Annotated in this window: 55 protein-coding genes and 1 pseudogene (1 of these 56 cut by a window edge); 25 read left to right on the top strand and 31 right to left on the bottom strand. The window is 60.1% G+C overall.

The window, feature by feature from the left end; genetic code table 11:
* The 3 genes in view from DUT91_RS14980 to DUT91_RS14970 are tightly spaced (at most 15 nt apart) and all read right to left on the bottom strand, a layout consistent with a single transcriptional unit that may run on beyond the window.
* Nucleotides 1–158 carry the 5' portion of a TRAP transporter substrate-binding protein gene (locus DUT91_RS14980; RefSeq protein WP_114441336.1) on the bottom strand. Its footprint begins 829 nt before the window's first position, so only the first 158 of its 987 coding nucleotides appear in the window; its start codon is at nt 156–158; the stop codon falls past the left edge of the window.
* A gap of 15 nt (nt 159–173) precedes the next feature.
* The gene (locus tag DUT91_RS14975) at nt 174–1,454 is read right to left on the bottom strand and encodes a TRAP transporter large permease subunit (protein ID WP_114441334.1); all 1,281 of its coding nucleotides are present in this window, start codon (nt 1,452–1,454) and stop codon (nt 174–176) included.
* Nucleotides 1,451–1,939 (bottom strand): TRAP transporter small permease, encoded by a 489-nt coding sequence (locus tag DUT91_RS14970; RefSeq protein ID WP_114441332.1) that lies wholly within the window; start codon nt 1,937–1,939, stop codon nt 1,451–1,453. Before DUT91_RS14970 ends, DUT91_RS14975 begins: the two co-directional genes overlap by 4 nt.
* Nucleotides 1,940–2,120: 181 nt before the next feature.
* Between DUT91_RS14970 and DUT91_RS14965 the strand changes: the two genes are divergently transcribed.
* Nucleotides 2,121–2,681 (top strand): LysR substrate-binding domain-containing protein, encoded by a 561-nt coding sequence (locus DUT91_RS14965; RefSeq protein WP_281032619.1) that lies wholly within the window; start codon nt 2,121–2,123, stop codon nt 2,679–2,681.
* Nucleotides 2,682–3,245: 564 nt separating this feature from the next.
* Here DUT91_RS14965 and DUT91_RS14960 read toward each other — a convergent pair.
* Nucleotides 3,246–3,449 (bottom strand): helix-turn-helix transcriptional regulator, encoded by a 204-nt coding sequence (locus tag DUT91_RS14960; protein WP_114441330.1) that lies wholly within the window; start codon nt 3,447–3,449, stop codon nt 3,246–3,248.
* Between the two features lie 608 nt (nt 3,450–4,057).
* Here DUT91_RS14960 and DUT91_RS14950 point away from each other — a divergent pair.
* From DUT91_RS14950 to rctB, 8 genes and pseudogenes are all read left to right on the top strand, one after another.
* Nucleotides 4,058–5,652: pseudogene (locus DUT91_RS14950) on the top strand (ABC transporter substrate-binding protein).
* 6 nt (nt 5,653–5,658) lie between these two features.
* Nucleotides 5,659–6,636: an ABC transporter permease gene (locus tag DUT91_RS14945; protein ID WP_114441325.1), complete on the top strand. Its 978-nt coding sequence runs from the start codon at nt 5,659–5,661 to the stop codon at nt 6,634–6,636.
* A gap of 10 nt (nt 6,637–6,646) precedes the next feature.
* On the top strand, nt 6,647–7,522 hold the full coding sequence (locus DUT91_RS14940) for an ABC transporter permease (protein ID WP_114441323.1): 876 nt from the start codon (nt 6,647–6,649) through the stop codon (nt 7,520–7,522).
* Nucleotides 7,519–9,192, top strand: coding sequence for a dipeptide ABC transporter ATP-binding protein (locus DUT91_RS14935; protein ID WP_114441321.1), 1,674 nt, complete (start codon nt 7,519–7,521; stop codon nt 9,190–9,192). The genes DUT91_RS14940 and DUT91_RS14935 overlap by 4 nt, the downstream gene beginning before the upstream one ends.
* 90 nt (nt 9,193–9,282) lie before the next feature.
* A complete protein-coding gene (locus tag DUT91_RS14930; RefSeq protein WP_114441319.1) occupies nt 9,283–10,518 on the top strand; it encodes a CapA family protein in 1,236 nt (411 codons plus the stop codon).
* A gap of 166 nt (nt 10,519–10,684) precedes the next feature.
* Entirely contained in the window at nt 10,685–11,926 is a 1,242-nt protein-coding gene (gene pepT, locus DUT91_RS14925; RefSeq protein WP_114441598.1) for a peptidase T, read from the top strand.
* A 456-nt stretch (nt 11,927–12,382) separates the two neighbouring features.
* Entirely contained in the window at nt 12,383–13,126 is a 744-nt protein-coding gene (locus DUT91_RS14920) for a helix-turn-helix transcriptional regulator (protein WP_160113659.1), read from the top strand.
* A gap of 94 nt (nt 13,127–13,220) precedes the next feature.
* Complete coding sequence (gene rctB, locus DUT91_RS14915; RefSeq protein ID WP_114441315.1) at nt 13,221–14,237, top strand: SMa0974 family conjugal transfer regulator; 1,017 nt, start codon at nt 13,221–13,223, stop codon at nt 14,235–14,237.
* A gap of 160 nt (nt 14,238–14,397) precedes the next feature.
* Here rctB and traA read toward each other — a convergent pair whose 3' ends face one another.
* Nucleotides 14,398–19,014 carry a Ti-type conjugative transfer relaxase TraA gene (gene traA, locus DUT91_RS14910; protein ID WP_114441312.1) on the bottom strand — a complete coding sequence of 1,539 codons (4,617 nt, stop codon included), beginning with the start codon at nt 19,012–19,014 and terminating at the stop codon, nt 14,398–14,400.
* A gap of 220 nt (nt 19,015–19,234) precedes the next feature.
* Between traA and DUT91_RS14905 the strand changes: the two genes are divergently transcribed.
* From DUT91_RS14905 to DUT91_RS14870, 6 genes are all read left to right on the top strand, one after another.
* Nucleotides 19,235–19,522: a TraC family protein gene (locus tag DUT91_RS14905; RefSeq protein WP_114441310.1), complete on the top strand. Its 288-nt coding sequence runs from the start codon at nt 19,235–19,237 to the stop codon at nt 19,520–19,522.
* Nucleotides 19,512–19,751, top strand: a complete 240-nt coding sequence (locus tag DUT91_RS14900) for a conjugal transfer protein TraD (protein WP_114441308.1) — start codon at nt 19,512–19,514, stop codon at nt 19,749–19,751. Before DUT91_RS14905 ends, DUT91_RS14900 begins: the two co-directional genes overlap by 11 nt.
* Entirely contained in the window at nt 19,742–21,661 is a 1,920-nt protein-coding gene (traG, locus tag DUT91_RS14895) for a Ti-type conjugative transfer system protein TraG (RefSeq protein ID WP_114441306.1), read from the top strand. Before DUT91_RS14900 ends, traG begins: the two co-directional genes overlap by 10 nt.
* A gap of 559 nt (nt 21,662–22,220) precedes the next feature.
* Nucleotides 22,221–22,400, top strand: coding sequence for an SDR family oxidoreductase (locus DUT91_RS14885; protein WP_425373803.1), 180 nt, complete (start codon nt 22,221–22,223; stop codon nt 22,398–22,400).
* 360 nt (nt 22,401–22,760) lie between these two features.
* Nucleotides 22,761–23,951, top strand: a complete 1,191-nt coding sequence (locus DUT91_RS14875) for a DUF1173 domain-containing protein (protein ID WP_114441303.1) — start codon at nt 22,761–22,763, stop codon at nt 23,949–23,951.
* Between the two features lie 16 nt (nt 23,952–23,967).
* Complete coding sequence (locus DUT91_RS14870; RefSeq protein WP_114441301.1) at nt 23,968–24,201, top strand: hypothetical protein; 234 nt, start codon at nt 23,968–23,970, stop codon at nt 24,199–24,201.
* An 81-nt stretch (nt 24,202–24,282) separates the two neighbouring features.
* Here the strand turns inward: DUT91_RS14870 and DUT91_RS14865 are convergent, their stop codons facing one another.
* The gene (locus DUT91_RS14865; RefSeq protein ID WP_114441299.1) at nt 24,283–25,185 is read right to left on the bottom strand and encodes a LysR family transcriptional regulator; all 903 of its coding nucleotides are present in this window, start codon (nt 25,183–25,185) and stop codon (nt 24,283–24,285) included.
* A 102-nt stretch (nt 25,186–25,287) separates the two neighbouring features.
* On the opposite strand from DUT91_RS14865, the gene DUT91_RS14860 reads away from it, so the two are divergent.
* The 3 genes from DUT91_RS14860 to DUT91_RS27180 all read left to right on the top strand — a co-directional run bounded on the left by DUT91_RS14860 (nt 25,288) and on the right by DUT91_RS27180 (nt 26,976).
* Entirely contained in the window at nt 25,288–25,860 is a 573-nt protein-coding gene (locus DUT91_RS14860; protein WP_114441297.1) for a carboxymuconolactone decarboxylase family protein, read from the top strand.
* A 50-nt stretch (nt 25,861–25,910) separates the two neighbouring features.
* On the top strand, nt 25,911–26,675 hold the full coding sequence (locus DUT91_RS14855; protein WP_114441295.1) for an SDR family oxidoreductase: 765 nt from the start codon (nt 25,911–25,913) through the stop codon (nt 26,673–26,675).
* A gap of 175 nt (nt 26,676–26,850) precedes the next feature.
* Entirely contained in the window at nt 26,851–26,976 is a 126-nt protein-coding gene (locus DUT91_RS27180) for a hypothetical protein (RefSeq protein ID WP_281032614.1), read from the top strand.
* Here the strand turns inward: DUT91_RS27180 and DUT91_RS26185 are convergent.
* From DUT91_RS26185 to DUT91_RS14835, 6 genes are all read right to left on the bottom strand, one after another.
* Nucleotides 26,973–27,137, bottom strand: a complete 165-nt coding sequence (locus DUT91_RS26185) for a hypothetical protein (protein ID WP_200834976.1) — start codon at nt 27,135–27,137, stop codon at nt 26,973–26,975. The two genes, DUT91_RS27180 and DUT91_RS26185, sit on opposite strands and share 4 nt — an antisense overlap.
* 303 nt (nt 27,138–27,440) lie before the next feature.
* Nucleotides 27,441–27,758, bottom strand: a complete 318-nt coding sequence (locus DUT91_RS14850) for a DUF736 domain-containing protein (protein WP_114441292.1) — start codon at nt 27,756–27,758, stop codon at nt 27,441–27,443.
* A gap of 530 nt (nt 27,759–28,288) precedes the next feature.
* Nucleotides 28,289–28,414 (bottom strand): autotransporter-associated beta strand repeat-containing protein, encoded by a 126-nt coding sequence (locus DUT91_RS27435; RefSeq protein ID WP_114441597.1) that lies wholly within the window; start codon nt 28,412–28,414, stop codon nt 28,289–28,291.
* Nucleotides 28,411–28,578, bottom strand: a complete 168-nt coding sequence (locus DUT91_RS26180; protein ID WP_200834993.1) for a hypothetical protein — start codon at nt 28,576–28,578, stop codon at nt 28,411–28,413. Before DUT91_RS26180 ends, DUT91_RS27435 begins: the two co-directional genes overlap by 4 nt.
* Nucleotides 28,578–29,510: an ArdC family protein gene (locus DUT91_RS14840; RefSeq protein WP_114441290.1), complete on the bottom strand. Its 933-nt coding sequence runs from the start codon at nt 29,508–29,510 to the stop codon at nt 28,578–28,580. The genes DUT91_RS26180 and DUT91_RS14840 overlap by 1 nt, the downstream gene beginning before the upstream one ends.
* A gap of 352 nt (nt 29,511–29,862) precedes the next feature.
* Nucleotides 29,863–30,450, bottom strand: a complete 588-nt coding sequence (locus DUT91_RS14835; protein ID WP_114441288.1) for a hypothetical protein — start codon at nt 30,448–30,450, stop codon at nt 29,863–29,865.
* A 1,242-nt stretch (nt 30,451–31,692) separates the two neighbouring features.
* Between DUT91_RS14835 and DUT91_RS14825 the strand changes: the two genes are divergently transcribed.
* From DUT91_RS14825 to DUT91_RS14815, 3 genes are all read left to right on the top strand, one after another.
* Nucleotides 31,693–32,784, top strand: a complete 1,092-nt coding sequence (locus tag DUT91_RS14825; protein ID WP_114441286.1) for an alkene reductase — start codon at nt 31,693–31,695, stop codon at nt 32,782–32,784.
* 29 nt (nt 32,785–32,813) lie between these two features.
* Nucleotides 32,814–33,395 (top strand): TetR/AcrR family transcriptional regulator, encoded by a 582-nt coding sequence (locus DUT91_RS14820; protein WP_114441284.1) that lies wholly within the window; start codon nt 32,814–32,816, stop codon nt 33,393–33,395.
* Between the two features lie 88 nt (nt 33,396–33,483).
* Nucleotides 33,484–33,771, top strand: coding sequence for a YciI family protein (locus DUT91_RS14815; protein ID WP_114441282.1), 288 nt, complete (start codon nt 33,484–33,486; stop codon nt 33,769–33,771).
* Nucleotides 33,772–34,093: 322 nt separating this feature from the next.
* Here the strand turns inward: DUT91_RS14815 and DUT91_RS14810 are convergent, their stop codons facing one another.
* Nucleotides 34,094–35,530 (bottom strand): MFS transporter, encoded by a 1,437-nt coding sequence (locus DUT91_RS14810; RefSeq protein ID WP_245419738.1) that lies wholly within the window; start codon nt 35,528–35,530, stop codon nt 34,094–34,096.
* Nucleotides 35,531–35,631: 101 nt separating this feature from the next.
* On the opposite strand from DUT91_RS14810, the gene DUT91_RS14805 reads away from it, so the two are divergent.
* Nucleotides 35,632–36,216, top strand: a complete 585-nt coding sequence (locus tag DUT91_RS14805; protein ID WP_114441279.1) for a TetR/AcrR family transcriptional regulator — start codon at nt 35,632–35,634, stop codon at nt 36,214–36,216.
* Between the two features lie 203 nt (nt 36,217–36,419).
* Here the strand turns inward: DUT91_RS14805 and DUT91_RS25825 are convergent, their stop codons facing one another.
* The 6 genes from DUT91_RS25825 to DUT91_RS27430 all read right to left on the bottom strand — a co-directional run bounded on the left by DUT91_RS25825 (nt 36,420) and on the right by DUT91_RS27430 (nt 40,756).
* Nucleotides 36,420–36,560, bottom strand: a complete 141-nt coding sequence (locus tag DUT91_RS25825; protein ID WP_160113657.1) for a hypothetical protein — start codon at nt 36,558–36,560, stop codon at nt 36,420–36,422.
* Nucleotides 36,561–36,648: 88 nt separating this feature from the next.
* A complete protein-coding gene (locus DUT91_RS14800; RefSeq protein WP_114441277.1) occupies nt 36,649–37,284 on the bottom strand; it encodes a LysE family translocator in 636 nt (211 codons plus the stop codon).
* Between the two features lie 107 nt (nt 37,285–37,391).
* Nucleotides 37,392–38,357 (bottom strand): DUF3991 and toprim domain-containing protein, encoded by a 966-nt coding sequence (locus tag DUT91_RS14795; protein WP_114441596.1) that lies wholly within the window; start codon nt 38,355–38,357, stop codon nt 37,392–37,394.
* Nucleotides 38,358–38,568: 211 nt separating this feature from the next.
* A complete protein-coding gene (locus DUT91_RS14790) occupies nt 38,569–38,751 on the bottom strand; it encodes a hypothetical protein (RefSeq protein ID WP_114441276.1) in 183 nt (60 codons plus the stop codon).
* An 897-nt stretch (nt 38,752–39,648) separates the two neighbouring features.
* The gene (locus DUT91_RS14780) at nt 39,649–40,410 is read right to left on the bottom strand and encodes a class I SAM-dependent methyltransferase (RefSeq protein ID WP_114441272.1); all 762 of its coding nucleotides are present in this window, start codon (nt 40,408–40,410) and stop codon (nt 39,649–39,651) included.
* A gap of 163 nt (nt 40,411–40,573) precedes the next feature.
* The gene (locus tag DUT91_RS27430) at nt 40,574–40,756 is read right to left on the bottom strand and encodes a dihydrofolate reductase family protein (RefSeq protein WP_114441270.1); all 183 of its coding nucleotides are present in this window, start codon (nt 40,754–40,756) and stop codon (nt 40,574–40,576) included.
* 129 nt (nt 40,757–40,885) lie between these two features.
* On the opposite strand from DUT91_RS27430, the gene DUT91_RS14770 reads away from it, so the two are divergent.
* Nucleotides 40,886–41,206 carry a helix-turn-helix domain-containing protein gene (locus DUT91_RS14770; RefSeq protein ID WP_114441268.1) on the top strand — a complete coding sequence of 107 codons (321 nt, stop codon included), beginning with the start codon at nt 40,886–40,888 and terminating at the stop codon, nt 41,204–41,206.
* 418 nt (nt 41,207–41,624) lie between these two features.
* Here the strand turns inward: DUT91_RS14770 and DUT91_RS14765 are convergent, their stop codons facing one another.
* Nucleotides 41,625–42,338 carry a DUF6065 family protein gene (locus DUT91_RS14765; protein ID WP_114441595.1) on the bottom strand — a complete coding sequence of 238 codons (714 nt, stop codon included), beginning with the start codon at nt 42,336–42,338 and terminating at the stop codon, nt 41,625–41,627.
* Between the two features lie 151 nt (nt 42,339–42,489).
* Between DUT91_RS14765 and DUT91_RS25820 the strand changes: the two genes are divergently transcribed.
* Nucleotides 42,490–42,753, top strand: a complete 264-nt coding sequence (locus tag DUT91_RS25820; protein ID WP_160113656.1) for a hypothetical protein — start codon at nt 42,490–42,492, stop codon at nt 42,751–42,753.
* Between the two features lie 392 nt (nt 42,754–43,145).
* On the opposite strand, the gene DUT91_RS14755 is transcribed toward DUT91_RS25820, so the two are convergent.
* From DUT91_RS14755 to DUT91_RS14745, 3 genes are all read right to left on the bottom strand, one after another.
* Complete coding sequence (locus DUT91_RS14755; protein ID WP_114441267.1) at nt 43,146–43,820, bottom strand: response regulator transcription factor; 675 nt, start codon at nt 43,818–43,820, stop codon at nt 43,146–43,148.
* Between the two features lie 67 nt (nt 43,821–43,887).
* Nucleotides 43,888–45,549, bottom strand: coding sequence for a sensor histidine kinase (locus DUT91_RS14750; protein WP_245419737.1), 1,662 nt, complete (start codon nt 45,547–45,549; stop codon nt 43,888–43,890).
* Between the two features lie 268 nt (nt 45,550–45,817).
* Nucleotides 45,818–46,051: an antitoxin MazE-like protein gene (locus DUT91_RS14745; protein ID WP_114441265.1), complete on the bottom strand. Its 234-nt coding sequence runs from the start codon at nt 46,049–46,051 to the stop codon at nt 45,818–45,820.
* Between the two features lie 56 nt (nt 46,052–46,107).
* Between DUT91_RS14745 and DUT91_RS25815 the strand changes: the two genes are divergently transcribed.
* Complete coding sequence (locus DUT91_RS25815; protein ID WP_160113655.1) at nt 46,108–46,281, top strand: hypothetical protein; 174 nt, start codon at nt 46,108–46,110, stop codon at nt 46,279–46,281.
* Between the two features lie 44 nt (nt 46,282–46,325).
* Here the strand turns inward: DUT91_RS25815 and DUT91_RS14740 are convergent, their stop codons facing one another.
* The 8 genes from DUT91_RS14740 to DUT91_RS14700 form a co-directional block, all read right to left on the bottom strand.
* Complete coding sequence (locus DUT91_RS14740; RefSeq protein WP_114441264.1) at nt 46,326–47,378, bottom strand: ABC transporter ATP-binding protein; 1,053 nt, start codon at nt 47,376–47,378, stop codon at nt 46,326–46,328.
* A 95-nt stretch (nt 47,379–47,473) separates the two neighbouring features.
* Nucleotides 47,474–48,316 (bottom strand): carbohydrate ABC transporter permease, encoded by an 843-nt coding sequence (locus tag DUT91_RS14735; RefSeq protein ID WP_114441262.1) that lies wholly within the window; start codon nt 48,314–48,316, stop codon nt 47,474–47,476.
* Entirely contained in the window at nt 48,306–49,238 is a 933-nt protein-coding gene (locus DUT91_RS14730; RefSeq protein WP_114441260.1) for a carbohydrate ABC transporter permease, read from the bottom strand. The genes DUT91_RS14735 and DUT91_RS14730 overlap by 11 nt, the downstream gene beginning before the upstream one ends.
* 13 nt (nt 49,239–49,251) lie before the next feature.
* On the bottom strand, nt 49,252–50,523 hold the full coding sequence (locus tag DUT91_RS14725; RefSeq protein ID WP_114441258.1) for an ABC transporter substrate-binding protein: 1,272 nt from the start codon (nt 50,521–50,523) through the stop codon (nt 49,252–49,254).
* Between the two features lie 89 nt (nt 50,524–50,612).
* Nucleotides 50,613–52,214 (bottom strand): FAD-dependent oxidoreductase, encoded by a 1,602-nt coding sequence (locus DUT91_RS14720; protein WP_114441593.1) that lies wholly within the window; start codon nt 52,212–52,214, stop codon nt 50,613–50,615.
* Between the two features lie 29 nt (nt 52,215–52,243).
* The gene (locus DUT91_RS14715; RefSeq protein ID WP_114441257.1) at nt 52,244–53,275 is read right to left on the bottom strand and encodes a LacI family DNA-binding transcriptional regulator; all 1,032 of its coding nucleotides are present in this window, start codon (nt 53,273–53,275) and stop codon (nt 52,244–52,246) included.
* 312 nt (nt 53,276–53,587) lie between these two features.
* Nucleotides 53,588–54,364: a CDP-diacylglycerol diphosphatase gene (locus tag DUT91_RS14710; protein ID WP_114441255.1), complete on the bottom strand. Its 777-nt coding sequence runs from the start codon at nt 54,362–54,364 to the stop codon at nt 53,588–53,590.
* A 643-nt stretch (nt 54,365–55,007) separates the two neighbouring features.
* Nucleotides 55,008–57,322 (bottom strand): autotransporter family protein (locus tag DUT91_RS14700; RefSeq protein WP_114441253.1); only part of this gene is annotated, 2,315 nt, incomplete at its 5' end.

The following is a 57,322-nucleotide window of genomic DNA, read 5'->3' as shown; positions in this document are numbered from 1 at the left end:
GCCTCGACCTCCTCCTTGAAAAAGACCGACAGCGTCTGTTGTAGATCACTTTCCGGAGCGGCGTGTGCCAGCTTCAATTCGGCATCGGCCGAGGCCGGGATAGCGGCGCCTAGCATCAGAGCTGCCGATAGTCCAATTGTCTTGATGAATGCTTTCATAGGCGTTTCTCCCTGTTAGCCTGCAAAGAATTTCATGGGCACGATGATGAGATCGGGGAAGATCACGAATAGGATGAGCAACAGCACGTAGACACTGATAAAGGGCAGCACCCCACGCACAGCGGTGCTCATCCTGGCCCGGCCGACCCCGCAAACGACATTGAGGACCGTTCCAACCGGCGGCGTGAGCAAGCCGATCGACGTATTGATGACGAACATCAGGCCGAAATAGACAGGGTCAATACCCGCCTGCTTGACGATCGGCATGAAAAGCGGAACGAGGATCAGGATCGTTGGACTGAGGTCCATCACCATGCCTACCAAGAGGACGATGAGCATGATGACCGCCATCAGCATGCGAGGATGATCCACGAGCGGCCCGAGGATCTGGGCCAGTTGCTGGGGAAGCTGCGCGACGGTGATCAGCCAGGCGGCGACCATCGCGGCTCCAACGAGGAACATGACCATAGCCGTCGCGCGCGCCGCGCGGACAAGAATTTCGTAGAAGCGCTTCACATCCATTTCGCGGTAAATGAGCGTGGAGATGACGATCGCGTAGACGGCAGCGACGACCGCTGCTTCGGTGGGCGTAAAGATGCCGAAACGGATGCCGCCTATGATGATCAGTGGCAGGAGCAGCGCCCAGGTTCCGTCCTTCAGCGCGGCGAGGCGCTCGGCGCCTGTGGCCTTCGGATTGGTCTCAACGGTTTCCTTGCGCATGATCAGCGACCAGACGATCATGAGAGCCGCGCCCATCATCAGTCCTGGCGCGATGCCCCCGAGAAAGAGCTTGGCGATCGAGATATTGCCGGCCACACCGATGATAATCAGCGGCAGCGATGGCGGAATGACCGGTGCAATGATGCCGCCCGCCGCGAGAAGGCCGATCGACGGGCCTTCCGGATAACCCGACTTGCGCATCATCGGATAGAGGATCGACACCAGCGCGGCGGCATCCGCGACGGCCGAACCGGAAAGCCCTGCCAGCAGGACCGAGGTGATGATGGCCACATAGCCGAGCCCACCCTTGCGGTGACCGACCAGCGAGGAGGCAAGCCTTACGATCCGCTTTGAAAGGCCGCCATGGGCCATGACCTCGCCAGCGACGAGGAAAAACGGCACGGCGAGCAAGGGAAAGCTGTCGACACCGTTGATCAGCGATTGCGTCAGGATATCCGCGCTGAAAAGACCAAGATGCAACATGAGCGCCATGGCGGACAGCAGCAGGGCAAAGGCCACGGGCAGACCAAGGAGGATGCTGACGATCAGCACCCCGAGGAAAAGGGCAAGCGTCACTGGTGATTCTCCACCTGCGGCTGCACGTAACTGGGATTTCCGAACAGGCGAACGATGGCGACGACGGCCATCAGCAACCCAGAAACCACACCGGAGAGATAGACGAGGCCGGTCGGCAGCCCGGTGAGCGGCGAAATATTATGCCAGTTGGCGATGGTCTGGCGCAGGGCTCCCCAGAATAGCATGGAAACGGACACCAAAACGACGAGCCAAGCCAGTCGGCGCAACAGCGGAACCGCCCGCGGGAAGAAGGCTTCCGAAAATTCGGTGACGGCAAGATGCTCACCGCGGCGCAGGACAACGGCCGCGCCCAGCATGACGACCCACACGAAGCCGAGTCGCGACAATTCGACGGAGACACGCAGCCCCGACGAGAAACCGTAGCGCATCACGACATTGGCAAAGACCAGAACGATCATCGCGCCCAGCAGGGCCGCCATCGCGATGTCGACCCACTTCCAAAGAAACGACGCAAGCCGCCTCATAGCCCCTCCGGTTCTGCAATATCTCCATGGCTGCGTTGCACAGCGTGCACCAAAGCCCCTCCACTTCCGAAGTGTTATCGATAACAGAATCACCTGTCAACCCATACCGGGCATACAGTCGGATGCCTCAAGTGTGGCTTAGCGTGACGCGCATAGTCGTCGCCCGCGTTCTAACTCCAAAATTCCGGGCGTTCGCCCATCAGTACCCGACGTCACGTTGGAGATAGCGGCGGAGAACGGTTTCGTCGAAATTGTAAAACAGGGGTTTGATGCTGGCATACGATTAGGAGAAAGCTTCGACCTCGACATGATCGCCCCGCGCGTGACCCCCGACCTGCAAACGGCGGTCGTTGCTTCACCGGAATACCTTTCGCGTTTCCTACCGCCCAAGACGCCCCGCGATCTGTATCGGCATCGCTGCATCGGTTGGCGTCAGACTGGAAGCGGCGCTCTTTATCGCTGGGAGTTCCAGAAAGACGGGCGGGCGGTCAATGATGCCGTGAAGGGACCGCTCGTGCTTGACGATCCGGATCTGATGGTCGGAGCAGCCCTTGAAGGCGTTGGTCTTGCCTATGCCACCGAGCAGTATATCGGTGACCATCTGGCTTCGGGACGGTTGATCCGCGTGCTGGAGGACTGGTGTCCCTCCTACCCGGGCTTCTTTCTTTATTATCCCGGTCGCCGGCAAGCGCCTGCGGCGTTGCGGGCGCTGATCGAGATGCTACGGGTTTCGTCAGCGTGAGCCCGCTTGGATATACTTCGTGGTCGTCCTGCCGCGACCAGACTTCCACCCGGTCGAGGATTGCCATCACTAGCCTACACTTCGCGGAAAACTGAACACCGGCGCGCGCCGGGCAAGACTGTCCGGCCGTTCGCTCAGCACCTTGGAAGAATCGCCGACAGCAAGGCACCTGCAGCAAAGCGACGCCAGTTTCGGGTCAAGCACAATCAGATCACACAGATGTATTGCCGCAGCGAGATAGTGCCGTTCTGATCACCTATGGTTGCGGCACGATGCTCGCGCCTGGGACGGTGATCTTCACAAGCGGTCAGGTAGATGCTGACACGAAGGTCAGCGTAGCCAGCGGTCCTCTCCATATACGCGTCCACATACGAGAGAAATTCCACGAACGGTGGGCTTTATCGTGCTGACTCTTTGAGTGCTCAATCGACGCGTCGCGTTTCGCATTTTCCTTGTGGCCAGCGGCTTGGGGGAGGAAAACATCAGAGGGATTTTTCCGATAGCCTGTTTGAGCTGCTCCTCGTTATGAGCGGCGACGCGCGTGGGTGCGGAATCCCCTGCGCCCTACCCTACGTCCGGTTTTTTGAAACGAATGCCGACACCGCCACCATCCTCTGGGATGAATTCTATTCCGGCGTTCCGGAAAGCCGTGATGATACTCGCGAGATTGTTGCTGATGGGAAGATGAGCTCCACGTTCAAAATCAGCGATGGTCTGTCGAGATACGTTTGCTGCCTTTGCAAGCTCTGCTTGGCTCCAGCCCAACATAGCTCGTGCCCCACGGCATTGCTCCGTTGTAAGAAGATTATTGTTCAAGGCAAACTTTCTGATTGACTTCTATCATTTTGTAGGAAACATTGCAGCTCTGCGATCAGGCAGGTGCTGGAACACCTACCCGATCTGACCACAACCAAGCTGTCAGGAGCTCGGATCATGGCTGATTCCGACAATAGCAGAACTTTGCCTCCGGTCACCCGGGATGGTGCAAATCCGTTCCGTCTTCATCGATTTGCTGAACATCAACGCCGACTTATCCATGAGCAAAACGAACTTCCGTGCTCAGCGGCGCCCCAGACTGGGAGCGAACGGCACTATAGTTGACGAGTATATCGGCGCGCATCGGCATCTCACCTAACGATCGGTTCCAGAGTTCGTGAGTTCAATATCGAGCACAACCAGGAGCCAGGTTGTGACGAGCGCACTCTATCAACCGATTTAGGGACGGTCGACTCCTGCCAGAGTGCCAAGTTGCTCCTGTTCCACACGGCGTTTTGCTTCTCGCCATTTTCAAATTTCGCCGGTGCAACGCGCACGGTCAAAACACTTTCAACCCGGCAATGCCAGCCGCGGCAAGAATGCATAGAGGGAACTTCAAGATGAAACAAGAAAAGAGGCTTCGCCCACTTCTCCTTTCAGCGCTGCTGATATTGCTTGCATTCTGCGGAGCTTTATCGGGGCAGGCCCAGGCGCGGGAGGACCTGCGCGTGGCAACATCCTACAAGTTGATGACGCTTGATCCACACTACGCGAACCTCAACGAAAACACCTCGCTGCTTTCCCATATCTACGAACGGCTTGTCTACCAGGATGAACAGCTACACCTGCAGCCCGGCCTCGCGACATCCTGGGAGGCGCTCTCGGACAGGCAATGGCGATTCAAGCTGCGGGAAAACGTCAGTTTCCAAGACGGTTCCCCCTTCACCGCTGACGACGTCATCTACACAATCGAGCGCATCCGGGATGTCCTGAAACCACCAAGCGGCGGCTTCCAGTCCTATGTGAGCGGGATCAAATCGGTGTCCGCCCCGGACCCCATGACCGTCATCGTTGAAACGATGGGCAGCGCTCCGACACTGCCGCTCGCGTTTTCCTCGATTTTCATCATGCCAAAACCGCCGGTAGGTTTCCGGACAACGGAAGAGCTCAACGCCGGCATGCATCGGTAGGGACCGGTCCCTACAAATTCGCAAGCTGGAGTTCCGGCGAAACGCTGACACTTGCCAGAAACAGCGACTACTGGGGAGAAAAACCCGCCTGGCCGACGGTGACCTTTCGCGTGATCGAGAGCCCCGCGGCACGGGTAGCGGCATTGACCACAGGAGAAGTCGACGTCGCGGATACCATCCCGGCACGCGACGTGAGCGCTTTGCAGCAGCGTGGCGCCAGGATCGAGAGCGTGGGGGCGGCACGTGTCAACTTTCTACAATTCGACATGGCGAGCGAAACGCTTCCCGGCGTGACAGGCAAGTCTGGCGAACCGATTGCCAATCCCTTCAAGAACCCGATGGTCCGAAAAGCCCTTACCATGGCAACGGATCGCGGAATTCTGACCGACAAGATCCTGTCGGGCTATGGCACGGCTGCTTCACAACTTTTCCCGGCCGGCTTGCCAGGTACATCCGCGAACCTTGTCGCCAAGCCGCCGAAATTCGATGAGGCGAAGGCGCTTCTCTCCAAGGCTGGTTATCCGGATGGCTTCAATCTGGTTCTCGCCGGGCCTGCCGGTCGTTATCCCGGCGACGGCGAAACCTTGCAGGCGGTTGCGCAAAGCTGGGCCCGTATCGGGGTGAAGGTCCAACCGACAGCCGCCCCGTTTTCGGTGTTCAATACCAAGCGGGCGACGGGCGAATATGCGGTCTGGTATGGCGGCTGCTCGGGCGAGGCCGTGGACATTATGCTCAACGCCCTCCTGGCATCGCCAGATCCCGAGCGTGGCACCGGCGCCCTGAACTATGGAAACTACAGGAACGAGGCTTTCGATGAGATGCTTGCGAAAGCCGAGAGCATCCAGGAGGGGCCGGAGCGGAACAAGGCGCTTGCCGACGCGACAGATTTCGTCATGGCCGACCAGCCGATCATTCCCCTCTACCACTTCCATCACATTGTCGGCTACGGCAACCGAGTTGCCTCCTATGTCATGCACCCCCGCGGCTGGACGACCGCGATGCAGACACTTCCGGCGACGGAGTAACTGACCATGGCCTTGGTAACCATAGCAATGGGGAGGCTGTCACAAACCTTCCTTCTCCTTCTCGTCATGTCGCTGATCGGTTTTATCGGCGTTCACAGCGTCGGCAATCCGGTCTTCAACATCGTCAACATCGAAACCGCGACCGCCGAGGATATCCGGCGCGCAACGATCGCTCTGGGGCTGGATCAACCCGTCTGGCGTCAATACCTTCTTTTCATCGGCAATGTCGTCACGGGGAATTTCGGAACCTCATACATCTACCACCTCCCGGCATTTGGCCTGGTGATGAGCAAGCTGCCCGCGACGCTCGAATTGGCATGTATCGCGATGCTCGTCGCCGCGCCGTCCGGAATCGCACTGGGACTGCTTGCCGGCAGGCGGAACAGGACATTCCTCGATCGCACCATCCTGAAAGCGAGCGTGTTCGCGCTCAGCGTTCCGTCATTCTGGCTGAGCATGATGCTGATCCTGTTCGGCGCGATCCTGACGGGCTGGTTTCCGTCCGGCGGCAGAGGCTCGACAGCCAGCATGCTGGGGCAGGAGTGGAGCTTCCTGACCTGGAACGGCTTGTGGCATTTGATCCTTCCTGCGCTCGCCCTGGCAATACCGAACATCGCTCTCATCGCGCGCTTGGCAAGATCGGGCACGATCGAAGTCGAACAGCTGGATTTCACGCGCTTTTGTCGCGCGAAGGGGCTTTCCCCACACAGGATCCTGTTCCGCCATACGCTCCCGAACATCAGCGTCCCGATCGTGACGATCATCGGCCTGCAATTCGGCGGCATGCTCGCTTTTGCAGTGGTCGTGGAATCGATTTTCGCCTGGCCAGGCGTAGGCAAACTGCTGATCGACTCCATCCAGCTCCTCGATCGACCCGTGGTGATGGCTACATTGACCTTCATCTCGGTCGCTTTCGTCGCACTCAACGCCCTGGTCGACCTCTTTTACGCCGTGCTCGATCCGCGTGTGCGTCTTTCCGCATGAAGGTGACATCATGAAAGCCGAAATCATACGGGTACTGAGAAGGCCTCCATTCGGGCAGGCTCTGACCCTATCCAAAGTCGTGCTTGCGGCGTATGTCCTGCTTGCCCTTGCGGCGCCGGCTATCGCTCCGCAAAACCCATACGACCCGCTGCAGATCTACGGATGGGAAGCCTCCTCCCCTCCTGGCACGGTTGGGAGTGGAGGCTTTATATACCTGCTCGGGACGGATGGCCTCGGCAGGGATATCGTCAGCAGCATTCTCTACGGTTTGCGCATCAGCCTCTTCGTTTCGATCACCAGTGCCACCGTCGCGGCTCTGATCGGGCTTACGGCCGGCGTTAGTGCGGCCTATTTCGGCAAGTGGGTCGATGTGGCAATCATGCGGCTGGTCGATCTCCAGCTGAGCCTGCCGACAATTCTCATCGCACTGATCGCCATCGTCACGCTCGGACCCGGGATTGACCGCATCATTCTGGCCCTGATCATCGCTCAATGGGCGACCTATGCAAGGGTGGTGCGCGGTATTGCACTCAGCGAAACCGGCAAATCCTACATGGATGCGGCCAAGCTGATGCGGCTGCCCACGTCTCGGATCATCTTCCGCCATTTGCTTCCCAACAGCATTGCGTCGGCCGTGACCCTGATCCCCATCGAGATCGGCCACGCCGTTGCGCTCGAGGCGACTTTGTCCTTCCTGGGCCTGGGCGTTCCGATGGACAAACCTTCCCTGGGTTCCACGGTCGCCAACGGGTTTCAGTACCTTTTGACCGGTCAGTACTGGATCAGCCTTTTTCCAGGCCTAGCCCTCTTCGGCCTGATCGCAAGCATCAATCTTGTCGGTGAGGACGTCCGACGCCGTCTCGACCCAAGGAGCCGTTCGATATGACACCTGAAACCACACATGCGCCATTGCTTCGGGTGAATAACCTCAGCCTTCGCTATCTCTCCGCATCAGGGCCGGTGACGATCCTCCATGACGTGAGTTTCGAGCTGGGCCGCGGCGAAATTCTCGGTATCATCGGAGAGTCGGGTGCCGGGAAGTCGACACTCGGCAATGCCATTATCGACCTGCTCGCACCCGAATTTCAGCGGGCGACGGGAACAATCGAGTTCGGCGGAAAAGCCATTGACGCCGCAGACGGAAAAGGATCGGGCGGTATTAGAGGGCGGCGGATATCCGCAATCTTCCAGGATCACACAGCCTCGCTCGACCCGCTGATGAGCGTTGGCGCACAAGTGGAAGAAACGGTTCTGGCGACGAACAGTTCTCTTTCCAAACTTCAGGCTCGAACGCGCACACTTGAATTGCTGGCGCGCGTCGGAATCCCTGAACCGCATAAACGGCACCGCAACTATCCCCACCAATTCTCCGGGGGACAACGACAGCGGGTGGTTATCGCGATCGCTCTTGCGGGATCTCCTGACATCATCGTCGCCGACGAGCCAACATCTGCGCTGGATGCAACGGTCCAGAAGCAAGTTCTCGCGCTACTTCGAAATCTCGTCGACGAGACGAACATCTCGATTGTTCTGGTCACCCATGACATGGGTGTGATCTCCGAGATTGCCGACAGGGTCGTCGTCATGCGAAACGGCCAGATAGTGGAGCAAGATGTCACCTCCACCATTCTCGATGCCCCGCAAAACGAGTACACGCGTGGCCTTCTTGCCGCAGTTCCGCGGCTGCGGACCTCCAGGACAGTGTCGGAGAGGGAAATCAGCAAGACCTCAACCACGCCCTTTGCCGAACGCGACCGCGAACCCCCTATACTGGTTGCAAAGGGTGTTTCGAAGACTTTTTTTGCACCAGGACTACAATGGGGCCGTCTTAGCGGAGAGGCCGGGTTCGCGCTGCAGGACGTGAACATCCAGATCCCGCGCGGCGCGATCACAGGCATTGTCGGCGAGAGCGGAAGCGGTAAGACGACGATCGGCCGCATCATCGCGGGATTGGACACGGCACGTGCCGGGTGGGTCAAAATCGGCGAAAGTGACTTCGACGTTTCGCGAAACGGCCGTCGAACCGGCCTCCTGGGCCGGGTACAGATGATCTTCCAGGATCCGGCAGTATCCCTGAACCCCAGAACAACCGTCGGAGAAACACTGCGCGAAAGCATCCGGTTTGGGGTCAGTCCTGTGTCCGGCGAAGAACCACCGGACATGGGGGCGATGATGGATCGGCTCGGTCTCGCCCGAAGCCTGGCTGGCCGTCATCCGCATCAGCTTTCCGGCGGCCAGAAACAACGCGTCGCAATTGCTCGCGCGCTGCTTGCAAGGCCACAGATCGTGATCGCCGACGAGCCGACATCTGCGTTGGACGTCTCCGTTCAAGCTGAAATCGTCCAGCTTCTCAAAGAAAGCGTCACGGAGCGGAACATATCGATGATCTTCATCTCCCATGACCTTGCACTGGTGCAGGACCTCTGCAGTACCATCTACATCTTTAGGGATGGCCGGGTGGAAGATTTCGGGCCTTCCGACTTCATCTTCTCGCACTCCCAAAACCCCTACACGCGCAGCTTGATTGATGCCCGGCCCCGTCGTTTCACCCATTGAAAACCGACGGTCCTCCACAGCGCGCAGCGGTGGATCCAAACAGCTAATTCTTGGGAAAGATTGGCGATTCGTCGCCACAGAAGGTGACATATGAACAGCAGCTTCACATTGGCCGTCACCGGCCAGTCGCTCATAAAGCGGGATGTCCGCCACATCCGCACTCCAGCTTTTCAGGAGGTCCAGGCGCTACTGCACAAAGCAGATCTTGCATTCACCAATTTCGAGGGAACAATCCTTGGAAATTACGGAGGATGGCCGCTCAAGGGGTCATTCTTCGGCAGCAGCGAGCCGGTCGTGCTGGATTCACTCAAGGAGGTAGGGTTCCAGGCGCTTTCGCTTTCGAACAATCATGCCTTCGATCTGGGACCGTCCGGGGTGCTTTCGACGTTGGAGGAGGTCGAAAAACGAGGCTTTCTCCATGCCGGGCTTGGTCGCAACCGTGCCGAAGCCGCTCAGGCCCGTATTGGGACAATCGGGCAGCGACACGTAGCCATGGTCGCGATGGACGGTGGCCCTGGCCCGGATTTCATGTATGCCGAAAACCGGTGCGACGATCGCCCGGAACGTCCCGGCGTCAACCGCCTCCGATTATCGCAGATTATGGATGTCGACCAGGCCACCTTCGAACAGATCCGGGCCGTTCGAGACAAGGTAGGCTACACGGCTATCGACCTTACCAACGACAGCCAGCCTGACGACCCCCCTCACCTCGATCTGGAGGCCGAGGTCGGGATCGCGCGTGGTGTCTTCAGGCGATCCAACCGGTTCGGTCGAAGCGTTAAGATCGATGAGGACGACATCAGGCGGAACCTCGCTTCGATCGCGGCTGCCGCCGAAAAGGGCTGTCTCGTCATAGCTTATCTCCATCACCATCATTGGGCCTCGGACTGGTACCAGGTTCCTGAGTGGGTCAGCAGCGTCGCAAAGCAATGCATTGACGCGGGTGCGGCCATGTTCGTCAGCCACGGTGCACCTGTTCTGCAGCCGGTCGAGATTTATAAGTGCCGACCCATATTCTACAGCCTCGGCAATTTCATCTTCCATGTGAAATCGGAGAAGTCGACCTGGACTGCGCCGGAGGTCTGGGAAAGCGTTATCGGGCTGTGCTCGTTTGGGGAAGACAATAATTTGATCGACATCACCTTCTACCCCGTCATCATCGGTGGCAACGAGGCATTAAACGATGGCATGCTGGAAAAACGGATGGTTCCGCATCTGACTACAGGTGCAAGTGCCGAGAGGATCCTGCGCCGGTTTCGTGAGCAATCCGGCAAACTCGGCACGGATATCGAGATCTCCAGCGGTGTTGGCCTTCTCCACAGTTAGCTTGCGGGTGCGTCCGCGCAACGACGGCATATTGGTCTCCGTCTGCTTTCCCCTGCCCCAAAAGGCGATGCTTTGATTGATCGCGGGTTTGGTCGCTGGATTCAGCCAATGCTCACTCGCCGTCCTGTATTTCGAGGTAACCACGATGTTCGCTGGGGTGGAACAAATGGGAATTCGTGACGAACTCATCAGCCGGTTTTTCCGGTATGCTGTAATCGAGAGTCAAAGCAACGGGGATTCCCAATCCATGCCATCTTCGCCAGGGCAATCTCAACTCGCAGCCTTGCTGGCCGATGAACTGAGCGTGCTTGGAGTTGACGATGTCCTGCTCGACGCGCAGTCAATCGTGACGGGCGTGAAGCGCGGAAACAGATCAGACGCTCCGAAGATTGGTTTCATCGCCCATCTCGACACCGTCGACGTCGGCCTTTCGCCGGTTATCCGGCCACGCCTCGTGCGTTTCGGGGGTGTTGATCTGTGCCTCAATCCGCGGAAGAACATCTGGCTGCGAACCGCCGAGCACCCTGAAATTCTCGCCTGGACGGATCAGGACATCATTGTCACCGATGGAACCAGCGTCCTTGGCGCGGACAACAAGGCAGCTATCGCGATCATCATGACGCTGCTTGCCAGGCTTGGTCCCGCAGATACACATGGCGATATCTTTGTCGCCTTCGTGCCGGACGAAGAGATCGGGCTGCGGGGCGCCAAGGCGCTGGATCTCACTCGCTTTCCATGTGATTTCGCGTACACGATCGATTGTTGCGAACTCGGCGAGGTCGTAGTGGAGAACTTCAACGCCGCTTCAGGAGAAGTCGTATTCACGGGTGTCAGCGCCCATCCGATGTCTGCAAAGGGCGTTCTCGTCAATCCTCTCCTGATGGCGCTCGATTTTATTTCCCACTTCGACCGCAGCGAAACGCCCGAATGCACGGGAGAGCGTGCGGGATTTTTCTGGTTCAAGGAACTTGTCGCAAACGACAGCGAGGCAAGGTTGAAGGTGTTGATCCGGGATTTCGACAGCGCTGAATTCAAACGGCGTAAAGATCGAATGGAGACCGTCGCGGAGCTGATCAGATCGAAATATCCTCCAGGCAATGTTCAGTGCAGCCTGAGCGATACCTATCATAACATCGGCAACTATCTCCGCGAGGACCACCGCCCCGCCGATCTGCTGTTCAAGGCTCTCGACCAGCTCGAAATTGAGAGAAAGCTCATTCCTATGCGTGGAGGGACAGATGGCGCAGTCCTCTCCGCCCGCGGCGTGCCGACGCCAAATTTCTTTACTGGGGCATACAACTTTCATTCACGGTTTGAGTTTCTACCCGTCCCTGCTTTCCAGAAGTCATTCGAAGTCGCATTGATGATTTGTGCATTGGCGGGATCGATGAAAAGCGGCGCCGGATAGTTCGGGGATAGATATCTGTCACGAGACAAAGCTGGCTAATCGCCTTCATGAGTGTCGAGACCCGCCTTCGCCCGGCATTATTCGATCCCGACTTTACCGAGTGCAGATAGACCCATCTTGCCGCCAGTGCGTGATCAAATGCAAGTCGGCGTGACGTCACAGTCATTCGCCATCCGCGGCATACCGTCGCAGATACGGCATCTGGCCAAAAGCTTGCCATTCATTGCCTGGATCCACGGGGACTTGCTGTAGGCTCTTGTACTATTTGCGTATTTCCAGGCTTATCCTTCAAGTGGATTCGAATTCGGTAAACCGACAATTATCTCGCACGGCACCCAATTCACACCCGCTGGATCTCCTAAAAGCTCTGTTCGACCATGGTAGCGATAACGCGAGTTTTAAATTCAATTATCCTCAATGCTAAACTCATTCTGTTGCTTGTTTGTGACAAGGGTCATGGCGATGCGCGCGGAGAGTGCCAGCATAGGGAAAATTGTCGAACTCACAGACGCTGCGACAAGCGAACACGATCTGCAAGACATTGTTGAAAAAATCGCCGAACTCTATGGACTGCGCCATGTCGTGTATCACGGTTCGCGCGTTTCCGACGAACTCACGTCAAAACCTATCCTTCTTTGCACCTATGAAAAGAATTGGATCGACCGATATTTTGAATGCCACTACTTCCGCATCGATCCGGTCGTACGCTTCGCAAACGAGCGCTTGCTGCCTATAGATTGGTCGGAATTGCCTAACAACACACCCGCTATCAAACGCTTCTTCGGCGAGGCCCATGAGCATGGCGTCGGTCGCAATGGCATGACCATACCAATCCGTGGCCCATGCGGAGAACGTGCTCTTTTCTCCATCACATCCGATGCGTCAGGCCGACGATGGCAACGTGACCGATTGCAGTATGCGCGCGAGTTGCAAGTCTTCGCTTACTGTTTTCATAATCGAGCGGTCGTCTTTCACGCGGCAAATCATGGTCATTCAATCGCACCGCTTTCGCCTAGAGAGAGGCAATGTTTGCAGCTTCTTGCCCAAGGTAGGGCGCCGAAGCAAATCGCCGCTGATCTGCAAATCTCGGAAAGTGCCGTCGCGCTTTACATCTCATCTGCACGCCGCAAACTCAGATGCATAAACAGGAATCATGCTATTTCGCGAGCCACCCGCCTCGGGCTGATCCATTCATTATAAACTGCCTATCCAATCCCGTGAACCTGTCGAATTTGCCAAATTGAAGAGCACCAGGGTGGCGTTAGCCTTCCACTCTGACTGATAGCGGGGAACCATGATAAAGGCACTCTCAACCATACATCGCTATGTCTTCCCTGAAATCTTCGGGCAGATGCATCGCGCTCGCGCAATGGCCTTCCATGGCCGGCTTGGATGGGATGTAGAAGTAGAGAACGGACTGGAGATGGATTCCTACGATCGTGACGAGGACGCTATTTATCTCATCGCATTGGACCATTTTGAGCAGTCCACAGCTTCGCTCCGTCTCCTTCCAACGACCGGCTCCACGATGATCAAGGGTGAATTTGCGGATCTGTTCGATGAACCAATCGATATAGAACGTCCAACCACATGGGAATGCACGCGCTTCTGCGTCCACCCGATGGAGACTCCGACCAGCGGCGACGCTTCAGCCGAACTATTACTGGGGCTATATCAACTTTGCCGTCTCGCTGGCATCGAAAGCATTGTCGGGATCTATGACCGCCGAATGACGCGGGTCTATTCCCGGATTGGCTGGTCACCATCCCCCGTGGCGTGCGGGCAAGGGGGGAAGGAAGGGCTTCTTCTTGGTCTTTGGGACGTCACTCCAGAGGCTACGCGTAAGCTGCGCTCCAGTGGGAGCTCATCCGCGCCAGTGATCGAATTTTCGCTCCTGCCGCTGGCGCTTCCGCCGGCGAAAACATCCCATGCAGCGCCAGACGAGGTGTCGCCAATGTACAAGCACGTCGCCGAAGCTTTCGTGCCGGTCTCACATGCGAAAAGCGTCGCAGAGAAGGTCTGCGCCCGCGCAAGTGACTATTGCCGCTTAATAGGCGCAACCGGCGCCGATAGGTTGCTCCACTTCCGCAACGCGCGCGCAATACTGAGACCGACTGATGAAGGCCTGCACTTCCGGGTCGAAGCGCAGGACTTTATTACCTTTTATGGCGTCCGGACGCTCTTGCAGGGGAGTTTGTCCGCCATGACGTTTCCGGGTGCAGCCGTCGAATGGCACCCTGATGACAGCGTGCCCTTCGACGCGATGCAAGGAGGCTCCGAAAACGAGCGGAACTGGTTGGGCGGGAGATAACCACCGCATTGCCACACCGGGTTTCCTTTCGCCTACTCCGCGCCGAATGAACTGCTCCCCGGCTCGCGTTCGTGGTTCTGGCGCCTTTTCCTGCAAAGCCGTGGCATACTTATGGAGAAGCCGGAGCAATAACTTCTTCCTTTCCCTTTCTTCTATTTTCTCAGTAGTTGACGCCCCGTGCGCGGTTGATGGTGCGCAGGCGCCGCTCGGACAGGATCTGCTGACTGCTCTGCAATCGGACGGTCTGCTGCAAAATCTGCAGCCTCTCCTGTATCGCCTTGAATGCGCGGCGCTGCGCCGGAGGCAGGCGATTTACGGCGTCCTTTTCCCCGCGCAGAATAGCGTTGCGGCCGAACCGCTCATCGAGCGCGCTGCTGACGGCGGCAAACTCCCGTCGAATGGCGAGATCAAGCGAACCGGCGGCGACATCGAGCTTGCTGCCTTTCTTTTTCACCTCCGCTGCCAGTTGCCGCAGGGTTTCTTCGGCAGCCTGGGACAATCCGGGAATGGCAATCGCCATGCGATGACGCTCTTCCGCAACGACCTGGCGCTCCGTCTCGAAACCGCTGAGCCACGATGCGCCGAGCGAACGCAGTTGAACGGCCACTTCCGGCACGGCCTGCAGCGCCTCCCTCCTCTCCCGGCCAGACGCCAGTATCCGATCCATCACGCGATCCGAGCCGCGCAATGCACCGTATGCTGCCGGATCATTGGTCACGGCCGCCGCGATCCGCTCGGCCGCGAAGCCGTTGACGATCAATTCCTCCATCTTGCCGACGGCGCTTGCCGGGTCCCGCCAGATACGCTTGGCTGTTTCGGCGAGCGCTGTGCGGCAATGGCGATAGTGCGCAACGCTGAGCGCCCGCGTGCGCGCCTCGTCGTCCACGGGCGTTTTGAACGCCGTCACAGCGGCAAACATCGGCAGTACGGCTTTTGCTTCCTTGCCGAAATCGACACTCGCGCCGGCCACGATCTTCCACCGATCCCTCCTTTCGGCCAGATGCTGCTCCTCGGCGAATCGGCGGACGACCTCGAACAGCCGCGTCAGCTTTCCACGGCGTTCATCCGCGAGATCTTCCGGCATACGCTCGACCATGTTGCGTTGGGCAACCGCATCCGCCTTTGACGTGAAGGCGCTCCAGCCGAAGCGGCCGGTTAGTGCATCACTGACGGCCTTCACCTCCTGCATGACGGACCGGTCTTCTACCGCATACGAAAAGGCAGTTCTGTAGGCATCCGCCCCGCCGTGCCGGCGTACCGCCTCTATCTCCATCAAGCGCATCATGGCCTGCTTCGAGATTGCTGGAACCGGCAGAGACATCATGGCGCGGCGCATCTTCTCCCGCTCGCGGAAGTATTCGGCATTGCGACGGAATGCGGTCGCATGGGCGCGCGCCAGGGGCAGCAATTCCTCCAGAGCCGCCGACGCCATTCCGCGCTCGTCCCGCGCACCGCGGCCGTCAACGATACGGTCCGAACCGCGCTGGCGGCCAAGCCGCTCCGGCACGGTGGCGAGATCGTCGGCAAGCTTGCGCGGCTCGATCGCGTCATCCGAAGCGAGCGTGTTCAGTACCGAAAGTGCGACGTCAGGATCGCTATAGATCTTTTCGAGTACCGGCCGCAAAATATCCTCGCGCTCCTTCCACCGTAGCGAAGCAAGCTGTGCAAGCCTTGCATCCTCGTCGACACTCCGGACAAATGCAGTCGTCGGCGGGATCAGGTACCGCCCGCCGATCGGAACGTCTTCTGCGCGGGATTGTGTCCGTTGTTCGTACGAGACCTGCCGTTCCCGCTCGATCGCAAAGCCGAGCACCACGCTCGCCCGCTCCCACAGCTTCGCCACCTGCCCGCGCTTCTCCGCAACCCACGCCAGCCGCCGGGCAACACCCTCCTCTATTCCCGCCGCGACATCAACGAGATCATCGAGCCCGCGCCGTTGTGCGAAATCTCTGGCATGCGCCTGGTATCCCGCCTCACTTTCGAAATCGAGCGTCGTCGTCTTGGCACCGAACCGCGACAGGCGCTCGACGAGGTGATTGATCAATTCCGGCCGATGGCTTTGCCGCTCGATGCGCTCCTGACGGGCTTCTGCGGTTTCGACTTGGCTTGCCGTCCAGATATTGCGATCGACGGTCCGCTTTTCGTAACGCTTCTCGCCCGTTTCCTCGTCGATGACACGAACCCTCACCTTGACCTTTTCCACACCATCCTTTCGCAGCGTCACGGTATCGCCTTGCGAGACATCTGCCTCCTCCAGCGCCTTCGGCAGGCTCACACCCCAAAGACGATGAACGGTTCCGTCATCCGTCCTGACGTCGGCATAGGGGCTGTCGCCCGCAGACTTGTCGTCCGGCCGGAACTTCGCATGTCCCCGTTGAACGAGTTCACCGGTGACGCCGGCCGCATGATCGGCGCGCGGTTTCCTGCCCCACTGCGGCTTCGCCTTGAAATCTTCCACCGCCGCATAGAGATCGGCGCGGTCGCGATGCCGGGTCATCGACACATAGGTCAGATGCTGGTCCATCATGCCGGTGGCGAGCACGAAGGTCCGGTCCACCGTGGCGCCCTGCGACTTATGGATCGTCGCGGCATAGCCATGATCAACATTGGCATAACTGTCCGCGCTGAGGACAACTTCGCGGCCATTGTCAAGACGCACCGACAGCAGCGGGTCGCGCCGCTTCTCGCCGGTAGAAACGACTGTGCCAAGCATGCCGTTCTTCACGTATTGCGGACCGAGACGCCGCGCTCGCGGCTCAAGGAAGCGAGCGTTTTCCAGGAAGATGATACGGTCGCCGACAGCAAACTCGCGTCCCCCACGCGCTGTCTGGAATTCGCGTGCGTCCGTCAGCGCGCCTTCATTGTGCATCACCCGACGCAGGGACATGTTCAGCTTCCGCACGTCATCGTTGGTATGGGCGAGAACGAGAAGTTCGTCACCGCGAAGCCGGCGGACCGCACCCTCCAGGACTGTTTTCTCGATCGCCTGTCTGCGCGCATCCGTCCAATCGGAAACGATGCGCTCGATGATCTCCTCACGGGTCTCGGCTTCTACCAGACGGCCGTGCGTGGCATAGGCATCGAGTCCTTCCTTCACCCTGCCGCGGGCGAAGAGCCGCGAGGCATCGCGCGCCCATTGCTCGCGCTGCCGGCGCACACCGGCTAGTTCGGCAAAACCGACACGCTCCGAAATCGCGCGGAACGCCGCGCCCGCCTGGATGGGCTGGAGCTGCATCGCATCGCCGACCAGTACGACTTTCGCCCCCACCTCTTCCGCAGCCTTCACGACGCGCGCCATCTGCCTGGAGGACACCATTCCGGCCTCGTCGACCACCAGCACGTCGCCGCGATTGAGCAGTTCGTGCGCGCCGGCCCAGGCGAGTTCCCAGGACGCGAGCGTCCGCGACTTTATCCCGGAACTGCCTTCAAGCCCCTCTGCCGCTTTGCCGGCAAGCGCCGCACCGATGACGCGGCGCCCCTCGCCTTCCCAGGCAACACGCGCGGCGGCAAGCAGCGTCGATTTGCCGGCGCCGGCGAGACCGACGACCGCCGCGATTGCGCTGTCGCCCGTGACGTGACGAACTGCATGGACCTGTTCCGTATCGAGCTTGAAGGGCCTGTCCGGATCGGCCATCTCCACGCGCCTGATCGCGGCCGTGACATTCCGCGACGCGACGCCGAACCCCTTGCGCTTCGACAGGACCTCAGCCGACAGCGCCATGTCATATTCGATGCGCAGGATCTCCCGCATGGTGAAGATCGCCGGCCTCGATGCTTTGCCTGTATCAGCATCGATCTCCTGAGGCTTCAGCGTGACCAGTTCATTCGAAGCCATCAACCGGGCACGAATATTGGCGAAATCGGCCGGATTATCGACATAGCGGTGCAGCGCCTTGGCGATATCACGCTCGTCGAAAGTAAAGCGTTCGTTGCCGAGTTGCTTCAGCAGTAACTCCGGCTCGGTGAGCAGCCGGTCTGCCATCGCCTGCCGACGCGCAAGATCGGTCGGGGCAAAGTACATCTCAATGCCCTTGCGGACGAGCGCCGTCTTTTCCGGCCCGAGATGCATCTGCGCGATCCCGTCGAGCCCCTGCTCGGCATAGGAGCGACCGTCCAGGCGGATTTGGTGGCCGGCAAGCGCCAGATGTCGGTTCGCCGTTTCCGCCCAGGCGATCTTCCACGCCTTCATGGTTTCCTTGTCGCCCGCCCAGACCTTGTAGACGATCTTGCCGTTCGGCCGGTCCGGCGTGCTGACACGCAACGGCCCCCCGTCCTCGCCTAGCACCGGGACTTTCTTCGGCCCGAAGCCCTCCTGCGTCAGTGGCCGCAGCGTCATCATCAGATGGATATGCGGATTGCCGTCCTTGTCGTGATAAACCCAATCCGCGACCATGCCCCAGGACGTGAAATTGTCCCGAACGAACTCGCGCACCAAGGCGATATTCTCCGCCTGTGTCAATTCTTCCGGCAGGGCGACGATCAACTCGCGGGCAAGCTGCGCGTCCGTCCGCGTCTCGAAGGCGTCAACGGCATTCCACAGCGCCTCGCTGGCACCAGCCACTGACTTTCCCTCAATCGCGGTCTTCAGCCAGGCCGGTATCCCGTCCGGCAATGCCAGCTCCTCATGCACCAGTTCGCGGACCCCACTTCGATAGCTGAAGGACGTTCCCGCCTGCTCATCCATCATCCGGGCGCGATGGCGATAGGCGGCGGCGGAGAGAATGCTGCGTCCCTTTCCTCTGCTGATCACCTGCGCTCTGACGAACATGATCGCCACTGACGTCTCCAGACCTCTCCCGGCACGTCGCGACAGCGACGTATATTGCGCCCTCAAACCGATCGGCCCTGGGGCCGATGCCACTTCTCCGGAAGACGGCCACGGGCAAGAACGCTGGCTGCGACATTTTCGGGGTAATGGAAGATAGACTATTTAACTATCAAATTCTAGATAGTATAATCATTGCTGTCGAAATTGCCTCACAGGAAGGGACTGCGGAATGGCCACGAAATCATCGATCACCGACATCGACGCCCAGATCGAAAAACTGCGCGAGCGCAGACGCTCGATGATTGCAAAATCCGCCGAGCGCTTTGCCCGTGCTGCCATGAAATCCAAGATCGCGGAGATGGAGATCGCCGACGAGGAGGTCGATCACATCTTTGAAGAGCTCGCCACGCGATTTCGCAAAGAGCAGAAAAGGGGGGTGGCTCACGCAGCCGCTTCGCCGCGTCGACAGCCACGTGGCGGGATTGGAGCGGCGGCGGAGGTTTCTCATGACGGCTGACCGCAAGCGCCAGGCGCGCGAGAAATTCCTGCTCGGCGGCATCGTCGTCAGGGCGGGACTGTCAAAGGCCGACCGGGCGTTTCTGCTCGGCGCTCTTCTCGAACTGGCAAGGGTCGCTCCCGGCTCCGCAGAGCACCGGCGGCTTCGCGACATCGGCGAGGAGGCGTTCAAGGCTCCCCCGCTCGATGACCATTCACCTCGGATTGCGGAGACAGCGGCATGGCGCTGAAGGCACAACTGCAACCGGGCCTGTCGCTTGTTCTGGTTCCGGTCGCGGTGACGGCATTCGCCGTCTATGTCGTCGGCTGGCGATGGCAGGGGCTTGCCGGCGGGCTATCGGGAAGAACAGAATACTGGTTGCTGCGCGCTTCGCCCATTCCGGCATTATTGTTCGGACCGTTTGCCGGGCTCCTGACGGTTTGGGCGCTGCCATTGCACCGGCGAAGGCCGGTCGCCATCACGAGCCTCGGGTGCTTTCTGGTCGTCGCCGGCTTTTATGCATTGCGGGAATTCGCTCGCCTTGCACCGTCTGTGGAGAGCGGCGCGATTTCATGGGACCGGGCGCTTTCCTATCTCGATGCGGTGGCGGTCGTCGGCGCAGTCATCGGCTTCATGGCCGTCGCGGTAGCAGCGCGTATTTCAACCGTCGTGCCCGAACCGGTGAAGCGCGCGAAGCGAGGAACCTTTGGAGATGCGGACTGGCTGTCCATGTCGGCCGCTGGAAAGCTGTTTCCGCCAGACGGTGAGATCGTCGTCGGCGAGCGCTACCGGGTCGACAAGGAAATTGTCCACGAACTGCCGTTCGATCCAAATGATCCGGCCACATGGGGGCAAGGCGGCAAGGCGTCGCTCTTGACCTACAGGCAGGATTTCGATTCCACACACATGCTCTTTTTTGCCGGGTCGGGCGGATACAAAACGACGAGCAATGTCGTGCCGACCGCGCTGCGTTACACCGGTCCGCTGATCTGCCTCGATCCGTCCACCGAGGTTGCGCCAATGGTGGTCGAGCATCGCACCCGCGTCCTCGGCCGCGAGGTCATGGTGCTTGATCCCGCGAACCCGATCATGGGTTTCAACGTCCTCGATGGCATCGAGACATCCAGGCAGAAGGAGCAGGACATCGTCGGCATCGCGCACATGCTGCTATCGGAGAGCGTGCGCTTTGAATCCTCGATTGGCTCTTACTTCCAGTCTCAAGCGCACAATCTTCTCACGGGCTTGCTTGCCCATGTGATGCTGTCGCCCGAATATGCCAACCGGCGCAACTTGCGCAGTCTCCGGCAGATCGTTTCCGAACCGGAGCCCTCAGTGCTCGCCATGCTGCGCGACATTCAGGAACATTCGAAATCCGCCTTCATCCGCGAGACGCTCGGTGTATTCACCAACATGACCGAACAGACGTTCTCCGGCGTCTATTCGACCGCCTCAAAGGATACGCAATGGCTGTCGCTCGACAGCTATGCCGCCCTTGTTTGCGGCAATGCGTTCACATCGAGCGATATCGTTACGGCCAGGAAGGACGTCTTCCTCAATATCCCCGCGTCGGTCCTGCGCTCCTATCCCGGCATCGGGCGTGTGATCATTGGCTCGCTGATCAATGCCATGGTGCGGGCAAACGGCGGCTTCAACCGCCGGGCGCTCTTCATGCTCGATGAGGTTGATCTCCTCGGCTATATGCGCGTGCTCGAAGAGGCACGCGATCGCGGCCGCAAATACGGCATCTCCATGATGCTGATGTACCAGTCGGTCGGCCAGCTTGAGAGGCATTTCGGGAAAGACGGCGCGACATCGTGGATCGATGGATGCGCCTTCGCGAGCTATGCCGCGATCAAGGCGCTGGACACCGCGCGCACCGTTTCGGCGCAATGCGGCGAAATGACTGTGGAGGTGAAGGGAAGTTCCCGCAACATCGGCTGGGACATCAAGAACAGCGCCTCGCGCAAATCGGAGAATGTCAATTTCCAGCGCCGGCCGTTGATCATGCCCCACGAGATCACGCAATCCATGCGCAAGGATGAGCAGATAATCATCGTTCAGGGCCATAGTCCGATCCGCTGCGGGCGGGCGATCTATTTCCGGCGCAATGATATGAACGAGGCGGCGAAGGCAAATCGTTTCGTAAAGGCAATTCGTTGATGGCTCACGCTGCCCGGGCCCGGCGGAAGTCGCCGCCGGGCGCTCCGGAAAATTCCTATCGGTCGGAACTGCGATAGCGCGCAAACGGATCTTCCGCGCCAGGCGACGTGATCCAGTCGAGGAAGATTGTGTAGCCGATCGCAAAGGCGGTACACCCGATCGCCATCAGAATGAACGCCCAGAACGGCATGCCGTTGGCGGCGTTGCAACGACAGCCCAACGTCTTGGCCCAAAAGCGCGTCGGCTTGCTCGGCAAGCAACGCTAGGAAGGCTTTCGTCCTGGCCGCAGACGCGGCCCTGGTGGATAGATGGCATGGACGTCCACTTGCCTGAATTCATAGGATGGCAGGATCGGCACTAGCCTTCCTTCGGCGATTTCACGGCCACAAACGAGAGCAAACAAGGAGCCTATTCCTCTTTCCGCCAGCACTGCTTCCATAAGCGGCCGCCAGTGATGACGCGCCATGCGGTACGGATGGGCACTTCCACCGACCCGCCGTCGGGACGGATCAGATCAGCCGCTCATCCGCCGCGAAACCAGCGAAGCGGATGAAGGGGTGTGCCACAAGCTCCACCGGATCAAGTAGAAGATGCGGATGGAAAGATCCACACCTTCGGTCTGCCAACCCGCAATATCGGCCGCCCAGAAGACATCGCGGCGGCCATTCTCTTCCTGATGGCCAACCGCTTCGTGACAGGAGAGGTACTGCATGTCGATGGGGGCGGGCGCTTGGTATAGTCGAAACCTATGCTAGTTTGGACTTGATTATCACTGATTTCTTGGTCCCGGGTGCTTGATAGAGCGAGATCTTGCCCGCTTTCACACGTGCGGCAGCTTCTCGGACATTGGAGCCTGCGGCGATATGGATGAATAGCTCGTCGCTGTTGGTTTCGAGGAGCATTGGGATGCGGCGAGCGACTGCTATGCTATCGGCCGCTTTCTCCGTCTAACGGCGCGCTCTGCCCTGGGCGGTCAGGCCCGCTGATACCCCGATACTATCGGATTTCAGATAGTATCAGGCGTAACGTCCGTGCTACACCCGTCTCTGGACGATCCAGGGAAGTACCTTCCGGCCGAACAGATGAGGAGGAGGATAGGATGCGGAGATTCAAGATCGGCGAACGGGATCTGGATGAAACCTCGCCCGAGCTCCGGGAGGCTTTGCCGCACGCCTACCAGCAGCGACTTCGGCCGCTGTGCCTTTGCAAGGAACCGCCCGTTCCCATGTACATCGCGCGTATGGAAGGGCAGTATCTGATCAAGCGCATGCCGCTGTCGGGCCGCGATCATGACGCTGTCTGCCCCGCCTATGAACCGCCATACGAGCTGTCGGGTCTCGGCCCCCTGATAGGCAACGCAATCCAGATCGATGCCAGCGGCAAAGCCGAATTGAAGCTGGACTTCACCTTGACGAAAAGAGGGCCGCGATCGGCGCCGGGCGCTCCGGCGGAGCCTTCCGAGCCAAGCATTCGCAGCGAAGCGAAGAAGCTGTCTCTGCGTGCGATGCTGCATTATCTTTGGGAGGCTGGCGAACTGACGGAATGGCGCTCCGTCTGGGTGGGCAAGCGGGGCTGGGGTCGGGTTCGCAACAGCCTTCTCAATGCCGCGGCGCAGATGACAGCAAGGGGCAGTTCCTTGAGCGACATGCTGTATGTGCCGGAAATGTATCATCCCGCCGACAAGGATGGCATCGCGGCCCGGCGAGCGGCGACGCTTAAAGGCATTCAGGCGACGGAAACCGGACCGCGAAAGCTGATGCTGATGGTGGCCGAGGTGAAGGAATTTGCCCCCGCGCGGGAGGGGCAGAAAATCGCCGTGCGGCATTTGCCGTTTCCGCTGATGGTGGAGGACGGCGCATGGCGAAGGCTGGCCGCACGCCATGAGGCCGAGCTGGAGCTTTGGCGCTCGAACGAAGCCTTCCATCTGATTGTGATCTGCACGTTCGGGATTTCCACCGCCGGCATCGCCTCGCTCGAGGAGATCGCGCTGATGGTGGTCAACGAGCACTGGATTCCCTTTGAGAACATCGACGAACTGCGACTGCTGGAGAAGCTGAGCGTTCTCAAGCGAAAGAGCGTCAAGGGGCTGCGCTTCAACCTGTCGCGCCACCAGCCGATCGTATCGGTGATGCTGCCGGAGCAGAAACCATCTCCAGTCGCAATGTTCATCGTGCCCGCGGGAGCCGGAGAGGAATACGAGCATGGGCTCGCGGGCATGATAGAGGCGAGACCGGAGATCACACCCTGGATCTGGAGGGTGGCGGCGGGGGAAATGCCGAGACTACCTTGACGCCGGAGCTGTGAGCATGGTCCTGCTGGTTGCGAGAGGAACGTCATTCGAAAGCTGGAAAAGCGACGCGGAGACGAATGCCGGGTTCGGCAAGTTCAAGGTGAAGGAGACGCCGGCACGCGAGGCCGCAACCCACGACGGGGCGACGATCAGTGCCAAGTTCAGTAGTGAAGTGCAGCGCTCAGAAGACAAATACAGTGGAGATCGAGGGAAGGTCGCAGTTTGGGTGGATAGCAGAATGGCAGGTTGAGCAACCACGGGGGAAGCAGCCATGCTTCTGGGCATCGCGGTTCCTGCGAACCCGTCATTCGTTGCAACGACGTGGTTCGGTCTAATGCCTATTGCCACTTGATCCGCGGAGAAACTCGATCATTGCACGTACTTTGGCAGGAAGATAACTGCGGCTAGGGTAGATCAGCCAGGCTGCGGTATCGAAGGTCGTTGCGGTGACATCCCAACCGTCGATACAGGGATGCAATGTCCCGTGGTCGAGATCGTCCCTGATCAGCCAGTCGGGAAGGAGGGCCGGGCCAAGACCGGCAAGGGCGGCATCCCGGATGGCGCCCGCAGGTGACAGGACGAGGTCGCCGTCCACTCGCTGCTCGGTGACGGTGCCGGCTGCGTCGCGGAAGATCCAGCGGGACCGGTAGTCGCGGTAGGGAAAGAGGATGGCGCGGTGATGCGCCATATCTTCAGGACGCTTCAGCTCCGCCGCCTGACGCAGATATCCCGGTGTGGCAACAACGCGGTATCGCGTGTCCATAAGCTTGCTCACGATATAGTCGCCGGCGACCGCCGGTGCGAGACGGACGGCAAGATCGACACGTTCGGCCACCAGATGGATGTTGTTGTCCGAAAATATCCCTTCGACCGCGACGTCGGGGTAAGCGCTGCGAAACGCGGCCAGACGGGGCACGACGAACCTTTGCCCGAAGGTCGCGGAGGCCGAGATGCGCAGGGTTCCCCGCGGTTCGGACTGCATCGCCCGGCACTCATCGGTCGCACGGTCGAGTTCCTCGCTCAATGGTATGATACGCGCGAGGTAGTGGGCACCAGCCTCAGTCATCTCCATCCGCCGCGTCGTTCGAGCAAAGAGAGGGAAACCGAGCTCTTCTTCGATTCCCGCGACAAGCCGGCCGATAGAGGACGGGTCGACATCGCGTTGGCGGGCCACTGCTGCGAAACTGCCGTGCCGTGCGACGTCCTGGATCAGTGTCAGATTTGCGAGATTCATTCATGCAGAATATGCAGGAGTCTGCGGTCTGTCACGCCATTTAACTCTGAAACATTCCGGAATATCCCTGTTGCAGTTCAAGACGAACGACAGGAGAGACGGATGCCGGACTTCACACTGCATACGCCCGCAACCACTCCCGAGGGCTCCAAGCTGCACTTGAGGCCGTCACGAAAGCCTGGGGAATTCACACCCAAAATGCATGCGACCCTCGCCGAGAGCCCGAGCGCCCTCGTGGGCTATGAATCTCTCTGGGGCGAGATCGCCTCATCGACGCTGAGCGCGGTGGAACAGCAGGTGGCCTATCAAGCCGTCAACGTCCTGCACGGCTGCGGCTATTGCACCATGGGCCACACCTTCCTGTCGCGGCAGGCTGGAATGGTCGAGGCAACGATCGCCCGTTTGCGCGCCGGCCAACCGCCGAACGACGGCAAGCTCGCCGCGCTCTGGACCTTTACCCGACGCGTCTCAGAGGCGCGGGGCGAGGCGCCGGAGGCCGTACCCGCCTTCCTCGCGGCAGGCTTCACCGATGCCAATGTGCTCGATGTGGTGGCAATCGTCGCCGCGAAAGTCATTGCCAACTACAGCGCCGTTCTGGCCAACATCCCGAACGGAGGATTCATGTCGGACCCCGCGCTGGCCTGGACGCCGTCAATGACTGCCGCCGCCGAATGACCTGCCCGGTCGGGGCGATGGCGCTCCGGCCTCTCAGTGGATGAAGTGAGATGGATTTCAAGGACAAAGTGATCGTCATTACCGGTGCGAGCCGCGGCATCGGCGAGGCCACAGCAAGATATTTCGCGTTCATCGGAGCGCATGTTTTCCTCGCTGCCACGAATGCCGATCGGATCGGAGAGATCGCGGCAGACCTTGAGGACCAGGGCGCGTCGGCTCACGCGGTCGCTTGCGACGTGTCCGACCCCGCGCAGGTTTTGACTCTGATCTCGACAGCGACGGACAGGACGGGCAGGCTCGACCTGCTGGTCAACAACGCGGGCCTGATCGATCCGATCGCTCGGCTGGCCGACAGCGAACCGCTGGAGTGGGGCCGGACCGTCGACGTTAACCTCAAGGGGGTCTACCATGGCCTGCGCTACGCTATCCCCGTCATGGTGGCGCAGGGCGGTGGTACGATCGTCAATATCTCCTCGGGCGCGGCGACCTCGGCGCTCGAGGGATGGAGCCATTACTGCGCAACCAAGGCGGCGGTCCTATCGCTGACCCGCGTAGCGGACAGGGAATACCGCAACAAGGGATTGCGCGTGATCGGGCTCAGCCCCGGAACTGTGGCGACGCGGATGCAGGAACAAATCCGGGCCTCGGGGATCAACCCGGTCAGCCAGCTCGACTGGTCCGCGCATATTCCAGCCGAGTGGGTAGCGAAAGCCATCGCATGGTTGACGACCGAAGGGGCCGATCCGCACCTTGGCTCCGATTTCTCTCTCAAATCCAACGAAGGGCGGCGGGCGGTTGGATTGCCGGAGGCGTAGGTCAGGGCGCCGCTATTGTCCTTCCGAACCCGCAGGCTCTCGGGTATCGGCTTGGCGATTTTCCCAAAGGGGTCCGACCGCGCGAAGCTGTTGTTTGCAGGGCCTAGTTTCAACGGTGGCGATAGGCCGGAAACGCCATAGGTGCCGGCTATACAATGTGCAAAGCAATGATCTGATGTCCAAATTTGGCCATCAGATCGCCACGCCGAAAAAGCTTGCCTTCACTGCGGCCAAGGTCGTGAGGGATGCATTGAACGGCCTGACCGAGTCGCGTGCGTCCGGCAGGCAAGAGCCTCCCTAGAAGGGAGGCTCGCTGCTGATAAGGCCCTCCTGCCCGGCCCAGATGGCTTCGCGCTCCGCCAGCGCCATCGCAAGCTCCTCCTCGACCCAACGACGCTCGTCGCGATAGACGGCATTACACAGCTCGGCGCGCAGTTCCTCGATGTGCTGATCGATCGTCATAGTCATCTCCTTGATGTTCGTGAAAGACCCCGCCGGCGGTCATGGCGGGCCGGAGGGGTCAAGGAGCGCGCAGCGACCGGCAGAGCCGGCGAGCGGGGGAGCCGAAATGCGCCAGCATTTTGGGGGAACCACTCGTCCTTGAGGCTTTGAGCCGCCATGGCATCCTCGGACGATCTGAGCAGACGCCACCTGGCTCTGTATGGCGCCCTGCAAGCCGGAAAGCAGGCTCGATGCTTGGTTCCGGCTTCACGATGCGCGGAAAGAGAGCCCCGCCTCGGCGGCGGGGCTCGTTCGTTGCGGCGATCAGACCTCGCGCTTCGGGCGGTTCCAGATGAGGGCGTATTCTCCCTGCTTTTCGCTCGGCCAAAGTGCCGCGGTGATCGGAGCATTGAAGCTTGGGTCGTCCAGCTTGACCGAGATATATTCCTCGCCGTCGTTGGAGATCGCCTTCCAGCCCGCGCCGACCTCGACGCCGTTGCCTGCTGTGATGCGGAAATCCGGCGCGTCGCGCGAGACGCGTTCGATGGGGTTCAGGCGGGCGCGCATGCTGACGGTGAGGGTACGGACGTTGCCAACGATGCTGTTGTTGCCGTTGGTGGAGAATTCGCCGATGACTGCCATGATCTGTTCCTTTCCAGTTTGCTCGGGCCGCGCCCATCGCGGCCTCGATGGCGGTGTAACGACCGGCGGCGATCGACACCGCACCCCCGGGTCCCCGTTGCGCGAACGCAATGGGGTGGCTTGTCGGGCCGGAACGCAGTGGAGGGCGGCCAAAGACGGCTATTTTGCTTCGCGGTGCAAAGGCGGGCTTGTCCCGCCGGCGGAAAATAGCCGGCGCCGGCCGTTGCGGAATGGCGATCGAGACGTGAGGCGTCCTCCGGTCACACCAGACCCACCGAGGCCTGCATGGGTGCATTGAGGCTCAAATCGGAGGAACCAGATCATGGCTCGCCGTCATCGGTGGCCCTCAACCAGTGGGATAATGACACGTATCGCAGGCATTGTCCTCGCGGTTTGCCTCGACTACGCTGCCGCCGATCTTATCGACCCGTCTGCCAACGTCCCACCCGCGCCATCTTGACGGCAAACGCCCGGTTTGGGGTCACTCGCTTCCTCTTCGCGGTCGGTGCGTAGCCGCCGCATGATGGGGGTCAGGAGGACAAGGGCGCCCCAATCTGTTTCACGACCTCGCGGTTTTCGCCCTCAGATTCCTGGCCAAGCTGCAGCGTGCCCGCCGAGATCGTCGTCCCATCGGTATAGGTATTATCCGCAGTCAGGCGTGTCGGCGATAATCGCGCAGTCGGGCATAGGCCCGACCCTCGCCATGGACGGCGAGCAGCGCTGTCGTCGTGGATTGGGCGCTGGCGCCGAGCGGACACGCGCGCAGGCGAAACGGGGAGGACGCGCGGTCCTCCCCGGCAAGAAGCGGGGCGTGAAGCATCAGACCGCCGCCGCCCGCCCGCTCTGCGCCCTGGGCTGGAGGTCGTGCAGATAAGCCACGGCACGCTGCGCCCGGGCGGCGGCCGAGAAGATCGCCCTGCGATCTGCCTGAAGGACACGCAACCAGCACGCGACATAGCTGGCGTGATCCGGGCGCGGCTCCAGCTCCGGGACGATGCCAAGATCGGCACAAAGGAAGCTGGCGCCGATCTCCACGAGGAGTTCTTCGTGCGCGCGATCGGTCCGATCCCGATGGTAGCGGCTGAGATCCCGGTTCAGCCGCTGAGGGGCCCCGGTCCAATGCAGGGTCTCGTGCGCCCGGACAGCGACGAACGACGCGATGTCCCTGAACTGTTCACGATGAGGCAGTTGCACACGATCGGTGACCGGCGAGTAATATGCCCTGTCGCCGCCATAGCGCACCCTGGCTCCGGTATTATCGAAGAACCGGTCGGCGTGTTGGACACGCTCGATGGGATCGTCGCCTATTGGCTCCGGCCGCCGGTGGCAATGGTCAGGCAGACCTTCGATTTGATCGCAATTGAAGACAGTATACGCCTTCAGGAACGGAATCTCGCGCTCAACCTCGCAGCCGCCGGCATCGGTTTCAGTCTTCATGAACCGGCTGGCATAAACGACAGTCGCCCCGCTCTCGCCCTTGCGGATATGCGCACCAAATTCGTTTGCCTGCCGCAATGTCATCCACATGGCTGAAGAGAATCCCCGTGCCATCCCCTCCGACCAGAGAAGGAGCACATTCATTCCTTTGTATGGCTCGCCGTTGTGGCGGAGCGGCCGGGTAATCCGGCCGCGGGCGTTGTGTGCACCCCATGGCTTAACCCATGGGCGGACGCCCTTCTCCAGATCGGCGATGATCTTCTCAGTGATCCGCGCATAGATGTCGGAGCGCGATGCGCTTTCCTTGCCTCTCATGTCGTAAACCTCCGTCTTGGAGGCCGCGCCTGTCGCGGCCCGTCACGGGGGTCCTCTCGCCGGGCCAATCAGGGGGCCGCGCACCCGGACCGGGGTCCCCGCCGCGCCTGCGCGACGGGGTGGTCATGGGCCGGAACGAAGAGGAGGACGGCGAAGCCGTTGCGCAGTTCGCCAGGCCCGGCAGGACCGCCATCCGGGACGGGACGCAAGGCGCATGCGCCCCAATTCCTTCTTTCTTTCTCCTTCCTTCTTGTCCGAAGCAGGCGCGACACGAAGAAGGCCAGTCCTGGCAGGACCGGCCCCGAAAAGACGACGATATCCGGCGATACCGAAGCCTCGCCTCGTGGACAGCTCATCCAAGAGCCGCCATCTGCTGCTCGGCGGCTTTACGGTCGAGGTTCCGGCCGGGGACCTCGACAGGACGCTCGAAGGGCTTCCACGTCTCGCCGATGACCTGTTGGTAAGCGGCGACGGCGCCCTCGGCCGCCATGCGCAGGGCGTGCGACTGAACACCCATATCGGCCGCGAACTCGCGCCTGCGCTGCGCGGCGCTGCCGAAGCCGACCGGCCCTTCGAAATCCTCATCGCGCAGGTCATTGGCGGCCTTGGCCGTGGCATCGCGTGCCTCGGACACCGCACGGCTGTAGAACTGGCCTGCCCCATGGGCCGAGCCGACAAAGGCGCCGACGATGCGCTGGAGATGAATCTGCATCGCCCGCTCGCCAAGGCCTTCGCTCAAGGCGTCGGCGGTCTCGATGATCAGCTTCTCGTGCAGGTCGCGGATGCCGTTGCTGTCAAGGACAGGGAGGCCGAAGCTCTCGGCGATGAGGATGGCCTGCGCCGCATCCGGGCAAGCGAGCCGGACCATTTCGAGGTTGGTGCCTTTGCGCAGCGGGACGACGCGGGCAGTCTTTCGGGGTGTGCGAGCGGCTTTGATCATGGCAAATTCCTTTCCTTCCGTTCTGCCGAAGGCTCGGACCGGCCCGTGCCTGCCCTCCCTCTGGCGCGGTCGAAAGAAACCGGCGGAAAAACGGGCGCTTCAAGGTCCGGTGCTGCCGGATCGAGCGAAGCCGGCTTGCGGGCAAGCAGGGCTGACAGTCCTCGCGCAGCCCCGCGGGCCTGTTTTGCCGAGATCGGCTGCTCCGGCCGCAACGCGGCGCGACTGCGGCCTTGAAGCGGCAGGCCGCCGGTTTACGACCGCAACCCCCAGCCGAAGGGAGGGCCGGCAGGAGCCGGCTCTCGACAGATCTCCGGAAGGAAGAACCGCCGTGAACATCCGCTGCGCCTTCGAAACCCCTGCGCCGGTTCCGGTTTGTATCAGCCTCGATATCCGCTCGCCCGCACCAGCAGCCACCGTCATCGAGAGCCGGACGCTTGTCCACCGACAGTCTCCACCGGGCATCCATCACGCTGCTTGGCGGGTCTGATACCCACACGGCTCGCGAAATACGGCAATTGCCCGGTATTGGCGGGCGAGTTCCCGGGAAAGCGCGGCGATCTCCGGCTGACGCTCGGCCGTGATGGCGGCGAGGTACAAACGGTGCAGCGGATGTGGGCACCCACGTCAAGGACCGCATCCTTACAGCGCAATCTGATCAGCTCTGATACCCGCAATCCCGTCTGAAAGGCAAGCAACAGCAAGGCGTGATCATGCCGCCCCACCCACGTCGTTGACCAAGCCCGCTAGCAGCACCGCTATCTCCCCTGCGTCTCTTTCGCGACCAGAATCGCGCCGGCCTGCCGGTCGATGTCATCAAGTTTGATCCCCGATGACCGCGAGCGTGCATGCCAAGCCATCAACGGCAACACGGCGAGTTCGCGTGCGCCTCGCCGCGGATTGGTTCCCAACGATGCCGGCACAGCCTCCAATTCATCAGGCGACAGATACCGTGAAAAGCTGACGCCCCCGGGGCTGGTGCGCCCTGGGCACGCAGAGCGAAAGGTTTGTGATGGTGAGTCCCTCGGCCAATACTGGAATAAACTATGAAGGTCCGTGTATAACGTTTTGTCGCGACATGGGGTCTTGCGTGTGGTGACATACCCCATGAACGCTACGACATCATGCGCGCTCAGCGCTGTCCCTGGCACATTTCAGCGCGGAAGAATTAGGTGGCTTGACAGATTAGGACAGTTGACCTACTCATTGCATTAGGACAGTTGACCTAACTCAAGGGAGGAATTTATGGCCGTAGATCTCTTCAGCGCCTTTCAGCTTAACGACTTGATGCTTTCCAGCCGCATGGTCATGGCGCCGATGACGCGCAACCGTGCCGATGGCAGCGGCAACGTGACGCCAACGATGGTTACGCACTACGAGCAGCGTGCCACTGCTGGACTGATCATCTCCGAGTCCACTCCTGTTTCTGCACAAGCCGTCGGCTATCCCTACACTCCTGGCCTTTTTGCCGATACGCATGTGACCAGTTGGCTCCGACTGACCAACGCGGTGCACTCCTCCGGTGGCCGCATTTTCGTGCAGCTGCAGCACTGCGGTCGGATTTCGCATCCAAGCCTCCAGCCAGGAGACGCCATCCCAGTCGCGCCATCACCGATTCGTCCATCCGGCAAGGCAGTCACATACGTCGGGATGCAGGATTTTGTGACGCCGCGCGCACTTACGGTCGAGGAAATTCCAGGCCTCGTCACTCAGTTTCGACATGCTGCCGAGTTAGCTAAGCGTGCGGGATTCGATGGAATCGAGATTCACGGAGCAAACGGATACCTGATCGACCAGTTCCTGCGCGATGGCAGCAACCGGCGAGGTGACGCGTATGGCGGCAGTGTCGGCAATCGAATGCGACTGCTGAATGAGATCCTCGACGCCGTCAATGAGGTTTGGCCCGCAGGAAGGATTGGTGTGCGTCTGACTCCAGAAAACAGCTTCAACGCCATGGTGGATTCCGACCCGCAAGCCCATTTCGAGTACATCATCCGGGAGCTTAGCACTCGAGGCCTTGCGTACATCCACGTGCTTCAGGGGGACATGTCAAAAAAAACGTCCGCAGTTGACTATCGTGCTCTGCGGTCGTGTTTCGCTGGCACATACATCGCGAACAACGGCTATGACGTGGAGCATGCGAAACAGGCAATTGCAAGCGGCGATGCCGATCTCGTGGCATTCGGCCTCCCCTTCCTCGCCAACCCTGACCTCGTGCGGCGTTACCGGCAGGGATTGCCTCTGAATATAGCTGATCCAACGACTTTCTATGGTGGGGACGACGCCGGATACACTGACTATCCGTTTTTCACGGGCGGAGAGGCCTCCGCTGCCTAAGCATTCGAAGACCAATAGGAGGCACTACGATGGCAAATCGGGCGACACGCGAGGAAATTGTCGGCGTAGCGGACGATCTGTTCTACCGCAGGGGATTTGAGCACACATCCTTTGCAGACATCGCCGAGCTCGTGAAGATATCACGCGGCAATTTCTATCACCATTTCAAGACGAAGGACGACATTCTCGAAGCGGTAATCCAGAAGCGCCTGGCTGATCGCAATGCGATGCTGGAGCGATGGGAGATAGAGGGCAAGACACCGGTAGAGCGGATCTCCAGCTTTATCGATATCCTGATCATGAATGGGGATAAGATTAAACTGTATGGATGCCCGATCGGAACCTTAACGAGCGAGCTCGCGAAGCTAAACCATGCAGCGCGGGCAGATGCTGGCGGATTGTTCATGCTGTTCCGGACGTGGCTCCGCCGGCAGTTCGTAGCACTCGGCCGAGAAGCAGATGCGGATGCGCTCGCCATGCATCTTCTCTCCCGAAGTCAGGGTGTCGCGACCCTGTTCAATGCCTTCCAGGATCAAGACTTCGTTCAGTGCGAGGTTGATCAGATGAAGGACTGGTTGAAGGATATCGCGGCCGAGGGCTTCAAAAATTGATCGGGGATAAACTGCCTTAAACAAATCCCGTCGACGCGCCATAGCGCGGCGAAGCCTTTCTCATTCCATCACAGCAACGGGACAGTTCATGTTTATCGTAATTCTCAGATTTTCGAACAACAAGGCGCAGGCCGCCCAATTCCTCGAGGGCCACAATGCTTGGATCAAAAGAGGCTTCGACAGTGGGACTTTTCTTCTTGTAGGCAGCCTCCAACTAAACGCGGGCGGGACACTCCTCGCCCACAATGTTGATAGGAAAAGCCTTGAGGCGTTGATTGAGGAGGATCCTTTCGTGGCAGAGGGTGTGGTGAGCGCCGAGGTCCATGAAGTAACACCCGGCCGTGTTGATGAACGACTTATTTTCCTGAAAGGGTAATCGATAAGCGGAACTGTCCCAGGTCATGACGGGCGGCCGCGCGGCCGCACCGAAGTTTCTTCATTACCGTGACGCGGAGTAGGGCTTTCCGGTCTCAGACGATTTTCGTCTTTTCGAAAAGCTCTGCCTCGCACCCGCCCGCCGCTCCGCACCCGAGCCTCCATTTTTTTCCAATGGGGATGCCGTGCTGGTGGCCAGAAACTACTGAGCACAGGCCGGGCTAAACCTGGCCGATATCGAAACCGACAGGCATTCGGCGGCGCGGCACCGCACCGGCAAGATGCTGCCACCCAATCCTTGCCGTGGACGCGGCATCCGGGCTTCAGGAAACCCGCCTATGCGAACATAGTGCGACGACGATGCTGAGGAGAATGCCGGCGACGGCAAACCAGAAGGCGCGTTGCATGCCCTCCGTGATGGCTTGCTGCAGAGCCTCGCCAGTCAGCCCGTGGAGATGCCGGTTGGCGATCGCGTTCAGTACGGCGAGACCTATGGCATTACCCACGTTCAGTGTGGTGGAGGCCATGCCCGACGCGACCCCCTGCTCGTCATGGTGGACGCCGGAAGAAGCGGCGATCCACATGCCCGTCCATACGACACCCTGCCCGATACCCGAGATAATCAGGCCCGGCGCGATGGCCGCGTAGCTGGCGTCGATGGTGGCGCCGGGGATCATTAACGCCGTGCCGATCGCACCGACGATCATCCCGCCTATAAGAGTGGAACGGATCGAAAGGCGCGTGGCGAGACGCTCGCCTATCTGTGTGCCTGCGGCGATGGCGAGGGAGGGGATGAGAAAGGCGAAACCTGTCTCGATGGCCGTGAAGCCCTGCACGTTCTGGAACAGTACCGTCAGGAAATAGGGCAGCGTGCCGAACGTCGCCATATAGAGAAAGGTGATCGCCATGCCGACGACGAGGCTTCGATTGCCAAAGAGCCGCAGCGGCATCAGCGGATCGGAACTCCGCGCCTCGATGAGAATGAAGGCGGCGAGGAACGCTGCGGCAAGCGCGAGGCTCCAGACGATGACGGATGCATCCCAGCCATATTCCGGCCCCTGCACCAAAGTGAATACCAGGAGGGTTGTCCCGGCAGTCGCCGTGAGCGCGCCGGCGAGATCGAAGCTTCGGTGCTCGTTGCGTTTGGGATCGCGCGGAATGACGAAGAAGGCAGCCACTATACCGATACCCGCCAGGAGCACATTGACGTAGAAGACCGACGGCCAGCCAAAAGCGCCCGTGAGAAAGCCGCCTGCAAGCGAGCCGATCGTGAGACCGCTGGCGCCGGCGCCGCCCCATACGGCAAGCGCCCGGTTGCGTTCCGGCCCCTCCGTGAAGAGCCTGTTGACCAGCGAGAGTGTCGCCGGAAAAAGAAAAGCGCCGCCAATTCCCTGAACCGCTCGCGCCACGATGATCATTTCCGGGCTCCAGGCAAGCCCGCCGACCAGCGAAGACAGCGCGTAGAGCCATAGGGCGAGGACGAACATGCGCCGTTGACCGATAAGATCCGCCGCCCGCCCGCCAAACAGCAGGAAACCTCCGGTAAAGACGGTGTAGACGCTGACCACCCACTGAAGCGTCTGTTCCGAAAAGCCCAGCCCTGCCCCGATTTCAGGAAGCGCGACGAAGACGATGTTCAGATCAAGCGCGATGATGAGCTGGGCGAAGGCAAGCAGCGCCAGCGTCGCTCCCCGCCTGGCTCCCAGTCCACCTGTTGTCGATGGCGCGCCAAGGGGCGTCGATTTTTCCGATGCACTCATGTCCATTCCTCCTATAAGTTATTGAGTAATCGCTCAAGAATTCAGGCTTGCAATTCGATGTCAAGTGAATTATTTATCGATCATTCAACAATGAGGATCCGATGGCGCGACCGCGGGAATTCGATCGTGATCAAGCGCTTCTCAAGGCGCGCGACGCCTTTTGGGAGCGCGGCTATGAAGGCACGTCGATCGCCGACCTGGTGGGGACGCTAGGGCTTGCGCCGGCCCGCATCTATGCCGCCTTTGGCTCAAAGGAGGGTCTGTTTCGCGAAGCGGTGGCCCTTTACGAGGCGCGGGAAGGCGGCTTCGTCGCTCGGGCACTGAAGGAGGAAACCACGGCATACGGGGCGATCGAGCGAATGCTGCGCGAAGCGGTCGAGACTTATACCCGGCCCGGGCGGCCGCGCGGCTGCCTGGTGGTTTCGGCGGTGGCGAGTTGTTCCGCGGACAACGAGCGTATCCGCGATTGGCTCGCCGAGCGCCGTCTCATGCAGACCGATGCTATCATCGCGCGTCTGGAAAGAGCGGTTCGCGAAGGAGAACTGGAGCCTGAAACGGATGCGCTGGCCTTGGGAGATGCCCTGGCAGCGCTCCTGAATGGTCTTTCCGTTCTGGCGCGTGACGGCGTGCCACGGGCGCGCCTCTTTGCGCTGTGTGGCCTGACCACCCGAGCTCTATTTGTATAGCGACGGGAGGCGTGTGGTCCGCCACTGACACAGAATAAGAAATGCGGTTCAGAAAACCGCCAGCCGTGATCGCAAGAAGCATGGGTTTTCCGGACAGGTTCGGCGTCAGCAGCAGTGAGACTCGGACCAGCAGCAGCCTCACGCCGGCAGACCCGCAAGTCGGCGCGGCAATCGTAACCTTAATTGCTGGTGCGGATTTCGGGTTACGCTCCAGCATGGCCTGTTCGGACAGGACTGAGCCGTTCCTGCTCATCACCATCGTTCGTACGCTGCTCGCAATAACCCTGCAGCGCCTCGCTATCCTGCATCGTCGGCGCGCGGTTCACGGCGATCAAAGCGGGCATGGGTCAATCATTCGCTCTACCCTGGAGACTGAATCCGCGCCAATCCCGACCTTTTCAACAGGATCGGCGGGAGCGTCCTTCGGGGTTCCTACGCACCCGTCCGCCGATAAAATGCGAGGGAGCCAGCGAGCGTAAGCAACACACCTCCGCAGATGCGATCCAGCCAGAGCGCTCCGGACCTCCGCAACACCCTAACCGCCTGCGAGCCAAGCAGCGCATATCCGAACATCACCATGAAGTCCATGCTGGCGAAGACAAGGGCAAGCACCGCATATTGTTGGAGCTGGGGTGCCGCAGGATCGATAAATTGAGGCAGGAAGGCCGAGAAGAATAGATAGCCCTTGGGATTTGTCACCGCGACCAAAAAGCTCTTGAGAAACAGCGATCGGGTCGATCCCGCTCCGCTTTTGCTCGCCGACTGGAGCGTCCCGTCAAGTGTTCCCCTGGAGCGCAAGAGTAGGATGCCGAGCAAGGCGAGATAGCAGATACCGACCCATTTGACGACATTGAACCAGAACTCTGAGGCGGCGAGCAGCGCGCCTAGTCCAAACGCGACCGCTCCGATCAAAACGAAATCGGACATCACCGCGCCGATCATGCCGAAACAGGCACGTCGCACGCCGAACCGCGAGCCGTTCGTCAAGGCGAGCAGCACGGTGGGGCCGGGCGTTGCAATGCCTATGAACGCCACAAGTGCGAAGGCGAGAACTGTCATTTCAGCCATATGGTCTCCTCCTCCCAAGGAGCGACGGGTTGCGTCTGTCTATTTGGTCTTCGCACAATGAGATTTTTGCCGCAACGGGGGTCCGCCGGCTTGAGCCGGGCGCAGCTTTACCCTTGACGCGGCGGGCGGGCATGCGAAAGCCGGGTTTCCTCTTCCCTCTTTCTGCCCTTTGCCTGGTTCTTCGCCCTTGCCTTCAGCTCGGCGTTCCAGTCGTCCTCCTGCGGTCGGAGCCGTTCGAAGCCGCAGCCAGCCTCGTCGGCGATTGCTTCAAGGCGATCCGCGTAAGCGTGGCCCTGTGCGTTGTTGTCCGTGGCTGCGACCAGCAGCACATCTTCTCGCGCCGCCAGCAATCGTATCGCCGCATTGGTGGCGTGAGCCCATCCTCCGCCGGTACTGACATAAAGGCTGTCGCGCCGCGCACCCTCCAGCACCGCGAGGCTCATGGCATCGATCGCCGCCTCGGTGACGCAGAGGCGGAGCGGATCGCAACGACCGAACCGGAATAGGTTCTTCGCACCGCCGGTCGAGAAACCCCGCCATTCCGGGCCACGCTCCTCCCAGCCGGTCACCATCCCCGCTCCATCCCGGTGGGCGGCCCACATGCTGCCGCAAGGCCCCTCCCGTAGCAGGTCGTGACGGATGGCGGCGCGGACCACGGCTTCCGGCAGATGACGCTCATTGCGCAGGTAGCGCCAGGTCGTCGAACCCGGCCACGGGTTGCGGCGGGCGCTCCAGCGTTCAGCCACACCGCGATCCGGATCGCGCTGCCGGGCCTGCCTCTTCCAGACCGGCTGGCGCGGCTCATAGCCGACCAGCCGGCCGACCCGCATCTTCGCCTCCGGGAAGCCGACCCCATACAGATGGGTCATCAGCGAAAACACATCTCCCTTCGCGTCGGACAGCGGATCGAACCAGCCTTTCCCCCCATGGATGACGATGACGATCTTGTCACCATGCCGGTACTTGACCGCCCGGCGCGTGCTTTCCTTCAGGTCGATCGCATAACCGGCCTCATCCAGCGCAGCCGCGCAGAACACCCTGTTTCGTAATTCATTGCGTTCGTCTTGTTCCATTTCCGTCCTTCGTGCGCGCAAGCGCCCGCCTTCCTTCAGCTTTTCTTTTCCCGCACCTTGGGGGACAGCTTTCCGGACGCCGCGAAGAGCAAAGGGGGCAAGGGCGCGGCCGGCAGATGAGATTTTCACCTTGCGCCGCAGGCCGGCCGCGGCGCAGCTTCCCTTGCCGCCTGCTGCTCGCAAGCGGCACCTCCTCAAGGAGAAAGCCGGCTCAACGAGCCGGCCCGTATTCAAAGGGATCGTATTCGGCGAGGGTCTCGACTTCGCCGTCGTCAAGTTCGGCGCTCGGCAGGACGCCGAATTGGCCGCCGGAGCGGAACAGCGTGACCGGCACCATGAGGGTGCGGGCGAGCTGGAAGGCGTGGTTCTGGGCGAGGGAAAGATCTTGCGACATCTGAGGGCTCCATCCTGGGAGCGGGCCAATTCCCGCTCGATGGCTCCGTCAGTGTCCGCCCCCGGTCGCGATCACCGTGAAGGCTTCAGCCGAGCGGCCGCAGCTTGCTAGCGGACCCCCCGTGGGTTGATCGTGGAAGATCCGGGGACGGACCAGGAAGCCATCACTGGAGAGCGGGATTGGATTGCCTCCCGAGGAGAGCCCCGTGCAAGCTGATCTTGCGAGCCCATGGGCCTGGACAAGCCGCAGCGCTGGCCAAGGGATCGCGCTTTTCAAGTGGCGGCCCTGCCGTGCGCCCAGACGTCCGGGTTTGCTCCTCGAGCCATTCCATGAGCCTCTCCACATCGCCCCCCAAGGGCTCTCCTTTGTGATATCGGGCCGAGCAGCGAGCCATGTATCGGCGTCGGCGCCACCATTCACCCTACATCCAGAGAAGCGGTCATTGATCTGATGGTCTTGGCCGGCCTGTTGACCTGAACCTATGACAGGCGGGAAGTTACTTCGGCCCCCGCGCTGTTCGCAAACAGGTGGTCAGAACCTTACATTGAAACCGTCGTTCCATTGAGCTGTAGCTGCCGGCAATATTGCTCAGGCTGGGGATCCAACGGTACCGCGCCGTGGAGCGTATCGGTCCAGTTGTATGAACCACCAGCGCCTATCCCAACCCAGATGGAGGATCTCCACTATGTGCCCGGACCGACACGGCCCCGCCGCGGATCTCGCCGAGTTTCCGCGGCAGACGGGATGACTTGGATTGGTGGAAAGCGAAAGGGCAGCTTTGAGGTGTATCAAACCGCAAAGCAGACCATAGCTCAACTGACGTGATGACCGGGTTCAGCCAAAGCGTGCCTCCTGGAATTGACCGGCGTAGCCAGCCGACGCTGCCGGTGTTCTCTGCTAAGGTTTTTGAGCCGTAACTATCCAGGCGCGCGAATCGAACAGTACGCCGTCCGACGTCATATGCGAATTCAGCAACGCACGGACTCGCTGAGGGACACCGTCAGTCTCGGTGCCCTTTGGGTCACCTTGCTCCATGAACAGGCTGGCCACGGCGTCATAGGCCGCGTCGACGCTCGCACCATAGAAGACGGGCTCATGCACTTCGGCAAACTCGACCGAAGCAAAACCGGCCTTTGTCAGAATGCCCGTCGTCACTGCGCGATCAGCGAGCGAGAACGCGGCAGCGCCGGACGACGCACTTCCCAAAGCCAGCGTGTTCGCAATGGCGGTGGCCCACTCGTTGCGGTCTGCGGCCTGCCAAACCATGAGCGCAAGGCGCGCTCCGGGGCGCATAGCCTGGCCAATATTGTCGAAGGCTGCGACGGGGTCGGCAAAGAACATCACACCGAAACGGCTGATGCAGACATCGAAATGCGCGGCAGGAAGCACTTTGGTCTGCGCGTCACCCAGCTCGAACCCGATATTGCGCAATCCTTCTTCCCTGCTGCGCCGGCGGGCGACCTGCAGCATCTCTTCCGAGACATCGACTCCGAGGACGCTTCCGTTGCGGGCGATGCGTGCGGCGTCTCGAGTGGACTGCCCCGCTCCGCAACCAACGTCGAGCACGCGGTCATGCGGGCCAATCTTGAAGGCAGAACGCAGGTGCTCATTGTGCCGATGCAGTTCGGTGTCATAGAAGTCAGCGCGATTGAAGGTCATACGGACATTCCGGGCAATGTTACTCTGGTCGGTGAGGAATGGCCTTCGCGTCGAGCGCCGTGCAAAATCGTGACCTTGGCGTCTGCCGTGCGCATGATCTAACTCCCTTTGTTCTGCGGAACATAGCGTAGGAACACCATGCCCGTGGCGGAACCTGTGTTCTTCAACAAGATCGAGATCCAGCCGCCCCTCGATAAATCTTGAACACTGGGTTGCCAGCGCCGATGACCACGGCAACATAATAGAGTGCGTATTCATCCACCAGCCCTGCTGTGATGAACTGCGCAACCAGCGTCGCACCGGCGACTGAGATATCTTTGGTCGATCCCGCCTTGAGCCGCCCGATTTCCTCCGGCCGAACCGCGCACGATCTGCTCGGAAATCGACAACCGGTAGACCAGCCGCTCGGGCATAGCGGACGAGCACCACATCATAAGCTTGCCCTTCGCTGCGAGCGAGATTGAGCAGTCGCTGCTTGACCGACGCGGCGATGTTGACTGGCGCCTTAGCGATTGGATGTGAAGGCTTCAAGATAGGGCCGCATGATGTTCCATGCATCGCGATAAGCGCGCATTATGTTCGCCAGCTCATTTCAGATGAGGGTACGAGTTTTTCTGATTATCTCACCGAGAAGAGACTTTCCTATGTTTATGACTGCCTGACGGATCCACGGCAGATTATGCGGCGCGTCGCCGATATTGCCTTCGATGTCGGCTTTATCGAACCATCGACATTTTATCGGCAGTTTCGGCTCCGGTACGGCATGACTCCGACAGATGTCCGGCAGGCGGCGTAGGGCCGCTTGGCTAAGATAACGATGTTCTGCGTCATGAACATTCTTCGCGGGTGGTAAGCATGCTGTCGCCTCGCGGCAGGCCCTTAGATGTTCGATGTAGCAAATCTGAATGCAAGGAAAGCGAATTAGCCTTCAAAATTTGCCACCCGGATGACGGTGCTGCTCTGCGCGTCAGTGCCAGTAGATCGAATACATAAAGCGCCGCGCGGCCACCCGGCAAAGCGCGTCGAGAAAACCGAGAGCAGACCGCCAGCCTCGGGCTAAGAAACTTCAAGGGAAGACATTCTGGTTCGCGCTGTCGTCGTGCCTTTAGGAGCGAGGTCGTACTCAGCGACACCACGGTCGCGCAGGGCCGTCGACCGCATCCGTTTACTCAGCAGCGGCCCGGAAATCCAAAATCGGCTCTCTACTGTTTGCCTCAACGCTTCGCGCGGGCGAACTTTCGATACCAGCCCGAGCCGGCGATGGTGTTGCGATAGATGCGCTCCCGCTCGCCTGCTTCTTGCGTTGTTTCAGCGCGCACCTCGCCTTCGATCGCGGCGTCGGCTCGACGAAACGGGAAGACCTGCACCAGCGGCGTGCCCTTCTCGATGATGTGCACGCCGTCAGGACCGATTGGAAAGAAAGGGAAGTGGATGTGCGCGGAATAGCTGTCGGTGTCGACGATACCGGCGACAGCCTCGAAGACGCCGTTCGGCCGGTTGAGCGGAGGCACGAACAGGCAACTCCACCCCGGCGCCGTTCGGATCGCCCAGTGATTGTGGAACTTGCAGGGCGGGCGCGGCGTACTCGGATGACCCGTGATCTGGTGCGGGCTGTGATTGCTGACCATCGTGCGGTCAAACTCCCAGCCGTAATCGACAGTCTCGCCGCCATCCTTGATCTCCAGCCGCACTTCCGCTGCGAGCGGCAGGATCCAGCCGGTGGAGAGCGCGTCCAAAAACGGCATACAGCGCTTGATCGTGACGCCGTTGTCACGCGCGCCGACATGTTCCAGGTCGATCGGCGCGATTTTCCGGAACCAGTCTGGAAGGGCGGATCTGGCCGGTCGCGGTTCGGCGATAACGCCGACATCGGAGGGCTGGCAAAGGAAGCTGATCTTGGGCGAGGGTCTGTTGAAGCGTGTCAGCATGACTGTCATCTGGAGTTGGGGACTGATCGTCGCAAAACCGGTTTGCTCACCGTGGTCGACGGTGCGACGAGGAGCCGGAGAGCCGGCGCCTCGTTTCCTGGCGGCTTTCTAGCGTTGGCGCAGGAGGTCGACCAGCGTCCGGGCCGATCGGTTGGAACCCGATTTCGACGATCTGTTCGAACCCCTATCCGACGAGCCGTTGGAATTGGCGTTCGACGAACTGTTCGAATTCGATGAACCGTTGGAGCTGGAATTCGACGAGCTGTTCGAACTCGAGTTCGACGAACTGTTCGAGCTCGAATTGGACGAACTGTTCGAGCTCGAGTTCGACGAGCCGTTTGAACTGGAATTCGACGACCCATTCGAACTCGAGTTCGAGGAGCTGTTGCCGGCGAACTGCAGCAACTTCTCCTGAGCCTGAACCGTTCCAGGTAGCGTCTTTGGCGCCGCCTGGTTCGCACCGACGATGCTTCTGATGCCGCCGATCTCGATCGTGTGCGGCTTGACGGCCGCTTGCGCGCCCCCGACCGCAGTTCCGGTCGCTGCGGCGATTGCAAGGGTAATCATGCGGCCGATTTTATGACTGGGTTTCATGATGCTTTCTCCGTTGATCGTCACACAGTGCAGTCGCTCCTGTACGACCACCGCAAAATAACGTAGAAATGCGGTAATAACCTCGGAATACGCCGTCTCTATCCAACTTTTAACGTGACTGTCGCCGCCCTCTTACTTTCAATCCTATCTTGTCAACCGGGCAACATAACCACAAACCAGTTTCAGCTCCCGGCGCCTGAATTCGCTTGCGCTTCAAGCCGATATGACGTAGCCGAAGCCGCGCACGGTCTTGATAAGCGGGTGTTCTTCCGCGCCGTCGATCTTGCGGCGGAGGTAGCGTATGTAGACATCCACGACCTTTGTTTCGGGATCAAAGCTCAGATTCCAGACATTGTTGAGCAACCGCGTGCGGCTGATGACAGCTCCGGGATGCAGCATCATGTAGTTTAGAAGCCTGAATTCCTTGGCCGTGAGACTGATTTCGCGCTCACCGCGTCGAACTTTCTTGGCGACGGGATCGAGCGTCAGGTCTCCGACCTTTAGCAGAGGATCTGATACCGCGCCGGGTCGGCGTCGAAGAAGAGCCTCGATGCGCGCGATCAGTTCGTCGAAAGCGAAGGGTTTGGTCAGATAGTCGTCGGCGCCTCCCTTCAGCCCTTCGACCTTGTCCTGCAGGCTGTCTTTTGCGGTTAACATCAAGACAAGATTCTTGCGCCGTTCGCTTTGTAGCATCCGACACACTTCGAGACCGTCAATCCCGGGAAGCAGGCGGTCAAGAACGATGAGTGCGTAGGAGATCTCCCGCACCATCGCCAGCGCATCCTCGCCACTATCGGCGACATCGACAAGGTAGCCCTCGGCTTCGAGCCCCCGCTTGATAAAACCCACGATGCGGTCGTCATCCTCGACCAGCAAAACTCTCGCCATTCAATCAATCCTTTAACCGGCCTTGTCACATATCCTGCAGATGCCTGCCCGACGACACAGATTGACTTTACTGCGCCCGGATTTTCGCAGGGGTGTTTATCCTGGAACCGATCGCGCTGACGTCGCCGGCCTCATGTGCGGACCTTGCTGGAGCGGCGCATGGGATGCGAACCACGACTTCTGTAAAAGACCCGACCTCGCTGGTGAGCGTGATCTCGCCCTGATGCTTTTCGACCAGCCACTTTGCGATCGCCAGTCCGAGGCCGCTGCCGGGCTGGCGCGACGTCTTCGGGCTTCGGCCACGGTAAAATCGCTCGAATACCTTTGGTATTTCCTCGGCCGGGATGCCCAATCCCTTATCGCGTATTATAATCTGCGCATGCCCATCCGAAACAGCCATGCTCAGGTTCACGGGCCGTCCGCGCGGCGAGTATTTTATGGCGTTGTCCAGAAGGATGACGAGGGCCTGCTTAAGCTGCTGCGCGTCGGCAGTAATCCAGATCGGATCTGTTCTGTAGTCTGCCTTGATCGCAATGGCATTGGCGCGTGCGAGGATTTCGCCGTCGTGAACCGCATCGGCGACGATGGTCACAAGGTCCGTCCGGCGAGGCTCGAAGCGGATCGTATCGGTTTCCGAGCGGGATAGAAAAACCAGATCGTCGACGAGCCGGCTCATCTCCAGGCTTTGCGTGACGATCCGCTCCAATGCATCGCGATAGACCGCCTCGGGCTTCGAACCATGGCGCAGAGGGATCTCCGCCTCCCCTCGAAGAGCGGTGAGCGGGGTGCGCAGTTCATGACTGATGTCGGCGAGGAACTGAACGCGTAGCCGATCAAGATCGGTCAGCCGCTGGTTCGCGGCGGCGAGTTCGGCCGTACGCGCGGTGACTTGCCTCTCGAGATCCGCTCGCGCGTCAAGCAGCCGTTTGCGCTGGTCCTCCTGGTTGGCTGCCATCGCGTTGAAGCGTCGCGCAAGCGCACCGAGTTCGTCGCGGCTGTCATAGCCGATCCGATGGTCGAGTTCACCCCGGCCGATCGCCTCGGCGCCTTGCGTCAGAAGGCCGATCGGGCGCATCAGCGATCGGGAGAGAAGGAAAGCAGCGACAAAGCAGAGGACCACGGCAGCGAGCGCAAGCCCGACTGTGACCCAGGTCAGGCGTCGCCACAACGCCTCGGCCTGCAGCTCCGCCCGCGCGACCTCTTCCGCTTCATCGCGCCTTGCGGCCTCCAATATGTTTTCAAACTCGGCGTCAAAACGGTTCTCGATCTCCCGACGAAAGGCGCGGATCGCATCCTCCTGCCGCCCCTGGTTGCGCAGCTCGATTGCCCTGGCGGTCGCCTTTGCTATTTCTGCGTAAAGCGCGCGCATCCGCGTGATGCGAAAGATTTCGTCGCCCGCGCTTTCTTGTTCGCTGCTGCGCCCCAGGAACTCAGCCTCGCCCAAAGTCAGCTTCTCAAGCACATCGAACCCCGCCTCGAGTTGAGCTCGCGCGCTGTCGTAGTCGGAACGCTCCGGTTCGCCGATCAACAGGAATTCGGCGATCTGCTCGGAATATCGGTTGGCGTTTACGGTAAGCGCCGTAACCGCTTCCAGTTGATCGTTGGCCCACTGAACGCGCTCCATGTAATAGGTCGTCGAGCGGACGGTGACGTAGACGATAGCCGCCATCATCAGGACCGACGCCACAACGATGAGCTGAAAGACGAGAATGCGAGACCTGATGCCCATCGGTGTCCATCGGTGTTGAGAGCCCGACGATCGGGCTCACGAAATGTGTTTTGCGCACGGGGCCGGGTAGTTGCCTCGTGCAATCGGCGGTCGGTCCCTCCGTTCGACGACTATGGCACGAAGGATAGGCGGGGTTCAGGTTAGAAATTGGTGAGAATCGCTTGCTGTGGGCTCATGGCGTCGTCTTACCCCGGAACAGGACGAAGGGGCGTCGGTTCAATCAACGCATTCCGCTTGCGCTATTCAGGCTTTTCCCAGCAGCGTTGTGTCAGGAGTTGCCGCAGCGCGCCCGCGACCGTCCAGATATCCCCCCGCCCCAATCGGAGACGGCATTGATGACCGCCTGATCGTCCGCCGCCTGCGCGCTTGCTGCAACCGCGAGCGACTGGCGGTGAGCCTCTGCCTTGAATGAGGAGCCCGCACGTCCGGCACCCCATCTCGATCGGGCGCGGTGCTCGCCCACCTTCACGCGCGCAGGCTTCGGCTTTGATGCAGAAACCATGTTTTTCTCCTTCGATCTTGGTTACCTTTAACCTATCACAGGCATGACCCATACCAATGATTTCTGTCGAAAGTGCCGCCGAAATCGCCACCCGCACCATCTCTGCCGCCCTTCCCTTCGTCGGAAGTAGAGCGCCATACGCTCCCACTCCCGCTTCCCTGCGATTTGTCGGGCCGGAGGCGGCGGTCAAGGACCTAAGCCGTTCGGCAGCTTTCTATGACCGTAGCTGAATGCTCCGTAACTTCGGTAAAAACCTGCACGTGAATAAGCACGCTCAGATCAGTCGCTGACCACCATTGTTCGAGAACAGATGGAGGCTCGCGAGATCGGGACGGACGCGTATGGTCGCGCCGGACAACAATGCCACCCGCTCGCGGAAGACACCTATCACTTGGGTTTCACCGAGCTTCATCGTCACCTGGGTCTCTGATCCCATCGGTTCCACCAGAACGATTTCAGCGGGCACGCCGCTGTCGTGAAGCGTGAAATGCTCTGGCCGGATGCCATAGACGGCCTTGCGTCCATGAAAGCCGTGCGCCGCCTCCGGTAGTGGCAGCACAATGCCGGGCGCTATGAAGCCTTCTGAGGTAATCGTGCCATCTAAGAAATTCATCGCCGGTGAACCGATGAAGCCCGCCACGAACCGGTTGGCCGGCTGGTCGTAGAGGTCGAGCGGCGCGCCGATCTGTTCGACCCGGCCGCCGTTCAGCACGACGATCTTGTCGGCCATGGTCATGGCTTCCACCTGATCGTGGGTGACGTATATGGTCGTGGTCTTGAGCTTCTGGTGCAGGGTCTTGATCTCGCCGCGCATGACGACGCGCAGTTTGGCGTCGAGGTTCGAAAGCGGCTCGTCGAACAGGAAAACCTGCGGATCGCGAACGATGGCGCGGCCCATGGCGACGCGCTGGCGCTGACCACCGGAAAGCTGGCGCGGGTAACGCTCAAGCAAGTGTGATAGTCCGAGAATATCCGCCGCCCAGTTCACCCGCTCGGCGATCTGCGCCTTGCTGGCGCCGCGATGTTCCAGCGAAAAGCCCATGTTCGTTCCAACCGTCATATGCGGATAAAGCGCATAGTTCTGGAAGACCATGGCGATGTCGCGATCCTTGGGGTCGAGGTCGTTGACCACCCGGCCGCCGATCCGGATGTCGCCGCCGGTGATGATTTCCAGCCCCGCAATCATTCTGAGCAGCGTGGACTTGCCACAGCCGGACGGGCCGACCAGCACGACGAATTCGCCATCGCTTATGTCGAGATCGACACCGTGGATGATGTCGACTGCGCCATAGCTCTTGCGGACCTTGGAAAGGGTAACTTCGGCCATCAGCCAGACTCCGATACATATTTTTTAGCCGCATGATCTTTTCCGAAAAATCTGCAACATTTTGCTGACGCTGATCTTCGGATCGGGATCATGCTTCAGCCCTTGAGGCCGGTATGTGCGAGCCCTTCGACGAAGTGCTTCTGCGCAATGATGAAGACCATGAGAACCGGGAGCGCCGTCAGCGTCGCGGCGGCGAGCTGGATGTTCCACATCGGCCCGCCATAGGCATCGGTATATTGCGTCAGCGCCTGAGGCAGCGTGAACTTGTCGGCGCTCGACAGAAACACGATCGGCTCGAGAAACAGGTTCCACGAATGCAGGAATGTGAAGATCGCCACCGATGCCAATGCCGGTTTGGCAAGCGGCAGCGCGATCTTGCGAAAGATCGTGAAGCGGCCAAGGCCATCGACGCGCGCAGCCTCTTCCAACTCCGTCGGCAGCGTGACGAAAAACTGCCGCATGATGAAGGTGGCGAAAACACTTGGGGCGCCGAAGATTGGCACCAGTATCAGCGGCCAGTGTGTGTTCACCATGCCGGCCTTCAGGAACATCTGGAACAGCGGCACGATCGTCACCTCCGCCGGAATGAGCAGGCCAAGCAGCACGATCATGAAGATGGTGTTGGCAAATGGAAAACGGATGCGGGCAAACGCATAGCCAGCCATGGACGAAACGATCATCGTTCCTATCGTCACCAGCGCGGCGATATAGGCGGAATTCCAGTATTGCCTCACAAAAGGCTGCAGTTCGAAGACCTTACGGTAAGTCGTCCAGTCATAGTTCTGCGGCACGAGATGCGGCGGGAAGGCGAAGATGTCGCTGATCGGTTTTACCGAGGAGGTCACCATCCACCATGTCGGGAACACGAAGGGAATGAGCAGCACGCACATCAGCCCGTAGAGAAACACCTGTCTGCGCGCAGAAAGCTCAGCTTTCATAGAAGACAATCCTCCTGCGCATCTGCCATTGGGCGAAGGTCAGCACGGCGACGATCACGAAAAGCAGGATCGACAGGGTCGAGCCGTAACCGAAGAAATGGAACTGGAAGGCCTGCTGGTAGAGGTAATAGACGAGCACCGTGGTCGAGAGGCCCGGCCCGCCCTGGGTGAGCACCGCGATCTGCGCGAAGACCTGCAGCGAGCCTACGATGGTGATGATCGAGGTCAGCAGGATGGTCGGGCTGATGAGCGGCAGCGTAATGCGGCGGAACTGCTTGAAGCGCGGCGCGCCGTCGATACGCGCGGCCTCATAAAGTTCATTCGGCACGCCCTGCAGGGCGGCCAAGAACAGGATCATGTTGAGCCCGACATTCTTGAAGGCCTGCACGACAATGACCGAGATCATCGCGGTTGTTTCCTCCCGCAGCCAGTTCGGCCCTTCAATGCCGAAAAGTTGCAGCATCCCGTTGATGCCGCCGTTCTTCTGCAGCAAAAAGCCCCAGACGATGGTCCAGGCGACGAGCGACACGACCACCGGCGAAAAGAACAATGTTCGAAAGACAGTGATGCCTGCGAGCTTCTGGTTCAGAAGGACCGCCAGCAGCAGCGCCAGCGACAGGTTGAAGATAACGAGCCCGGCGGAAAAAATGCCTGTCGCACCCAGCACTTCGAGGAGGTTGGTATCCTCGATCAGCATCCGGTAGTTCTGCACGCCCGTATAGGTGAAGGTGTTGGCGAGCACGTTCCACTCGTGCAGCGAATACCAGAACACGAGCCCGAGCGGGATCAGCACGAAGATTGTGATGCCGATCAGTTGCGGGGCGATGAAGAGGAAACCGGCGAGGCTGTCGCGCCGCGCAATCGTCCAGAACGGCGATATGGGACGGCTTTCTGAACTTGCGTTATTCTGCGCGACAGCCATTCTCAATATCCCTTTACCGCCTCAGGAGCGGGCCGATCTGGCCGCAAATCTTCTGGAGTGCGGCTGGAACGTCCGCTTCCGGACGCCACACTGCATCAAGATTGGAGCGCACAACCTGCTGGATCTGCGCAAAGCCTGTATGGCCCGGCATGACCTTGCCGGTCGCGATGCCTGCAATGACCACCTTTTCGATCTGTTCCTGGCTCAACAGCGGGTTGGTCTTCTTCAGCACTTCGGCATTGAGCAGCGACTTGCGAGCCGAAGGGAAAAACTGGCTGAGCTTGGCAGAATTTTCCGGGTTCGTCATATAGGCGACGAATTCGGCGGCCGTCCTGGCGTTCTTGCTCGCCTGCATTACGCCGATTCCTGCCTGGCCGATCAACGCATAGTCGCCCGCCGGTCCCTTCGGTAGCGGCACGAGATCCCAGGAGAACGGCTTGTCCTTGGGTAAAAGCGAGGCGCGGCTGATCTGGGTGATGGTCATCGCCGCGTTGCCGGCGAAGAAGTCGACGGTCTCGCCGGGGGCGGGTATCGCCTTCTTGGCGAAGATGGCATCATGGATGAACGACACCGCATCCGCCATCGGCTTGTCAGTCATGGTGCAGGTTTGGCCGTCCTCGCTCCAGGGTGAGGCACCCCAGCCGTTCCAGACGGATGTCAGGTACTGCCAGTTCTGGTAGTTGAAGTCGCGGACGACAAGACCGCCCTTTCCGGTCTGGCCGACGGTCGAAGCCGTGGCGATGGCGTTTTCCCAGGTCCATTGGCCGGCGGCGATCAGCTCGGATGGTGTCTTGGCGCCCGCAGCCTTGATGATGTCGTTGTTGACGAATATCGCAAAGGGCGAAGTCGAGAACGGGTAGGCATAGAGCGTGCCTGCCTGCGACCAGCGTTCGGTGGCGCCGGCACTGACATCCTCTAGATTATAGCCCGGTGTCGCCTTCAGCGTGTCGGTGAGGGGGTAAAGAGCACCGGACTTGACGAAATCATAGGCCGATGTCTCGAATATCCAGGCCATATCAGGCGCATTGCCGCCGGCGAGCTGGGTCGTCAGCGCGGTCGTGTAGGTATCGAAAGGCAGCGACTCATAGGTGATGGTGACGTTCGGATGATCCTTCCTGAAGCTCGCGGCTATCTCGTTGAAGAGCTTCAGATGCGCCTCATTGGCGCTCCAGATGGTCATGCGCAGATTGACGGCATCCTGCGCACTGGCAATGCCGCTCCAGCCGAGCGGCAGGGCGATCGCCATGGTGGCCACCGCCGATTTCCATGTCCTGTGATAAGTCATTCCCGTTCTTCCTCCAAAGATGGGTTTAATCTGCTTGTTTTCCGCCAAGTTCTGATGGAAAGCCGCTCCACGCTTTTCCTGGACTTTCTCTAATAAGCCGTGATGTCGGGCCAGCGGATTTCAATGCCTTCACGGCCAAGCTCCCTCTGGAAATCGTGGAGATGCTCATCGTTGGCCTGTACCTGGTGGGGTTTCAGCCCCTTGTCGAGGCAATAGACCGCGAGCATGCCCGCCACTTCGCCGACATTCCATTCGACCGGATGCAGGCGGTAGCAGCCATTGGTGATGTGAGTGGTGCCGATATTCTTGCCGGCCGGAATGAGGTTCTTCATGCGCTCTGGCAGCAACGCGCCGAGCGGGATTTCGAACGGGCAGGACGGCACGTCGATATATTTGTCGCCGCCGGTCGAGGGATGCAGGTCGATGCGGTACATGCCGATGCCGACGCTGTCGCGATAGTTCACCGCCCCCTTCTCTGCGCGAACGGCATGGGAAAGATCCTGCTCGACGATACGCGTGACCGATTTGATGCGGCGGCTTTCGCGAATATAGGGCGCCATGGCGAGGCCATGTTCGGTGCCGGTGATGTCGCCACGCAGGCGCAGCCCGCGATAGCCCTGCCCGCCATCAACGCGCGGCGCCTCCGTCTGCAGCCAGTAGAAAACGGAATAGGACAGATCAGCGGCCGCTTTAAGGTGCTTTGCCTTCTCCGCGTCGGAGACGTCGATGATCGTGCCGTCCAAATAATCGATCATCGGCCAGTTCACGAGACAGATATCGGATTCATAAAAACCGGGCACGAAGTTGCGGTGCGCCGCAATGCGTCGGAACAGCCAGAGATTTTCGTCGCCGCCACCCTTGCGCTGGTCTGCATCGACAAGCAGCGGATCGTCATCGACATTCGGGGTAAAAGAGCGGGTCGTGAAGGCGAGCGTGCGCGGGTGTGGCGCGGTAAAGCCGAGCAGCGGCCCGCCCCAGAAATGCGGCTGGTATTTGCGCCAATAGTCGTAGTTATCCGGCTTGTCGATGGTCTGGTCGCCTTCGATATGATCGATGGCAAAGCAGATCGACACGGCCTGGACATTGTCCGGCTGCGCCTCGAAAGGTGCGCTCGGCTCGCCGGTATCCGACTGCGCCTCGAAGCCCGTCACATATTCCGCGCCGGTCATCGGCAGGAGGTCACCGAGTTCGGTCGCGTCGAGAACATAGGCGGCGGAAATGGTGACTTCCCCGCCCGTGTCGCGATGGCGAACCGTCACGGTACGAACCGTGTCGCCATCCACCTCAGCCGCTACGGGGCGGTAGGGCTGCAATATCTTCAGCTTTCCAGCGCCGCGATAAGGCATCAGCATGGCTTCCATGACCGCAAGGCTGACGCGCGGTTCGGCACAGATGCGGCTGACCCAGCCGGCGCCGGGATTGAGATCATCCCAGCCACGCGCACCCTCGGTCAGCGGATAGTTGTCGCGGTAATATTGCCGGATGCCGTTGCGGAGTTTTCTATAGGAGCGGGTAATGCCGAACTGCTCGACCCAGCTATGTTCGTCGGAGGGCACGGCCTGGCTGGTCAACTGGCCGCCAATCCAGTCGAATTCCTCGGTCATGATGACGCTGCGACCCGCACGCGCCGCGCCGAGTGCCGCCGCCACGCCGCCGAGACCGCCGCCCACCACCAGAATATCTGCTCGCATCTCTTTTGCCGGCATGTTTTTCACTTGTCTCAAATCCGTTTCTTTGCGAGGCCGAGGGTCTCGCCCTCGACCAATTCACAGGTCAGAAGAATTTGTTCGATGGGCGCCGCACCCTCGATGCGGCGCACCAGCATAGCGGTTGCCTGCCGGCCCATTTCCTCGCGAGGAATCTCGTAGGAGGTGAACTGCACATGGCTGCGTTCGGCGCGGATATGACTGCCAAGCACGACCATCGAGAAATCCTGGGGCACGGAGAGCCCCCGATCGCGTGCGAGCGCCTCGACACGCACCGCATCGGCCCGTTCGACGAAGAAGACCGCTGTCGCGCCGCTTGCGCTTATGGCGTCAAGCGTTTCTCCCGCCGGCCGGTTCGATGTTTCGACATGGAGGGCGAGCTCGATGCCGTTCCCAAGCGCTCCTGCAAATCCATTCCAACGGTCGGCGATCGATTCCGCGGGCCCTGAAGGGCCGATATAGGCGAGCCGTTCATGGCCGAGCGCCCTTGCGTTTTCGACCAGGGTCCGCGTGCCGCTGGAATAATCGCCGCCGACATAGGGGACGGGCCCACCGGCGTCCTCGCGCCGGCCGATAGCCACGAACGGATAGTCGCCGGAAACCAGCCGCTCGAGTTCGAACCGGTCGAATTCACGCCCTAAGACCAGGCATCCGTCGGCGATCCTGAGCCGGTTGCCGTCGGCGAAAATCTTGCGTTCCTTGCCAACACCGGCACCGGTCAAAAGCAGAAGGTCGTAATTTCGCGCCTCCGCCTCCTCCTCGATGCCAAGCAGGAAAGGCGTAAAGAAATCCGCCTGCTCGCTCGGGAAAGCCGGCTCGTAGGTGAAAACGCCGAGAATGCGATTGAGGCCCTTGGCCATGCGCCGGGCAATAGGATCGGCAACATAACCGGTAGTGTCGATGATATGCTGGACCCGCTCACGGGTTTCCTGGGGAATGCGCGCCAAGATGGCCGGAGCACCGTTCAGCACGAGCGAGACGGTCGCTTGGCTGACGCCGGCCAGCTTCGCTATATCATGCTGAGTCAAGCGCTTAGGACCTGCCACGCAACATCCTCCCGACCTCCCGATATTTGCTAATACGCATTAGCAGCTAATACGTATTAACAGCATGACGCCGGTTGCTGTCAAGACGGAAAATGAAGCAGATCGAGTGTGTACAAGGCATCGAACTGACGGCGACTCGCACTGCGCCCTCCTGCGATTCGACGTCTCTCATGCCATGATCCTCATCGCCATGGGCGGTAATCTGCTCCGAAGAACCGCCCATTCGTAAATTTCAGGCGTCGGATCCAAAATTTGAACAGACCCAGCATCAGTTCAAAAAATGCAGATTTCATCGGAATGGCAACCACAGGATTATTCTGCTGATGCGGCACCCTTATTTGCCAGTTCGCAACTGTAATCCTGGATCTCACCAGCAGATCCGAAGGCAAGCTGGACGGGGTTAAAACGATTTGCCAGCAATACCATACCACCATCTTTCGAGGCAGCTACCGCCAACCCGTAATTCCCTATCTCGTCTTCCTGGCCGCTCGCATAGATATTCAACAGTTTGAAGGGATCCTCTTTTGTCAAATCGCCACTTTTGAGCCGAACCGCCAAATACTCATGTCCATTAATCTTCGATTTCAAGGGGGCCCAGGCAGAACGGATGTTTGGCTCTTCCGTTTCGAGCGTGCGGTAAACGTCGGGACGCAGGCAAGCTAGATGAATATGGAGCTGATTTTGCGAGCGGCTATGCTCCGAATTTACTGCCAGTGCCAGATAGGCGTCGTCTATCGGTTTGCCGAGTTCTGCCGATAGCCGTGATCTTTCATTCCAAGCGAGCGCAAAGAAAGGCGGCACATCATTCTTTTCAAGCTCCGGAGACTCGATGCCTGTCACGTGGTAAGTGGGCATTACTAGATCATGAAGAGGCCCTTTGGCATCCTTGAACAGCACATATTTCTGCGTCAGATCCACTTTCAGGCAGGGGGCTGGATTCTGGCTCTTCTCCTGATCTGGCACGCATTTCTGGCTGACGATTTCCCAAAGCGCGTTGGGATTCCCCCTGCTGGAAAAATAGTAATAGATGACAATCAGCAGAACGATTGCTGTGAATATTGCAAGTAATATTGTAAATAAATTTTTCATACTACATAACCTCTTTATAAAAATAACTGAATTTGTCTAATTTCACAAATATTGATGGATACATCCGGAAGCAAACGATCGGCGAGAACAGGATCCCCAAGCAAAGCAGCAATAAGACTATGGTATCGCACGCACCGCAGTTTGGCTTGAAAGCTCCTGGGGGCTGCTGACCGCTCAATCCGTTTTTTGCTCCATACTTCAGCACCCTAGTACATTGCGATGGTTATGCTAGCCAACTTACAGATCTACACGTGTTGATATAAAAAATATTTCTATTAATGGTATATGATATTGCAATGCTACAGATGACTGAAGATGCATGACAGAATATATCGTGTCACTCGCGTTAGATCTGCATCAAAAGAATGATTGATATTAAGCTCTTATCCAGGTTTCTGCGGAAGCGACCGCCCCAGCCATGCGAAAGTGCGTTCGATCACCTAGCGTCTCGGCAGGACAACCGAGCATCTGGATGCGAATGCAACAGACGACATGGCGTCAGGAGTTCCTCGCGTTGATGCTACGCGTCGACCATCCTCAATCGTGCCCGCTTTCAGCCACTTGTGGATCAGACGTATCAGCGGCGGTCGCCAATTCGATGCGACAGGAGACAAAGTGCCAATTCCGAGGCGGGCGATGCGTCTCACCATTTCATGCGGAATCCGGCGGTGCCGTTGACGCTATAGCTGTCGCCGAGGTCCTTCATGCTGGTGTTCACTGACACCTCGCCATAGAGCGCGTAGCGGTCATTGGCCCAATTGTAGGTGCCACCGAGACCGACGTCGCCCCACAGTCGCTCATTGGCACTGACGAAGGACGTGCCAGAGACGTTGGCCCGCGTGCCATCGAGGAACTCGTAATAGAGATTGGCGATGCCGTAGACGCTGGTGCGCACGATCTGCTCTGAGCCATCAAGCCAGGCATTGCGATAGTCGGCGGCGAGGCCCACACGACCCAAGAGGCTCTCGGCATCGTCCAGCGTTACATGCGCCCCGAAGCGATCATTGAAATCGGCAGACACCGACGCGTAGGAAAGCTGCGATTGCGGCGTCAGTGACCAGCCGCCGCCCAGCGCGACGCGCTTGCCACCTTCGACGCTGAAGGCATGGGCGAAGCCCTCGTCGTCCTTCGCCACCTCCCCTGCGACGATATCCGACGTGAGCTTACTGTCGAACCACGTCACCTGCGCCTGGCCATCGACGTAGAAGCCTTCGTGGCCGTACCAGGTCAGTGTACCACCGAAGCTGTAGCCATCGACAGCGATCTTGCCGTTGCCCCACACCGACCGGGCCCGTGCCGACACGTTGCCATATTGCCCATTGACGCCGGCAATCAGGCGTCCGCTGTCGTTCTCCAGCAGCAGGCCGTCGAGCCCGCTCTGCAGCGCAACCTGGTCGGCCTCATAGCGTGAGCCTGCGGTCGTCGTCGGGTTGAACTTGCCGTGGCGGCCTTCGATGCGGGTCCATAGCAGTGGCTGGTTGTCTGGCGCCACATCGCGTGCGGAGGCCGACGCGCCGAGGCTGACGTAGGATGCGGCGGCGGCCGTATGCGCGGCCATCATCGCATCGTCCCCGCCCCAGTAGCGATTGCCGACACGCTGCTGCATCGTCGGCAACCGAGCCAAGTCGAGCAGCACCTGTCCATAGATCTCATAGAGGGGGACACCGGGCTGATAGAGCGGCCCTGGCGGAATCGGCGACGGCGGATTCGGCGGCGGATTGGTCAGTGACGAGCGCAGATACCAGTCACCATCGCCGGGCGTGCTGACGCCATCCTGCTGCAAGACGTAGGCATAGGCGCCGCCCACCACTGCCTGCTCGCCGTCCAAAACAAAGTCGCCCTGGAGCGTGAAGAGGCCGGTGGACGCACCAGGGTTGCCGACATCGACCACTTTGATGCCTTCGGTGGTCCGCGCGCCGGTGCCGCCGACATTGTTGACCTGCAACCTGCTCGATCCCGACGTCGTGTTCGCGAATAAGCGGTCGGTCGGCGAGGCGTCGCCGTGCAGCGCGGTGTTGACGACGAGTGTGCCCCCGTTGCCGGAATAATTGCCGGTCACCGCCAAGGCCGTGCCTGGCGCGCCGTTGAGCCGCACCAGACCAGCATTGTTTAAGGATACCAGCGTCTGGTCGAAGCTGTTGAGGTCGAGCGTGCCACCTGCCAGCACCGAATGCGCAGAGGCAGCACTGAACACGTTCGCACCACCCGCCCGCAGCGTGCCCGCCGAGATTTCCGTTCCGCCGGCATAGGTGTTCTCGCCGGTCAGGACCGTCACGCCGCTGCCGATCTGGTGCACCGCGCCCGTGCCGGAGATCTTTCCGGCGAAGGTCAGCGTGCCGGAACGGTTGAAGGTCAGCGTGCCGTCATTGAGCACATCGCCCACGATGGAGCCGGCTGTGCCGCCGTCACCCAGCTGCAGCGTCCCCGCCGAGATTTCCGTTCCGCCGGCATAGGTGTTCTCGCCGGTCAGGACGGTCACGCCGCTGCCGATCTGGTGCACCGCGCCCGTGCCGAAGATCTTTCCGGCGAAGGTCAGCGTGCCGGAACGGTTGAAGGTCAGTGTGCCGTCATTGAGCACATCGCCCACGATGGAGCCGGCCGTGCCGCCGTCACCCAGCTGCAGCGTCCCCGCCGAGATTTCCGTTCCGCCGGCATAGGTGTTCTCGCCGGTCAGGACCGTCACGCCGCTGCCGATCTGGTGCACCGCGCCCGTGCCGGAGATCTTTCCGGCGAAGGTCAGCGTGCCGGAACGGTTGAAGGTCAGTGTGCCGTCATTGAGCACATCGCCCACGATGGAGCCGGCCGTGCCGCCGTCACCCAGTTGCAGCGTCCCCGCCGAGATTTCCGTTCCGCCGGCATAGGTGTTCTCGCCGGTCAGGACCGTCACGCCGCTGCCGATCTGGTGCACCGCGCCCGTGCCGGAGATCTTTCCGGCGAAGGTCAGCGTGCCGGAACGGT

Source organism: Paramesorhizobium salinisoli, assembly GCF_003335045.1.
GTDB classification, from domain to species: Bacteria; Pseudomonadota; Alphaproteobacteria; order Rhizobiales; family Rhizobiaceae; genus Paramesorhizobium; species Paramesorhizobium salinisoli.
The sequence above is the reverse complement of the archived record's forward strand: the minus strand, read 5'-3'. Positions and strand labels throughout refer to the sequence as shown.

Coding starts and splice junctions, on each gene's coding strand:
- DUT91_RS14970 (WP_114441332.1), bottom strand. CDS start 1,939: ATGAGGCGGCTTGCGTCGTTTCTTTGGAAGTGGGTCGACATCGCGATG.
- DUT91_RS14960 (WP_114441330.1), bottom strand. CDS start 3,449: ATGTTGGGCTGGAGCCAAGCAGAGCTTGCAAAGGCAGCAAACGTATCT.
- DUT91_RS14945 (WP_114441325.1), top strand. CDS start 5,659: ATGGCCTTGGTAACCATAGCAATGGGGAGGCTGTCACAAACCTTCCTT.
- DUT91_RS14940 (WP_114441323.1), top strand. CDS start 6,647: ATGAAAGCCGAAATCATACGGGTACTGAGAAGGCCTCCATTCGGGCAG.
- DUT91_RS14935 (WP_114441321.1), top strand. CDS start 7,519: ATGACACCTGAAACCACACATGCGCCATTGCTTCGGGTGAATAACCTC.
- DUT91_RS14930 (WP_114441319.1), top strand. CDS start 9,283: ATGAACAGCAGCTTCACATTGGCCGTCACCGGCCAGTCGCTCATAAAG.
- pepT (WP_114441598.1), top strand. CDS start 10,685: ATGGGAATTCGTGACGAACTCATCAGCCGGTTTTTCCGGTATGCTGTA.
- DUT91_RS14920 (WP_160113659.1), top strand. CDS start 12,383: ATGGCGATGCGCGCGGAGAGTGCCAGCATAGGGAAAATTGTCGAACTC.
- rctB (WP_114441315.1), top strand. CDS start 13,221: ATGATAAAGGCACTCTCAACCATACATCGCTATGTCTTCCCTGAAATC.
- DUT91_RS14905 (WP_114441310.1), top strand. CDS start 19,235: ATGGCCACGAAATCATCGATCACCGACATCGACGCCCAGATCGAAAAA.
- DUT91_RS14900 (WP_114441308.1), top strand. CDS start 19,512: ATGACGGCTGACCGCAAGCGCCAGGCGCGCGAGAAATTCCTGCTCGGC.
- traG (WP_114441306.1), top strand. CDS start 19,742: ATGGCGCTGAAGGCACAACTGCAACCGGGCCTGTCGCTTGTTCTGGTT.
- DUT91_RS14875 (WP_114441303.1), top strand. CDS start 22,761: ATGCGGAGATTCAAGATCGGCGAACGGGATCTGGATGAAACCTCGCCC.
- DUT91_RS14870 (WP_114441301.1), top strand. CDS start 23,968: ATGGTCCTGCTGGTTGCGAGAGGAACGTCATTCGAAAGCTGGAAAAGC.
- DUT91_RS14865 (WP_114441299.1), bottom strand. CDS start 25,185: ATGAATCTCGCAAATCTGACACTGATCCAGGACGTCGCACGGCACGGC.
- DUT91_RS14860 (WP_114441297.1), top strand. CDS start 25,288: ATGCCGGACTTCACACTGCATACGCCCGCAACCACTCCCGAGGGCTCC.
- DUT91_RS14855 (WP_114441295.1), top strand. CDS start 25,911: ATGGATTTCAAGGACAAAGTGATCGTCATTACCGGTGCGAGCCGCGGC.
- DUT91_RS27180 (WP_281032614.1), top strand. CDS start 26,851: ATGTCCAAATTTGGCCATCAGATCGCCACGCCGAAAAAGCTTGCCTTC.
- DUT91_RS26185 (WP_200834976.1), bottom strand. CDS start 27,137: ATGACGATCGATCAGCACATCGAGGAACTGCGCGCCGAGCTGTGTAAT.
- DUT91_RS14850 (WP_114441292.1), bottom strand. CDS start 27,758: ATGGCAGTCATCGGCGAATTCTCCACCAACGGCAACAACAGCATCGTT.
- DUT91_RS26180 (WP_200834993.1), bottom strand. CDS start 28,578: ATGCTTCACGCCCCGCTTCTTGCCGGGGAGGACCGCGCGTCCTCCCCG.
- DUT91_RS14840 (WP_114441290.1), bottom strand. CDS start 29,510: ATGAGAGGCAAGGAAAGCGCATCGCGCTCCGACATCTATGCGCGGATC.
- DUT91_RS14835 (WP_114441288.1), bottom strand. CDS start 30,450: ATGATCAAAGCCGCTCGCACACCCCGAAAGACTGCCCGCGTCGTCCCG.
- DUT91_RS14825 (WP_114441286.1), top strand. CDS start 31,693: ATGGCCGTAGATCTCTTCAGCGCCTTTCAGCTTAACGACTTGATGCTT.
- DUT91_RS14820 (WP_114441284.1), top strand. CDS start 32,814: ATGGCAAATCGGGCGACACGCGAGGAAATTGTCGGCGTAGCGGACGAT.
- DUT91_RS14815 (WP_114441282.1), top strand. CDS start 33,484: ATGTTTATCGTAATTCTCAGATTTTCGAACAACAAGGCGCAGGCCGCC.
- DUT91_RS14810 (WP_245419738.1), bottom strand. CDS start 35,530: ATGAGTGCATCGGAAAAATCGACGCCCCTTGGCGCGCCATCGACAACA.
- DUT91_RS14805 (WP_114441279.1), top strand. CDS start 35,632: ATGGCGCGACCGCGGGAATTCGATCGTGATCAAGCGCTTCTCAAGGCG.
- DUT91_RS25825 (WP_160113657.1), bottom strand. CDS start 36,560: ATGCCCGCTTTGATCGCCGTGAACCGCGCGCCGACGATGCAGGATAGC.
- DUT91_RS14800 (WP_114441277.1), bottom strand. CDS start 37,284: ATGGCTGAAATGACAGTTCTCGCCTTCGCACTTGTGGCGTTCATAGGC.
- DUT91_RS14795 (WP_114441596.1), bottom strand. CDS start 38,357: ATGGAACAAGACGAACGCAATGAATTACGAAACAGGGTGTTCTGCGCG.
- DUT91_RS14790 (WP_114441276.1), bottom strand. CDS start 38,751: ATGTCGCAAGATCTTTCCCTCGCCCAGAACCACGCCTTCCAGCTCGCC.
- DUT91_RS14780 (WP_114441272.1), bottom strand. CDS start 40,410: ATGACCTTCAATCGCGCTGACTTCTATGACACCGAACTGCATCGGCAC.
- DUT91_RS14765 (WP_114441595.1), bottom strand. CDS start 42,338: ATGCTGACACGCTTCAACAGACCCTCGCCCAAGATCAGCTTCCTTTGC.
- DUT91_RS14755 (WP_114441267.1), bottom strand. CDS start 43,820: ATGGCGAGAGTTTTGCTGGTCGAGGATGACGACCGCATCGTGGGTTTT.
- DUT91_RS14750 (WP_245419737.1), bottom strand. CDS start 45,549: ATGGGCATCAGGTCTCGCATTCTCGTCTTTCAGCTCATCGTTGTGGCG.
- DUT91_RS14745 (WP_114441265.1), bottom strand. CDS start 46,051: ATGGTTTCTGCATCAAAGCCGAAGCCTGCGCGCGTGAAGGTGGGCGAG.
- DUT91_RS25815 (WP_160113655.1), top strand. CDS start 46,108: ATGATTTCTGTCGAAAGTGCCGCCGAAATCGCCACCCGCACCATCTCT.
- DUT91_RS14740 (WP_114441264.1), bottom strand. CDS start 47,378: ATGGCCGAAGTTACCCTTTCCAAGGTCCGCAAGAGCTATGGCGCAGTC.
- DUT91_RS14735 (WP_114441262.1), bottom strand. CDS start 48,316: ATGAAAGCTGAGCTTTCTGCGCGCAGACAGGTGTTTCTCTACGGGCTG.
- DUT91_RS14730 (WP_114441260.1), bottom strand. CDS start 49,238: ATGGCTGTCGCGCAGAATAACGCAAGTTCAGAAAGCCGTCCCATATCG.
- DUT91_RS14725 (WP_114441258.1), bottom strand. CDS start 50,523: ATGACTTATCACAGGACATGGAAATCGGCGGTGGCCACCATGGCGATC.
- DUT91_RS14720 (WP_114441593.1), bottom strand. CDS start 52,214: ATGCGAGCAGATATTCTGGTGGTGGGCGGCGGTCTCGGCGGCGTGGCG.
- DUT91_RS14710 (WP_114441255.1), bottom strand. CDS start 54,364: ATGAAAAATTTATTTACAATATTACTTGCAATATTCACAGCAATCGTT.